The 55,106-nt window shown below is 64.5% G+C and carries 57 protein-coding genes, 1 tRNA gene, 1 other RNA gene and 1 riboswitch (1 of these 60 running past the window's edge); of the genes, 32 read left to right on the forward strand and 27 right to left on the reverse strand.

Translation table 11 applies throughout. The features are described 5' to 3' along the window. Positions 1-145: 145 nt before the first annotated feature. Both rraA and ACX80Z_RS12715 read right to left on the reverse strand, forming a co-directional pair. The gene (gene rraA / locus ACX80Z_RS12710) at positions 146-622 is read right to left on the reverse strand and encodes a ribonuclease E activity regulator RraA (RefSeq protein ID WP_459316114.1); all 477 of its coding nucleotides are present in this window, start codon (positions 620-622) and stop codon (positions 146-148) included. A gap of 37 nt (positions 623-659) precedes the next feature. Continuing rightward, the gene (locus ACX80Z_RS12715; RefSeq protein WP_116778368.1) at positions 660-2,168 is read right to left on the reverse strand and encodes a helix-turn-helix domain-containing protein; all 1,509 of its coding nucleotides are present in this window, start codon (positions 2,166-2,168) and stop codon (positions 660-662) included. A 146-nt stretch (positions 2,169-2,314) separates the two neighbouring features. Between ACX80Z_RS12715 and aceA the strand changes: the two genes are divergently transcribed. From aceA to ACX80Z_RS12730, 3 genes are all read left to right on the forward strand, one after another. After that, positions 2,315-3,655, forward strand: a complete 1,341-nt coding sequence (gene aceA, locus ACX80Z_RS12720) for an isocitrate lyase (protein WP_459316115.1) — start codon at positions 2,315-2,317, stop codon at positions 3,653-3,655. A gap of 120 nt (positions 3,656-3,775) precedes the next feature. After that, on the forward strand, positions 3,776-5,395 hold the full coding sequence (gene aceB / locus ACX80Z_RS12725) for a malate synthase A (protein ID WP_459316116.1): 1,620 nt from the start codon (positions 3,776-3,778) through the stop codon (positions 5,393-5,395). Positions 5,396-5,510: 115 nt separating this feature from the next. Continuing rightward, positions 5,511-6,227 carry a DsbA family oxidoreductase gene (locus tag ACX80Z_RS12730; protein WP_459316117.1) on the forward strand — a complete coding sequence of 239 codons (717 nt, stop codon included), beginning with the start codon at positions 5,511-5,513 and terminating at the stop codon, positions 6,225-6,227. A 7-nt stretch (positions 6,228-6,234) separates the two neighbouring features. Here the strand turns inward: ACX80Z_RS12730 and ACX80Z_RS12735 are convergent, their stop codons facing one another. The 5 genes from ACX80Z_RS12735 to ACX80Z_RS12755 all read right to left on the reverse strand — a co-directional run bounded on the left by ACX80Z_RS12735 (position 6,235) and on the right by ACX80Z_RS12755 (position 10,937). Continuing rightward, a complete protein-coding gene (locus tag ACX80Z_RS12735; RefSeq protein WP_459303473.1) occupies positions 6,235-6,942 on the reverse strand; it encodes a LytR C-terminal domain-containing protein in 708 nt (235 codons plus the stop codon). After that, the gene (locus tag ACX80Z_RS12740; protein WP_024476219.1) at positions 6,935-7,234 is read right to left on the reverse strand and encodes a type II toxin-antitoxin system VapB family antitoxin; all 300 of its coding nucleotides are present in this window, start codon (positions 7,232-7,234) and stop codon (positions 6,935-6,937) included. The genes ACX80Z_RS12735 and ACX80Z_RS12740 overlap by 8 nt, the downstream gene beginning before the upstream one ends. An 85-nt stretch (positions 7,235-7,319) precedes the next feature. Beyond that, positions 7,320-8,837 (reverse strand): multicopper oxidase domain-containing protein, encoded by a 1,518-nt coding sequence (locus ACX80Z_RS12745; protein WP_459316118.1) that lies wholly within the window; start codon positions 8,835-8,837, stop codon positions 7,320-7,322. Further along, positions 8,834-10,279, reverse strand: a complete 1,446-nt coding sequence (locus ACX80Z_RS12750) for a multicopper oxidase domain-containing protein (RefSeq protein WP_459316119.1) — start codon at positions 10,277-10,279, stop codon at positions 8,834-8,836. The genes ACX80Z_RS12745 and ACX80Z_RS12750 overlap by 4 nt, the downstream gene beginning before the upstream one ends. After that, positions 10,272-10,937, reverse strand: coding sequence for a hypothetical protein (locus tag ACX80Z_RS12755; RefSeq protein WP_459316120.1), 666 nt, complete (start codon positions 10,935-10,937; stop codon positions 10,272-10,274). The genes ACX80Z_RS12750 and ACX80Z_RS12755 overlap by 8 nt, the downstream gene beginning before the upstream one ends. A 96-nt stretch (positions 10,938-11,033) precedes the next feature. Here ACX80Z_RS12755 and ACX80Z_RS12760 point away from each other — a divergent pair, with 96 nt between their 5' ends. Continuing rightward, positions 11,034-11,924, forward strand: a complete 891-nt coding sequence (locus ACX80Z_RS12760; RefSeq protein ID WP_019482290.1) for a Cof-type HAD-IIB family hydrolase — start codon at positions 11,034-11,036, stop codon at positions 11,922-11,924. Here ACX80Z_RS12760 and ACX80Z_RS12765 read toward each other — a convergent pair. After that, on the reverse strand, positions 11,921-12,421 hold the full coding sequence (locus ACX80Z_RS12765) for a glutathione peroxidase (protein ID WP_019482289.1): 501 nt from the start codon (positions 12,419-12,421) through the stop codon (positions 11,921-11,923). The genes ACX80Z_RS12760 and ACX80Z_RS12765 overlap by 4 nt on opposite strands. A 51-nt stretch (positions 12,422-12,472) precedes the next feature. On the opposite strand from ACX80Z_RS12765, the gene ACX80Z_RS12770 reads away from it, so the two are divergent. Then, positions 12,473-13,444, forward strand: coding sequence for an oxygenase MpaB family protein (locus ACX80Z_RS12770; protein WP_459316121.1), 972 nt, complete (start codon positions 12,473-12,475; stop codon positions 13,442-13,444). A gap of 196 nt (positions 13,445-13,640) precedes the next feature. Here ACX80Z_RS12770 and ACX80Z_RS12775 read toward each other — a convergent pair. Further along, a tRNA-Ser gene (locus ACX80Z_RS12775) sits at positions 13,641-13,725 on the reverse strand. Between the two features lie 191 nt (positions 13,726-13,916). On the opposite strand from ACX80Z_RS12775, the gene ffs reads away from it, so the two are divergent. The 4 genes from ffs to recR all read left to right on the forward strand — a co-directional run bounded on the left by ffs (position 13,917) and on the right by recR (position 18,496). Beyond that, positions 13,917-14,012: signal recognition particle sRNA small type (ffs, locus tag ACX80Z_RS12780), an RNA gene on the forward strand. Positions 14,013-14,036: 24 nt separating this feature from the next. Continuing rightward, positions 14,037-14,930, forward strand: coding sequence for a tRNA glutamyl-Q(34) synthetase GluQRS (gluQRS, locus tag ACX80Z_RS12785; protein ID WP_459316122.1), 894 nt, complete (start codon positions 14,037-14,039; stop codon positions 14,928-14,930). A 44-nt stretch (positions 14,931-14,974) separates the two neighbouring features. Next, positions 14,975-17,860, forward strand: a complete 2,886-nt coding sequence (locus ACX80Z_RS12790; RefSeq protein WP_459316123.1) for a DNA polymerase III subunit gamma and tau — start codon at positions 14,975-14,977, stop codon at positions 17,858-17,860. A 39-nt stretch (positions 17,861-17,899) separates the two neighbouring features. Beyond that, positions 17,900-18,496 carry a recombination mediator RecR gene (gene recR / locus ACX80Z_RS12795; protein ID WP_019483259.1) on the forward strand — a complete coding sequence of 199 codons (597 nt, stop codon included), beginning with the start codon at positions 17,900-17,902 and terminating at the stop codon, positions 18,494-18,496. An 18-nt stretch (positions 18,497-18,514) separates the two neighbouring features. On the opposite strand, the gene ACX80Z_RS12800 is transcribed toward recR, so the two are convergent. Both ACX80Z_RS12800 and ACX80Z_RS12805 read right to left on the reverse strand, forming a co-directional pair. Further along, positions 18,515-19,651 (reverse strand): ABC transporter permease, encoded by a 1,137-nt coding sequence (locus ACX80Z_RS12800; protein ID WP_459316124.1) that lies wholly within the window; start codon positions 19,649-19,651, stop codon positions 18,515-18,517. Beyond that, positions 19,648-20,580 carry an ABC transporter ATP-binding protein gene (locus ACX80Z_RS12805; protein WP_459316125.1) on the reverse strand — a complete coding sequence of 311 codons (933 nt, stop codon included), beginning with the start codon at positions 20,578-20,580 and terminating at the stop codon, positions 19,648-19,650. The genes ACX80Z_RS12800 and ACX80Z_RS12805 overlap by 4 nt, the downstream gene beginning before the upstream one ends. A gap of 165 nt (positions 20,581-20,745) precedes the next feature. Between ACX80Z_RS12805 and ACX80Z_RS12810 the strand changes: the two genes are divergently transcribed. Next, positions 20,746-22,038 carry an aspartate kinase gene (locus tag ACX80Z_RS12810; RefSeq protein ID WP_459316126.1) on the forward strand — a complete coding sequence of 431 codons (1,293 nt, stop codon included), beginning with the start codon at positions 20,746-20,748 and terminating at the stop codon, positions 22,036-22,038. Here the strand turns inward: ACX80Z_RS12810 and ACX80Z_RS12815 are convergent. Continuing rightward, positions 22,035-22,316 (reverse strand): hypothetical protein, encoded by a 282-nt coding sequence (locus tag ACX80Z_RS12815; RefSeq protein ID WP_459316127.1) that lies wholly within the window; start codon positions 22,314-22,316, stop codon positions 22,035-22,037. The genes ACX80Z_RS12810 and ACX80Z_RS12815 overlap by 4 nt on opposite strands. 155 nt (positions 22,317-22,471) lie before the next feature. On the opposite strand from ACX80Z_RS12815, the gene ACX80Z_RS12820 reads away from it, so the two are divergent. Next, entirely contained in the window at positions 22,472-23,107 is a 636-nt protein-coding gene (locus ACX80Z_RS12820; RefSeq protein WP_459316128.1) for a maleylpyruvate isomerase family mycothiol-dependent enzyme, read from the forward strand. A 2-nt stretch (positions 23,108-23,109) separates the two neighbouring features. Here the strand turns inward: ACX80Z_RS12820 and ACX80Z_RS12825 are convergent, their stop codons facing one another. After that, on the reverse strand, positions 23,110-23,316 hold the full coding sequence (locus ACX80Z_RS12825; RefSeq protein ID WP_459316129.1) for a hypothetical protein: 207 nt from the start codon (positions 23,314-23,316) through the stop codon (positions 23,110-23,112). A gap of 110 nt (positions 23,317-23,426) precedes the next feature. Here ACX80Z_RS12825 and ACX80Z_RS12830 point away from each other — a divergent pair, with 110 nt between their 5' ends. The 5 genes from ACX80Z_RS12830 (at position 23,427) to purL (ending at position 28,505) form a co-directional block, all read left to right on the forward strand. Continuing rightward, on the forward strand, positions 23,427-24,404 hold the full coding sequence (locus ACX80Z_RS12830) for a 3-methyladenine DNA glycosylase (protein ID WP_459316130.1): 978 nt from the start codon (positions 23,427-23,429) through the stop codon (positions 24,402-24,404). Between the two features lie 51 nt (positions 24,405-24,455). Next, positions 24,456-24,998, forward strand: a complete 543-nt coding sequence (locus tag ACX80Z_RS12835) for an SSI family serine proteinase inhibitor (RefSeq protein ID WP_459316131.1) — start codon at positions 24,456-24,458, stop codon at positions 24,996-24,998. A gap of 169 nt (positions 24,999-25,167) precedes the next feature. Next, positions 25,168-25,440, forward strand: a complete 273-nt coding sequence (purS, locus tag ACX80Z_RS12840) for a phosphoribosylformylglycinamidine synthase subunit PurS (protein WP_459316132.1) — start codon at positions 25,168-25,170, stop codon at positions 25,438-25,440. Next, entirely contained in the window at positions 25,437-26,192 is a 756-nt protein-coding gene (gene purQ / locus ACX80Z_RS12845; RefSeq protein WP_459316133.1) for a phosphoribosylformylglycinamidine synthase subunit PurQ, read from the forward strand. The genes purS and purQ overlap by 4 nt, the downstream gene beginning before the upstream one ends. After that, positions 26,193-28,505 (forward strand): phosphoribosylformylglycinamidine synthase subunit PurL, encoded by a 2,313-nt coding sequence (gene purL / locus ACX80Z_RS12850; RefSeq protein WP_459316134.1) that lies wholly within the window; start codon positions 26,193-26,195, stop codon positions 28,503-28,505. 178 nt (positions 28,506-28,683) lie between these two features. Here the strand turns inward: purL and ACX80Z_RS12855 are convergent, their stop codons facing one another. Together ACX80Z_RS12855 and ACX80Z_RS12860 are read right to left on the reverse strand one after the other, a co-directional pair. After that, positions 28,684-29,211 (reverse strand): DUF1990 family protein, encoded by a 528-nt coding sequence (locus ACX80Z_RS12855; protein ID WP_459316135.1) that lies wholly within the window; start codon positions 29,209-29,211, stop codon positions 28,684-28,686. Continuing rightward, positions 29,198-29,593, reverse strand: a complete 396-nt coding sequence (locus ACX80Z_RS12860) for an MmcQ/YjbR family DNA-binding protein (RefSeq protein WP_459316136.1) — start codon at positions 29,591-29,593, stop codon at positions 29,198-29,200. The genes ACX80Z_RS12855 and ACX80Z_RS12860 overlap by 14 nt, the downstream gene beginning before the upstream one ends. Before the next feature lie 60 nt (positions 29,594-29,653). On the opposite strand from ACX80Z_RS12860, the gene ACX80Z_RS12865 reads away from it, so the two are divergent. Further along, positions 29,654-30,481, forward strand: coding sequence for a DUF1206 domain-containing protein (locus ACX80Z_RS12865; RefSeq protein ID WP_459316137.1), 828 nt, complete (start codon positions 29,654-29,656; stop codon positions 30,479-30,481). A 13-nt stretch (positions 30,482-30,494) separates the two neighbouring features. Here the strand turns inward: ACX80Z_RS12865 and ACX80Z_RS12870 are convergent, their stop codons facing one another. Beyond that, positions 30,495-30,911, reverse strand: coding sequence for a CoA-binding protein (locus ACX80Z_RS12870; protein ID WP_459316138.1), 417 nt, complete (start codon positions 30,909-30,911; stop codon positions 30,495-30,497). Between the two features lie 225 nt (positions 30,912-31,136). Between ACX80Z_RS12870 and ACX80Z_RS12875 the strand changes: the two genes are divergently transcribed. The 7 genes from ACX80Z_RS12875 (at position 31,137) to ACX80Z_RS12905 (ending at position 39,155) form a co-directional block, all read left to right on the forward strand. Then, positions 31,137-31,946 carry an ABC transporter ATP-binding protein gene (locus tag ACX80Z_RS12875; RefSeq protein WP_459316139.1) on the forward strand — a complete coding sequence of 270 codons (810 nt, stop codon included), beginning with the start codon at positions 31,137-31,139 and terminating at the stop codon, positions 31,944-31,946. 137 nt (positions 31,947-32,083) lie between these two features. Beyond that, a complete protein-coding gene (locus tag ACX80Z_RS12880) occupies positions 32,084-33,127 on the forward strand; it encodes an aliphatic sulfonate ABC transporter substrate-binding protein (RefSeq protein ID WP_019483276.1) in 1,044 nt (347 codons plus the stop codon). Beyond that, complete coding sequence (locus ACX80Z_RS12885) at positions 33,124-34,038, forward strand: ABC transporter permease (RefSeq protein WP_459316140.1); 915 nt, start codon at positions 33,124-33,126, stop codon at positions 34,036-34,038. Before ACX80Z_RS12880 ends, ACX80Z_RS12885 begins: the two co-directional genes overlap by 4 nt. Then, positions 34,029-35,981: an acetate--CoA ligase gene (acs, locus tag ACX80Z_RS12890; protein ID WP_459316141.1), complete on the forward strand. Its 1,953-nt coding sequence runs from the start codon at positions 34,029-34,031 to the stop codon at positions 35,979-35,981. The genes ACX80Z_RS12885 and acs overlap by 10 nt, the downstream gene beginning before the upstream one ends. Before the next feature lie 86 nt (positions 35,982-36,067). Beyond that, a riboswitch (SAM riboswitch) is annotated at positions 36,068-36,172 on the forward strand. Between the two features lie 6 nt (positions 36,173-36,178). After that, positions 36,179-37,324 carry a dimethylsulfone monooxygenase SfnG gene (sfnG, locus tag ACX80Z_RS12895; RefSeq protein ID WP_019483279.1) on the forward strand — a complete coding sequence of 382 codons (1,146 nt, stop codon included), beginning with the start codon at positions 36,179-36,181 and terminating at the stop codon, positions 37,322-37,324. Continuing rightward, positions 37,324-38,655, forward strand: coding sequence for an O-acetylhomoserine aminocarboxypropyltransferase/cysteine synthase family protein (locus tag ACX80Z_RS12900; protein WP_019483280.1), 1,332 nt, complete (start codon positions 37,324-37,326; stop codon positions 38,653-38,655). The genes sfnG and ACX80Z_RS12900 overlap by 1 nt, the downstream gene beginning before the upstream one ends. Then, complete coding sequence (locus ACX80Z_RS12905) at positions 38,652-39,155, forward strand: CoA-binding protein (protein WP_019483281.1); 504 nt, start codon at positions 38,652-38,654, stop codon at positions 39,153-39,155. Before ACX80Z_RS12900 ends, ACX80Z_RS12905 begins: the two co-directional genes overlap by 4 nt. Positions 39,156-39,268: 113 nt before the next feature. Here the strand turns inward: ACX80Z_RS12905 and ACX80Z_RS12910 are convergent, their stop codons facing one another. Further along, on the reverse strand, positions 39,269-40,075 hold the full coding sequence (locus ACX80Z_RS12910; RefSeq protein WP_019483282.1) for a carbon-nitrogen hydrolase family protein: 807 nt from the start codon (positions 40,073-40,075) through the stop codon (positions 39,269-39,271). Between the two features lie 72 nt (positions 40,076-40,147). On the opposite strand from ACX80Z_RS12910, the gene ACX80Z_RS12915 reads away from it, so the two are divergent. Continuing rightward, positions 40,148-40,642, forward strand: coding sequence for a DUF427 domain-containing protein (locus ACX80Z_RS12915; protein ID WP_459316142.1), 495 nt, complete (start codon positions 40,148-40,150; stop codon positions 40,640-40,642). A gap of 126 nt (positions 40,643-40,768) precedes the next feature. Beyond that, complete coding sequence (locus tag ACX80Z_RS12920) at positions 40,769-41,545, forward strand: SurA N-terminal domain-containing protein (RefSeq protein ID WP_459316143.1); 777 nt, start codon at positions 40,769-40,771, stop codon at positions 41,543-41,545. Between the two features lie 17 nt (positions 41,546-41,562). Here the strand turns inward: ACX80Z_RS12920 and ACX80Z_RS12925 are convergent, their stop codons facing one another. From ACX80Z_RS12925 to ACX80Z_RS12940, 4 genes are all read right to left on the reverse strand, one after another. Beyond that, on the reverse strand, positions 41,563-41,823 hold the full coding sequence (locus ACX80Z_RS12925; protein WP_459316144.1) for an EAL domain-containing protein: 261 nt from the start codon (positions 41,821-41,823) through the stop codon (positions 41,563-41,565). 149 nt (positions 41,824-41,972) lie between these two features. Continuing rightward, on the reverse strand, positions 41,973-42,239 hold the full coding sequence (locus ACX80Z_RS12930) for a DUF3253 domain-containing protein (protein ID WP_459316145.1): 267 nt from the start codon (positions 42,237-42,239) through the stop codon (positions 41,973-41,975). 8 nt (positions 42,240-42,247) lie between these two features. Beyond that, positions 42,248-43,534, reverse strand: a complete 1,287-nt coding sequence (locus ACX80Z_RS12935; RefSeq protein WP_459316146.1) for an adenylosuccinate synthase — start codon at positions 43,532-43,534, stop codon at positions 42,248-42,250. Positions 43,535-43,764: 230 nt separating this feature from the next. Next, positions 43,765-44,151 carry a DoxX family protein gene (locus ACX80Z_RS12940; RefSeq protein ID WP_019483288.1) on the reverse strand — a complete coding sequence of 129 codons (387 nt, stop codon included), beginning with the start codon at positions 44,149-44,151 and terminating at the stop codon, positions 43,765-43,767. 47 nt (positions 44,152-44,198) lie between these two features. Between ACX80Z_RS12940 and ACX80Z_RS12945 the strand changes: the two genes are divergently transcribed. Further along, positions 44,199-44,801, forward strand: a complete 603-nt coding sequence (locus ACX80Z_RS12945) for a hypothetical protein (RefSeq protein ID WP_459316147.1) — start codon at positions 44,199-44,201, stop codon at positions 44,799-44,801. 11 nt (positions 44,802-44,812) lie between these two features. On the opposite strand, the gene ACX80Z_RS12950 is transcribed toward ACX80Z_RS12945, so the two are convergent. The 3 genes from ACX80Z_RS12950 to ACX80Z_RS12960 form a co-directional block, all read right to left on the reverse strand. Continuing rightward, positions 44,813-45,232, reverse strand: a complete 420-nt coding sequence (locus tag ACX80Z_RS12950) for a DUF3151 domain-containing protein (protein WP_019483290.1) — start codon at positions 45,230-45,232, stop codon at positions 44,813-44,815. 1 nt (position 45,233) lies between these two features. Then, on the reverse strand, positions 45,234-46,253 hold the full coding sequence (gene fbaA / locus ACX80Z_RS12955; RefSeq protein ID WP_019483291.1) for a class II fructose-bisphosphate aldolase: 1,020 nt from the start codon (positions 46,251-46,253) through the stop codon (positions 45,234-45,236). A gap of 188 nt (positions 46,254-46,441) precedes the next feature. Continuing rightward, on the reverse strand, positions 46,442-47,077 hold the full coding sequence (locus ACX80Z_RS12960; protein WP_459303485.1) for a TrmH family RNA methyltransferase: 636 nt from the start codon (positions 47,075-47,077) through the stop codon (positions 46,442-46,444). A gap of 63 nt (positions 47,078-47,140) precedes the next feature. On the opposite strand from ACX80Z_RS12960, the gene ACX80Z_RS12965 reads away from it, so the two are divergent. Continuing rightward, complete coding sequence (locus ACX80Z_RS12965) at positions 47,141-47,920, forward strand: HAD-IIA family hydrolase (RefSeq protein ID WP_019483293.1); 780 nt, start codon at positions 47,141-47,143, stop codon at positions 47,918-47,920. A gap of 3 nt (positions 47,921-47,923) precedes the next feature. Next, positions 47,924-48,658, forward strand: a complete 735-nt coding sequence (locus ACX80Z_RS12970) for a tyrosine-protein phosphatase (protein ID WP_459316148.1) — start codon at positions 47,924-47,926, stop codon at positions 48,656-48,658. On the opposite strand, the gene ACX80Z_RS12975 is transcribed toward ACX80Z_RS12970, so the two are convergent. The 3 genes from ACX80Z_RS12975 to ACX80Z_RS12985 form a co-directional block, all read right to left on the reverse strand. After that, complete coding sequence (locus tag ACX80Z_RS12975) at positions 48,652-49,653, reverse strand: thioesterase domain-containing protein (RefSeq protein ID WP_459316149.1); 1,002 nt, start codon at positions 49,651-49,653, stop codon at positions 48,652-48,654. The genes ACX80Z_RS12970 and ACX80Z_RS12975 overlap by 7 nt on opposite strands. Before the next feature lie 15 nt (positions 49,654-49,668). After that, positions 49,669-50,232: an orotate phosphoribosyltransferase gene (gene pyrE, locus ACX80Z_RS12980; RefSeq protein ID WP_019483296.1), complete on the reverse strand. Its 564-nt coding sequence runs from the start codon at positions 50,230-50,232 to the stop codon at positions 49,669-49,671. 95 nt (positions 50,233-50,327) lie between these two features. Continuing rightward, positions 50,328-51,539 carry an ROK family transcriptional regulator gene (locus ACX80Z_RS12985; RefSeq protein ID WP_459316150.1) on the reverse strand — a complete coding sequence of 404 codons (1,212 nt, stop codon included), beginning with the start codon at positions 51,537-51,539 and terminating at the stop codon, positions 50,328-50,330. A gap of 113 nt (positions 51,540-51,652) precedes the next feature. Between ACX80Z_RS12985 and ACX80Z_RS12990 the strand changes: the two genes are divergently transcribed. The 3 genes in view from ACX80Z_RS12990 to ACX80Z_RS13000 are tightly spaced (each overlapping or abutting the next) and all read left to right on the forward strand, a layout consistent with a single transcriptional unit that may run on beyond the window. Next, a complete protein-coding gene (locus ACX80Z_RS12990) occupies positions 51,653-53,188 on the forward strand; it encodes a sugar ABC transporter ATP-binding protein (RefSeq protein ID WP_459316178.1) in 1,536 nt (511 codons plus the stop codon). Beyond that, positions 53,185-54,204 (forward strand): ABC transporter permease, encoded by a 1,020-nt coding sequence (locus tag ACX80Z_RS12995; RefSeq protein ID WP_459316151.1) that lies wholly within the window; start codon positions 53,185-53,187, stop codon positions 54,202-54,204. Before ACX80Z_RS12990 ends, ACX80Z_RS12995 begins: the two co-directional genes overlap by 4 nt. After that, positions 54,201-55,106 carry the 5' portion of an ABC transporter permease gene (locus ACX80Z_RS13000; RefSeq protein WP_459316152.1) on the forward strand. Its footprint extends 201 nt past the window's final position, so 906 of the gene's 1,107 nt are visible here — the first part of the coding sequence; it begins with the start codon at positions 54,201-54,203; its stop codon lies beyond the right edge, outside the window. Before ACX80Z_RS12995 ends, ACX80Z_RS13000 begins: the two co-directional genes overlap by 4 nt.

Below are 55,106 nucleotides of genomic sequence, written 5' to 3' on the forward strand. Positions count from 1 at the left end.
GGAACAAGAAAAAAAAAGCGAGAAACACCAAAAAACAAGGAAAAAAAACAAAAAAAAAAAAAGAAGGTGCTCCCCCCCAAACAGTGTCCGGCCACCACTTTTTTGCCCAGAAGCTACTGTGTCGAGTGGCTACATTGTCGAGTGGCTACATTGCTGGGCCCGCCACGAGAATCCCATCGGTATCGGCATACACGGTCCCTCCGGGGGTGAAGATGACCCCTCCAATCGCCACCGGCACGTCAATCTCGCCGACGCCGTTCTTGACGCTCTTGCGGGGATTGCTGCCGAGTGCCTTCACGCCGAGGGGCAGCCCAGCGAGCACCGCGCGGTCACGGATTGCACCGTTGATGATGACGCCGTTCCACCCGTTCTTCACCGCGATCTCCGCAATCATGTCTCCCATCAGCGCCCGCTCAAGTGAGCCACCGCCGTCGACGACGAGGACCGCGCCCGCACCAGGCGTGGAAAGGACCGACTTCAGCACCACGTTGTCGTGATAGCACTTCACGGTGCGTATCGGTCCGCTGAAAGCCTGCTCCTCTCCCAGATCCTGGAACTGGATTGAAACTGATTGAACGGTGTCTCCGAACTGGTCGTAGAGGTCCGCGGTGGATAGGTCCATGTTCTTCTCCTGATCGGTGGTTTGAGATTGTGAAAGATCAACCCGAGTGGGCCTCAAGAAAGCTGTACACCTCGGTCTCATCTACCCCGGGGAACGCGCCGGGCGGCATTGCGGCCAGCAGATGTGAGTGCGCCCGGGCGCTCGGCCAGGCGTGACCTGCCCAATTTTCAGCCAGCGACGACGGCGGACGCCGGCAGCACGCCTCATCCGGGCAAAAGGACTTCTCCCTCATGGTGGTGTCCCTGCCCCTGAACCACTTCACATGCGCATACGGCACCCCGATGCTCAACGAGAACTCCCCGCTCGCTGACCGTTCGGTCCGGGCCGTGCACCAGTAGGTGCCGCTGGGTGTATCCGTGTACTGGTTGTAGGCGCGGAATTTGTCAGCCACCTCAAACACCACCCGTGAAGTCCAGCGTTTACAGGAGGGCTGGCCTTCAATGGCACCCGTGTGGTCCTGGGGAAAGGTGACGCCGTCGTTCTCATAGGCTTTGTAGATGATCCCGCTCTCATGGGTCTTCTGAAAATGGGTGGGGATGCCCAGGTGCTCGGTGGCGAGGTTGGTGAACCTGTGCGCCGCAGTCTCATAGGACACGGCAAACGCGTCCCGGATGTCCTCCACGGCAATCTCCTTCGCCGCTTTCGAGCGCTGCAGGAACTCCACCGCAGGCTTCTCCGGCAGCAAAAGTGCCGCGGCAAAGTAGTTGGTGGCCACTCGCTGCCTGAGGAACTCCCGATAATTTTCAGGCGTCTGGTGGTCCAGCACGTAATGCCCGAGCGCCTGCAGCAGCACCGAGCGCGGATCGTGGTCAGTGCGCTGGGACTGGGTCAGGTAAATTCTGCGGTTCTTCAAATCGGTGACAGAACGAGTTGAATGCGGCAGGTCGCCCACGTGATGGAGGGTGAACCCCAGATGGGCGGCGATGTCGGCAATCAGGTGCTGGGACATCGGCCCAGCGGTGTGCCCCACCGAATCCAGCACCCGTTGCGCCTCGGCCTCGAGTTCGGGGAAGTAGTTGTTCTGTTTGCGCATCTCGCGCCGCAGCTCGGCGTTGGCCCGACGGGCCTCCTCCGGGGTGGCCACCTGCTCATTGAGCCGGCGCTCCAACTCGCCCTGAAGGCCCACCAGCGATTCGAGAACCTCCATCGGCAGCCGTGAGGAAATCCGCACCTTCGGCAGCCCGAGCGCCCCGTACAGCGGGCCGCGCTGCGCCCGCTCCAGCTCGATCTCCAGTGCTGCCCTCCGGGTGGGAGGTTCCGCGCCCAACAGCTGGTCGATGCCTACCCCGAGGGCCGACGCGAGGCCCTGCAGCATCCCCAGCTTTGGTTCACGTTTGCCGTTTTCGATCAGCGACAGCTGCGACGCGACGGTGCCGACGACGGCGCCCAGGTCATCGAGCGTCATCCCCTTCGCTTTCCGGAGATGTCGGATCCGTCGGCCCAGGCTGATCGCGTCGAGGTCGTCCGGCGCGCCGGCGCCCGCCTCAGCGGCTCCACCGGATTCTGGTCGGTTCCAGGTGGCTGGTTTGATCGGCATGTTGGTCATTTATTGAGGTTACGCGAAGAAGTGCGTTTTTTGCCAGCAGTTTCGGCTAGGCAAGGGGTTGAAATGAGAGAAAGGTTGGTTTTACGAAGCCAACGAACACTTCACGCACTCGAATCAACGGCTCAGGGAATTCAAAGGAGAATGCAATGACACAGGACCAGACCACCCCACAGGCCCACACAGCATCGACAGGCCAGAGCGCCGAAGGATCGGCCGAGCGGGAGCTGGAACTCGAGTGGTCGGCCAATTCCCGCTGGGATAACGTCACGCGCGACTACTCGGCGTCCGACGTCGTCCGCCTTCGCGGCCGGGTCCAGGAGGAGCACACCCTCGCCCGGCGCGGCGCCGAGAAGCTGTGGACGCAGCTGACCGAACAGGCCCGCACCGGTGAGTACACCCACTCGCTTGGCGCGCTGACCGGTAATCAGGCGGTGCAGCAGGTCAAGGCGGGCCTGAAAGCAATTTACCTGTCCGGCTGGCAGGTCGCCGCCGACGCCAATAACTCCGGGCACACCTATCCGGACCAGTCACTGTACCCCGCCAACTCGGTGCCCACCGTGGTGCGCCGCATCAACAACGCACTGCTGCGTGCGGACCAGATCGACTTCGCCGAAGGGGTCCAGACGGTGGAGGACTATTTGGTTCCCATCATCGCCGACGCCGAGGCAGGCTTCGGCGGTCCACTCAACGCTTACGAGCTGATGAAATCGATGATCCAGGCCGGCGCTGCTGGCGTTCATTGGGAGGACCAGCTCGCTTCGGAGAAGAAGTGCGGGCACCTCGGCGGTAAGGTACTTATCCCGACCCAGCAGCACGTCCGCACCCTCAACGCCGCCCGGCTCGCCGCCGACGTCGCTGGGACGCCGTCAGTAGTAATTGCTCGCACCGACGCCGAGGCCGCGACCCTCATCACTTCCGACGTCGACGAACGGGATCAGCCGTTCATCACCGGCGAGCGCACCTCCGAGGGCTTCTACAAGGTGCGCAACGGCCTCGAGGCGTGCATTGCCCGGGGACGGGCCTACGCGCCGTATGCGGATCTGCTGTGGATGGAAACCGGAACCCCCGACCTTGACCTGGCGCGCAAGTTTGCTGAGGGCATCAAGTCGGAGCACCCGGACCAGATGCTGGCGTACAACTGCTCGCCGTCGTTCAACTGGAAAAAGCACCTCGACGACGCAACGATCGCCAAGTTCCAGCGGGAGCTCGGCGCGATGGGGTTCACCTTCCAGTTCATCACCCTGGCAGGGTTCCACGCGCTCAACTACTCGATGTTCGACCTGGCCGAGGGCTACGCCCGCGACGGCATGAGCGCGTACGTCGAACTCCAGGAGCGCGAATTCGCTGCCGAGTCCCGGGGCTACACCGCCACCAAGCACCAGCGTGAGGTGGGAACCGGCTACTTCGACCAGGTTGCCACCGCCCTCAACCCCACGGGCAGCACCTTCGCCCTGGCCGGATCCACCGAGGCGCAGCAGTTCCACTAACCCCCGCTGTACGCCCCGCTCCACACCCCATCCCTACTCCGTCCCACGCCCCACCCCGGCCCCCACCTAAGATGGCCGGGGCTGGGGGCGGGGCACCCACATTTTCCCAGGAGGCACACCATGAACAACCTGATCACTCTCAACGGCGTTACCCTGACGGCGCCGGCCGTGCGCCGCCAGGACGAAATCCTCACCCCGGAAGCCCTCGACTTTCTCCGGAAACTGCACCAGTCGACGGCCAGCCGCCGGCAGGAACTCCTGCACCTGCGGCAACAGTCCCGCGCCAGGATCTCCAACGGCACCGATCCGCGTTTCCTCCCCGAGACCAAACACATTCGCGACGACGACGGCTGGCGGGTTGCGCCGGTCGCCCCGGGCCTGGAGGACCGCCGGGTGGAGATCACCGGACCCGTCGACCGGAAAATGACCATCAACGCCCTCAACTCAGGCGCCAAGGTGTGGCTTGCGGACATGGAGGACTCCTCCACTCCCAGCTGGTCCAATGTCATCAACGGGCAGCTCAACCTGCGCGACGCGCTGGCGGACCGCATTAGCTTCACCTCTCCGGAGGGGAAGGAATACCGGTTGGGTGAGGATCGGCCGACCATCGTGGTGCGCCCCCGCGGCTGGCACCTGCCCGAGAAGCACCTGCTGATCAACAACACCCCGATCGCCGGCGGCCTGGTCGACTTTGGATTGCATTTCTTCCACAACGCCCGGACGCTCATCGCCCAGGGCCGGGGCCCTTACTTCTACCTGCCGAAGATCGAGAACCATCTCGAGGCACGGCTCTGGAATGACATTTTCGTCCAGGCCCAGCAACTGTTGGGGCTGCCCCAGGGCACTATCCGCGCCACGGTGCTGATAGAAACGATCACCGCCGCGTTCGAAATGGAGGAAATTCTGTACGAACTGCGCGAACACGCCGCCGGTTTGAACGCTGGCAGGTGGGACTACATCTTCTCGGTGATCAAGAACTTCAGGACCCGCGGACCCCGCTTTGTCCTCCCCGACCGGTCCATGGTGACCATGACCGCGCCTTTCATGCGTTCCTACACGGAGCAGCTGGTGCGAATCTGCCACCGCCGGGGCGCCCACGCGATTGGCGGCATGTCGGCCAACATCCCGAACCGGCGAGACGAAGCAGCGAACGCCGTCGCACTGGAAAAGGTGAGGGCAGACAAGACCCGGGAAGCGAACGACGGTTTCGACGGTTCCTGGGTAGCCCACCCGGACCTGGTTCCGGTGGCGATGGAGGTGTTCGACGCCATCCTCGGCGAGCGGCCCAACCAGCTGACCAAGCTGCGCGACGACGTCCTCCCCGACGACAAGGCACTGCTCAACATCGCAGGCACCCCCGGGGTCATCACCGAGGCCGGGATCCGCGAGAACCTTGAGGTGGGCGTGAGGTACATCGAGTCGTGGTTGCGTGGCAACGGGGCTGCGGCGATCAACTCCCTGATGGAGGACGCTGCAACGGCCGAGATTTCGCGGTCTCAGATCTGGCAGTGGATCTACTCGGGCGCCGTCACCGACGACGGCGAGGCCATCACCCACGGGTGGGTCGCCGAGCTGCTGGAGGAGGAGTTCGCGGCGATGGAGCGTTTTGACGGCGACCGTTTCGACGACGCCCTGGCAATCTTCGAGGAGGTTGCCCTTGGTGAGGAATTCCCCACGTTCCTCACCGTCCCTGCCTACGCCCGCTACCTGCACGAGAACCGCGAGCTGGCGACGGTCTAGACCGATCCTCACCGCACCCCGCCGCTCCTCCACCGCGGGGTGCGGTGAGGGTGCGGCGCGGCTGCGGTGGGGTGTAGCGGGAATACCCCGGAGCCAACTCCGCGTTGTGCGATGTATGCAGATTGAAATTTGGTCAGACGTCAAGTGCCCCTGGTGTTTCGTCGGCAAGCGCCGGTTTGAGACCGCCCTCGCCGGCTTCGAACACCGCGATCAGGTCACCGTGACCTGGAAGAGCTTCCAGTTGGACCCGGATCTCCCGGATCACTATGACGGCACCGAACAGCAGTACCTCGCTGAACGCAAGGGTATCTCCGAAGACCGGATCCGCGAGATGTGGGACAGCCTGTCCGCCTCGGCCGCCGGCGAGGGACTGAACTTCAGGTTCGAGGACGTTGTGGTGGGCAACAGTTTCACCGCCCACCGGTTCCTGCACCTGGCCAAATCCCAGGGGCTCGGCGACGCCGCCAAGGAGGCCATCCTGTCCGCCCACTTTGAACAGGGCAAAGACACCTCGGACACGGACTTCCTGGTGGAGCTCGGCAAGGAGATCGGCCTCACGGAGCACGACGTGCGGGCCACCCTCGGCACAGACCGGTTCGCCGACGACGTCCGCCACGATATTGCCGAGGCACGCACGCTCGGGATCAGCGGGGTACCGTTCTTCGTCATCGACCGGAAGTACGGCATTTCCGGAGCCCAGCCCGCCGATCTGTTCGCCGAGGCGCTCACCACCGCGTGGCAGGAAGCGAACCCGCTGACCCTCGTGAATCCCGCCGGATCCGCCACGGCCTCCGCCGACGGCGAAGCCTGCGGGCCGGAGGGCTGCAACTAACCTGCAGCTAGGGGGCAGCCGGGGTCGATTCCGGTGCACCCGTCGTGGACTCGGCCTCGGCAGACGCCGTCGTCGGGTCGGTGCACACCAATCCGGCCGGAGTTTCATCCAGCTCGGCTTCAGCGATGAGACCCTCGTACCCTGAGCCGACGACGACGTCGACGGTCGCGTCAGTGCGCTCATCCTCCACGAAGATGGTTCCCGGAATCTGGCGCTGCACGGTGAAGGCATTCGCGTAGCCCTCTGGCCCGGCAACCACGATGGCGGTCATGCCGACCCGGTTCACCTTGCGGTTGCCGATCTCACCCAAGACGAATGCTCGCTCCGCCAGGCCCTCACCGACCGAACCGGCCAGACCGGAAATGGTTGTGCTGTTGTACAGGTTCACGGTGACGGCCGAAGGGGACTGCACCTCGAACGGTCCCGCCGGGCAGGTGTACGTCGGCTCCAGGTCCGGTTCCAGCGCAGCGATGCGGATGTCTCCACGGTTGATTCCTATCGCAACGAAAACCGCCGCGGCGAGGAGAGCAACCAGTACGACCAGAACCACCCCGTGGCGGAGCCGGCGCATGTAAATGTGCGGGCGCTCCACCTCCCCCGTGTCTGCGAAGACGCTGTCCAGGTCGTTTTCAGTAACGATCCGGTGGCCGTGCCATTCAATGGGGTTTTTCTTGGACTTTTTGGTCTCGTGCCGGTGCGGGGGCTGGTCAGTCATTGATCACCAGCACGCGCGCGTGCAGAATGGTTCGTTGATGCAGGGCCGTGCGGACGGCACGGTGCAGCCCGTCTTCCAGATAAAGCGTCTCGTTCCACTGAACCACGTGCGGGAACAGGTCACCGAAGAATGTTGAATCCTCGGCGAGGAGCGCCTCGAGGTCGAGGGTGGTTTTGGTGGTCACCAGTTCGTCCAGCCGTACCTGTCGGGGTGCCACACCCGCCCAATCCTTGGGGGTCACATAACCATGGTCAGGGTAGGGGCGTCCTGCGCTTACGGCTTTGAAGATCACCAATACAGACTAGAGAACATCATCGGGCAATGGAACATGAGCCGCACCTAACGGTCCTTAGTGGCCGAAAGGTTACGTTCAGCCGTCAGGTAGCGATGATTGGCACAGTGCGCTTCGCAAGGATTTCGCCGGTAATCCAATCCTCCCATTCCACGCGCAGTTCGTACCGGCCGGGAGTGGGAGGCAGCAGCATGACGTCGTAACGTTCGGCTGCCCCGAAACACAGCACGCTGGTGAGCAGCGGATAACCCGCTGCCGAGCAGGGGGGAGAAGGTACCCCTGGCACAGAGGTGTCCCTGAAGGGCCGCCCGTCATGGGCAATGATCTCGGCAATCTGCGCTGGGTTCCCCTCCGCATCAGTGAAGTACATCCGATTGGGCAGATAGTTGGCGTTCAGAATCCGCAGGAGGGTGGGCTTTCGTCCCCCCGGAATCACGTTGGCCTGGATGGTCGAGAGGCTCCAGACGCGGTCATCAGTGTCACCCGGGTCCGCCAGATTACCTCCCAGCAGATAGAAGTGCTTGGGCTCAAATCGATTCAAACCGACGTCCTCGCCGGACAGTCCGGCAGCATGGTCCATCTCATGCCAGCGGGCATCCACCGAATATGGAACGAGGATGCATTCCGTCGCGATGTCGTACTCGGGTCCGTCCACGAAGGCTCTGCGGGCTCCTGGGCTCACCGGATAGTCGGGATGCATCGTTGGGTCAATCACCAGGGCACCGAACATTCCCATCTGGGCGTGCAAAACCGTGTTTACGTGGCAGTGATAAAAGTAGGTTCCCGCCGCCCCATAGTTGGGGTCCCCGGGCCTCCCCAGTTCGGCCTGCCACTGGTAGGTGTAGGTATCTCCAATCTCGAAGGAGGTGTGACCTACGCCGTCGTTGCGTGGGTCCGGCTCCATGCCGTGCCAATGGATAGTGTGAGCTCCTTTACTCGGAGTAAAGGTTGCGTGGAATATCTCGCCCTCTTTGGGCCGCAGCGTCGGTCCCGGTAGGCTTCGCCCGGAATTTTCCGATTCGAAACTCCAGATCAAGAATATATTTCCGTCATCAAATTCAAGATCCCGGGAAAAGAATTTCAAAACCACTTCTGTTTGCGGGGTTTGTAGAAATTCTGTGACGGGGTTATCCACATCCATCTGGTCTGAACTGAAGTCCACCTGACTGCGGAAGCGGTGTCTCGGCGTCTCGTCATCGTTGACAGGGGGGACAGGTGTAGGTGCGGGAGTAGGCGATGCAGTAACTGTGGGAGTGGGAACAGGCGTAGCAGGTGCGCTGGCTGTAGCCGAAGGAGTTGCTGTTGCTGTTGCACTCGGACTAGGGGTCGGCTTCCTACGAGCAGCCTCCCGAGCCTTCTTCTCCGCCTCCTTACGCTTCTTCTCAGCAGCCTCCCGGGCCTTCTTCTCCGCCTCCTTACGCTTCTTCTCAGCAGCCTCCCGAGCCTTCTTCAACGCCTCCTTACGCTTCTTCTCAACAGCTTCCCGGGCCTTCTTCTCCGCCTCCCGCTGGCGTTTGGCAAGCTCCTCCTCCCGCTCTGCCTGGCGTTTAAACGTCGAGGTGCGGCGATCATCGCGTCTACTGGGTACTTGAACGTTGGTCATGGTCCTGTTCCTATAATTGGTGCCTTCAGCGTCCAGTGGGCAACCAGCCCTCCGGGGTACATACCTCCAGCGGCCGTCTGCGACGGTTCGGCGTGGCAGTGCATCGGGTATTCCCAATCTGTTGTCCGCGCAGCCCAGACCGCGTTCACGGCATCCGGGGGCCGCTTGATGGGGAGAATGCAATCCTTACGATCCATCGGTTCCAGCTCAACGACGTCCTCCCATTGCTGAATCACAACATGGCCCTCCTGATCCACCAGTCCCCTATCACGCGGCCAGTTGTAGTTATTCCTTCCCACAGTCCACAGGTGATTACCATGAAAATGCATCTGATGGAACACAATTCCCGGATTGACCATTCGCACTAGTTGTCCACCGCGAAGGGTCCCCGCCTCGGTGCCTTCCCCAAACTGCCGCACATCCAGTTGGCGTGGATACCCTGAGATCAGGGTTTCCTCCTCCCTCTCCAGGTTCAGTGCGTCATTAGTGGTGATGCCGAGCGATTCATAGCCGCTGCGTCCGTTGAGCGTGAAGTAGCGCGGTACGGCTTTGGTCTGCAAAGGATCCACAGTCCCCCCGGAGGCCTCGATCTCAGCCCACACGGAATCAACATCGTGGCAGATCCATAGCCATTGCCGTTCGAAAGATGCGAGGTCCTCCCCGATGGCCCACTGATGGTCCGGATGGATAACCAGCAGGACCCCGAAGAGACCCAGAACCCGTTCCACTGGCTGATTGGTCGGGTCAGCGTATATATACGCCCCGGGAGCCGGTGCGTCGACTTCGAGCAGTGCGCTGCCTGCCGGATCAATGGCCCCGGTACTGACGTTGCCGTGATTGGGGCCTGCCCCATGCAGAGTAAACTCATGAGGTTTGGACAGCCGGTTGTGCACCCGAAGGCGAATTCTGCTTCCCACTTCGGCGATGATAGTTCGTTGTGGAAAATAGCTCGCCCAGTAGTTGCGGCGGATGAAGTACTGCCCCGGGTTAGCCGGATCCGGGCCGTAAGGGAGCGGAGTCCCTTCCGGTGGAAGAACGGCGTCCAAAGGGTAACTTCGGCTCTCCACTAGCCGCCCATCGGCTGTGAACACCTTCGGAACAATAGTCAGGCTAGGCTTGGCGTCGTTGACGTCAGTAGGACGATCTCCAAATCCCCGGTGATACACCAGTGAGGCATCGACCATTTTCAGGTAGCCATCGTTGATGTACAGATCTAACACCCCTGGAAGTGGATTGACCGCGAGAGGCCGGGTCGATGCAATTACACGAGCCTGCGCTGGCTTGGAAGCCTGCCCGTAAAGCAGCGCCGCTGCTCCCACGCTTGCGGCGGCTCCATATCGAAGGAAGTCCCAGCGGCCCAGCTGACCGGCAGTCGCCTCAAGCTCAGTCGGTTTCGCCACGTTCCCGACGCTGGTTTTCGCGGTTTCCTCGATGTCAGTCATGATCCACCGCCAGCGAACCAGGCCGATGGAGCACGGACGGCAGTTCGAGGGTCAGCGGGGCCCCGCCGCCCCAAGGGTCGGTGAACTCAGCGGAGAGACTCGTCTCATCTGAGGGCACCAGGAAATTGATCCACAGGGATGTTGTCGATCCGGCTGGTAGCGGGCCAGTAACAGCTTCCGCGTCTCGGTTCGTCACGGTGGGTCCATCCACCCCGATCTGCAGCCGCAGTTGGCCTGGGGCAAAGAGAACTGGCCGGTCGAAGTCGTTGCGGACCTCTAATCGGAGGGCCAAATGTTCCCCCCAGGTGCTGTTGGTTGGTTGAACCGTGTTGCCAACCGCACCGTGGCTGGCGTGGGCGGTATTGGACAGCTTTAGTGCGCCGTTGTCGCCTGAACCGGTCGCCGGCAGAAACCTCAACTGCCGCTCCGCCTCGGTCAGTCGAACGCTGCCGAAGGAGGTCTTGACTCCCGGCGGATTGGCAGAGGTACCGGCTGCCAGCAGGCCGCCCGCTGCCGCTGTGCCAGCCACCGTGACCCCGACCAGCACACCAAAGACACGGCGAGTCAGGCCCGGGCTCTCATCGGCCGTGCAACCTACCTCACTGACTATCCCTGCGTCGCCAATTGATTGCGATACTTCCCCTAACAGTGTGGTCATCGGTCTATCCGCTCTTAACAGTGACTTCTTCGGGTATTAACTGTCACCGCTCAATTTTCACTTCGGCACCTTGTAGAAAACATGGAGAATAGGTGTATGCCTGCTACGATCACTCACCCGCTGACCGGACTGTTACTGGATGTCGACGGACCAATCGCGAGTCCCGTGTCCCGGACCGTACGGCCGGCGATCATCAAGGACCTGATGACCCTCGCCGCCGCCGGGTGGCCGGTCATCTTCAACACGGGGCGGTCTGATTCGTTCATCCGCAGCGAGGTGATGGAGCCGATGCTGGCGGCGGGGATCCCCGAGGGTGTGGTGTTCCACGCCATCTGCGAGAAGGGGGGCGTGTGGTTCAGCTTCGACCGGTCGGGGGCGGGCGAACTGCATGTCGACCAGGCTCTGGCGCTGCCGAAGGAGTTCGGGGCAGGGATCCGCGATCTGGTGGCGGAAAAGTACTTTGGGCACATGTTTTTCGATGAGACCAAATACGCGATGGTGTCGGTGGAACAGCACATTGAGGTGGACAACACCGACTACCTGGCTGAGCAGGCCGGGTTCGACGCCGACGCGCTGGCCCTGATGCGGTCCTTCGGGATGGGGGTTTGCCGGTTGGCCCACCATGCACCGGACAGCGATGACAACATTGACTACCGGATCGACCCGACCATCATCTCCACCGACATTGAATCGGTCCGTCTCGGCAAGGACCTCGGCGCCGAACGGGCCCTGGCCCTGCTCGGCCAGATTCCGTCCCGCTGGCGGACGGTCGGGGATTCACGGACCGACTACGCGATGGCCGATTACCTCCACGAACACGGGTACGACGTCGCCCATGTTGACGTCCGGCCCGCCGATGGGGTCCCTGAGACTCCGTACCCCGTGCTCACCGAGGATCACCTGACCAACGACGACGCCGGAGCCGCCTTCCTGGCCCGCTGCGTGCGATCGTTGCAGACCGCCAGCGAGGAACCGGCACGCAGTTAGGCTGCCTTATCGAGGGCACCCTCGATCGCCGCGACAACCTCTGCCGACTCTGGCTCAACCGTCGGAGCGAATCGCGCCACCACCGAGCCCTGATCATTCACCAGGAACTTCTCGAAGTTCCACTTCACCATGCCGGGCAGGATTCCGTTCTTGAACTTGGTCAGCTCCGAGTACAGCGGGTGCTGATTCTTTCCGCGCACGTCGGCCTTCTTGGTCAGCGGGAACGTGACGTCGTAGGTGGTGGAGCAGAAGGACTGGATGTCCTCGTCGGTGCCGGGCTCCTGGCTCATGAACTGGTTGCAGGGCACTCCGACCACCACAAATCCCTGGTCCCGATACTTCTGGTACAGGTTTTCCAGCCCCCCGTACTGCGGGGTATAGCCGCATTTCGACGCAACATTCACCACCATCACCGTCTTGCCCTTGAAATCGCCGAACGACCTCTCGGTGCCATCGTTCATGGTCAGAGGGATGGAATGCAGATTCGTTGGTGACATGGATACTCCCGGTAGGCGACTGCTTAGCATTCGTACGGTAACAGCCAGCGGATGGGCCTAGGCAATAATGAAGGAGTGGCCTCACTTAGAATCACCGGGCTAACCGCCTGGCGAACCCAGCTCCGCAAGACCTTCACCGGCAACGCGGAGGTCCCACCAGCCTGGGCGGAGAAGCTGGACGAGGGCGACGACGTCGGCTACTTCCCGCCGTCGTCAGCGGCCTGGGCGGTGCACGGGTCAATGACCCCCCTGGTCGGCGGGATCCGGGCGCTGCTGCTGCAGGCCCTGCACCCGGGTGCGATGGCGGGCGTCCACGACTTCTCCCGGTACCGCGAGGACCCACTCGGCCGCCTCGCCGGCACCATCCAGTGGATTTTCACCGTCACCTACGGCTCAGCCGAAACGGCGAAGGCCGGTTCGGCCTGGGTGCAGCGGCTCCATCAGCGGGTCACTGGTACCTACATCGACAGTAGGGGTGTCACCCAGCCCTACTCGGCGGGTTCCCCCGATCTGCTGCGCTGGGTACATCTGGCCTTCACTGACGCTTTTCTGGCGTCGCATCTGGCGTATGGGCCGCCGATTCCCGGCGGTGCCGACAACTATGTGGCTGAGTGGGCACAGGCCGGGCGACTCATGGGGGTCACCGATCCGCCGGAGTCGGCGGCTGAATTGGCAGCGCAACTGGCAGCGTTCGACGACGAACTGGTGTGCGGCCCTCAAGTCACCGAAGCGCTCCGGTACATCAAACGTCCGCCGCTGCCGATGTCACAGCGATTCGGCTACCGGGTGTTGTTCGCAGGGGCCGTGGCCACCCTCGAACCCCGCCACCGGGACCTGTTAGGGCTCCGTGTTCCGTCGCTGGGGCCCATTCCGCTGCCGGTGCGCACCGCGACGCGCCTGGTCATGTTCATCGTCCGTCTCGGCCTCGGCCCCGAGGGCCCGAGCGAGGCGGCCGCGCTCCGCCGGCTCGCCCGGCTGCGGGGCACTGACGCTGAAGCGAATCCGCCCCAGCCCGGGATGTGAGGTCCCGCCAACGTCACAGCTTCCCGCCGGGACGGGATTTCGCTGCGCCTGACCGCTCATCCTCAGCGAAACGGGCTGGTGGGTGGTCGTTTGAGCCGGTCCCGCGGGAAGTGTCGCGGGACCGGGATCCGATGCACGGAAAAGGAAAAGCGGCCCTGACAGGCGTAATGCCTTGTCTGAGCCGCTTTCCAATGTGCGGAGGATGGGGGATTTGAACCCCCGAGGGCGTTAACCCAACACGCGTTCCAGGCGTGCGCCATAGGCCGCTAGGCGAATCCTCCTAGTTTGGAGCAGATACCAGAATACCCACTAGGGAACGATCTAACGAATCGCCGCCGTGTGACCTTGTCTGGCAGCTCTGGGATCACACCCGGTTCAGCGGACAATCAGCCAGCGTTCGGCCCGCCCCGCGGCACGGCGACCGACGATTCTGCCGGTTCGAATCCGGCCCCGAGATTCCTGTAGACTCTTTTCCGGCCCCTCATGTGGTGTCACCCTGTGAACTCCCCCAGGACCGGAAGGTAGCAAGGGTAAGCGGGCTCTGGCAGGTGCATGGGGGGTCTTCTCATCCCCTGATGCTGCAGGAGCACCGATGAACAGCCCCGGCGCTGGCCGCTTCGCCCCCAGCCCCTCCGGCGAGCTACATCTGGGGAACCTCCGCACCGCGATCTTCGCCTGGCTGTTTGCACGCAGCACCTCCCGGACCTTCCTGCTACGGATCGAAGACCTGGACCGGGCCCGCGCCGGAGCCGAGGCCGCGCAGCTCGCCGAGCTCACCGCCGTCGGGCTCGATTGGGACGCGGCACCGGTCCGTCAGAGTGACCGACTCCCCCTCTACCAGGCCGCTGTCGAGTCCCTGCGGAAAGCTGGCCTGCTTTACGAGTGCTACTGCACCCGCCGTGACATTGCCGAGGCCGCCACCGCCCCCCATTCGCTACCCGGGTCCTACCCGGGCACCTGCCGGACCCTGCCGGCGTCGGCTCGTAACCGCCAGCATGGCCGACCCCCTGCTCTGCGGCTGCGATCCGAGGTGACCGACTGGACGGTCCAGGATGAGTTGCACGGCAGCTACACCGGACCGGTGGATGACCTGGTCATTGTCCGCAGTGACGGTGTTCCCGCGTACAACCTTGCGGTGGTGGTCGACGACGCCGCGCAGGGAATCGACCAGGTGGTCCGCGGCGATGACCTGCTCAGCTCCGCCCCCCGGCAGGCTTATCTGGCCAGCCTGCTGGGGATCGCCCCGCCCCAGTACGCGCATGTCCCACTCGCGTTGAACCGGGAAGGGCAGCGCCTCGCCAAGCGTGACGGCGCCGTCACCCTCGAATCGCTCGCCGATAAGGGCTGGACCGCCAGCTCGGTGAGGGACCTGATTCTTCGGTCGGCGGGGCTCCCGGCGGGTACGCTGGCAGGAGCGCTCGAGGCGTTTCACCCGGCAGGAGTGCCGCGTGAAGCCTGGATTGTTGAGCCCGGCGAGCTGTCCTGATTCCGCCACCGCAATACGTCACCACCAACCGATAGGGTTCTTTTGTGAGCACAGCCCTTTACCGCCGATACCGTCCCGAAGCCTTCGCGGACGTCATTGGCCAGGAGCACGTCACCGAGCCCCTCATGGCTGCCATTGAGAAGGGCCGGGTCAACCACGCCTACCTGTTCTCCGGTCCGCGCGGTTGTGGAAAAACAACATCGGCACGCATCCTGGCGCGCTGCCTGAACTGTGCCCAGGGCCCCACCCCGGTCCCCTGCGGGGTCTGCGATAGCTGTGTTGAGCTCGCCCGCGGCGGCTCCGGCAGCCTTGACGTGATTGAAATTGACGCTGCGAGCCACGGCGGCGTCGACGACGCCCGTGATCTCCGGGAGCGCGCCACCTTCGCACCGGTCCGCGACCGGTACAAGATCTTCATCATCGATGAGGCCCATATGGTCACGTCGGCGGGCTTCAACGCCCTCCTGAAGATCGTCGAAGAACCCCCGGAACACATCAAGTTCATCTTTGCCACCACCGAACCTGACAAAGTGATCGGTACCATCCGGTCCCGCACCCACCACTACCCGTTCCGGTTGGTGCCGCCCGAGCCGCTGATGGCCTACCTTGATCTGCTCTGCCAGCAGGAAGGCATCCCCGTGGCCCCAGGGGTGCTGTCCCTCGTGATCCGGGCCGGCGGCGGGTCCGTGCGCGATTCCCTGTCCGTACTCGACCAGCTCATGGCCGGCGCCGGTCCGGACGGTCTCGACTATGAGCTTGCCGTGTCCCTCCTCGGTTACACGCATGCGTCCCTGCTTGACGACGTCGTCGACGCCTTCGCCGCGGGCGACGCTGGCACGGTGTTCAGCGCCGTCGACCGGGTGATCCAGACTGGCCATGACCCACGCAGGTTCGTTGAGGACCTACTGGAGCGGTTCCGCGACTTGATTATCGTGAACGCGGTTCCCGACAGTGCGGCGGCGATCCTCCGGGGCACCCCCGACGACCAGCTGAACCGGATGCGCACGCAAGCCAACCAGCTGGGCCGCGGCGAACTCTCCCGCGCCGCGGACATCACCAACACGGCTCTGACCGAGATGACCGGTGCCACGTCACCGCGTCTTCACCTTGAGCTGCTCTGCGCGCGGATCCTGCTGCCCGCCGCCGATGAGACCGAGCGGGGAACCCTGGCCCGCGTTGACCGGATCGAACGCCGCCTGCAGTACGCCGGGTCCGACGCCGGGTCCGATGCCGCGCCCAGCCAACCGACAGCCCCTGCTGCCACCGCCCAGGACCACGCTCCCGCGATCCCGGCAGGCCGCTCCCAGGGCGTTGCCCCCTCGGCGGGCTCCGACCCGGATGGGAAGACGGCCAGTACTGCGGCGTGGCCCGAGGAGACTGCTCCCGCAGAGAAGCCAACGACACCGTCAGTCACCCCGGCTGGCGTAGCCCCGAGCAGCCCAGCGCCGACCGCATCAGGGCCGGCCACACCAGGCCCGGCCACATCAGCTCCGAACACCGCAGGTTCAGCTGCTGCAGGTTCAGCTGCAGGGCAGAATGCTTCAGGTCCGGCTGCGGGCCCGTCGTCGTCGGCGCCGGCCGCATCCCCTGCCGCGCCCGAGCCTGCGCGGCAGGACCCAGCATCGGCTTCTTCCTCCTCCGGGGCACCGCAGGTGGAAATGATCCGGCGTGCGTGGCCCGAGATCATGGATGAACTAGCCCGCATCAAACGCACCACGTGGCTCAACGTCAATCCGGATGCCAAGCCGCGGAGCATGAACGGGAACCAACTGGTCCTCGCCTTCGCGACCCAGGGAAACGCCATCGCCTTCCAGCGCGGCACTCACATGGACAACGTGAAACAGGCGATCCACAAAATCCTGGCCCTGAACGTCACCATCGAAGTACTCCACGACGGAGCAGCGGCAGCGGGTGAGCCAAACCCAAAAGTACCCACTAGTCGGCAGGCGCCGACAGAGCCTCCCAGCAGCTCGACGCCCAAATCACTTCAGCCGAGCCAGTCGCTCCCGACGACGGCGCCCTCACCTGAGGCGCCAGCCGGACCTCACCAGCCTGCAACCCCGGCAGCACCACCATCCGCAGCTACACCCGCGGAACCGGCGGCGTCCGTAACGCCCGGTGCGGCACCCGCTACGCCCTCGGCGTCCGCCCCGTCCGCTCCCGCCACGGCGGCAGCTTCGGGAGCTTCGGCAGCTTCGGCGCCGTCACCATCCTCTGCGCCGCCCAGCTCGCCGCCACCTGCGGCCCCCTCCCGGGCCGCGGAACCGTCGGTCGGGGCCACGCCGTCCCGCTGGAATACCGGCCCCAGCACCAGCGCAGGCCAGAGCGGTCCCGCCCCGCAGTCCCCCGTTACACCCGCCGCCACACCCAGCCGCCCCCAGCGAAGCAGGGTGGCAACTTCGGAACCGGACGACTCGTGGGCCTCCGTGGAGCCGCCCTCCGACGAATATGATCTGGGCCCGGAAAGCAATGCCTGGCAAACAGCCCAACCCGCAGCCCCCGACGACTCTGGGCAGACCCTGTCCACCCGCCGTCCGCCGCAGACCGCCCCAGGTCAGAACTCAACACCGGCGCAGCCCGACGCGCCGGTTCGGGAAAAAGCCCAGGAACGGCCGACGACAGACCCGGTGGGCACATCGCAGCAACAGCCCCCGCGGGCTCCTGCGGTTGACCAGCCCCCACCGGCGGTCGCCGGCCAGCCAGCCAAACCGCTCAGCAGGTATCAGCGGCTCCTTGACGAAGCGGAGCGGAAGCGGCTGGAAGAGGAAGCGGCCAATCCCCGCAAAGGCGCCGTAGACTTGACCTACGTTGAGGACGAGCCGAGCGCCGACGATGAAACCATCGAAGAGTCCGGGCTGGTTGGACGCTCAGCCATCGAACGCATCCTGAACGGCAAACTGATTGAGGAACGCGGCGTCGACAGCCCCTAGCGTTCCGTTCCAGTGAAATAGCAACCAGAAGAAGGTCCAGTGTACGAAGGCGCAGTCCAGGAGCTCATCGACGAACTGGGCAGGCTTCCGGGAGTTGGACCCAAGTCGGCCCAGCGGCTGGCCTTCTACATCCTGGAGGGCGACGGCGAGGACATCAAGCGCCTGGTCAATGCCATCGTCACGGTGAAGGAACGGGTCAAATTCTGCACGGTGTGCGGCAATGTGGCTGAGCAGGAAACCTGCGGGATCTGCCGCGATCCGCGCCGCGACCCGACAGCGATTTGTGTGGTGGAAGAGTCAAAGGACGTCATCGCCGTCGAACGGACCCGATCGTTCAGGGGGCGCTACCATGTGCTCGGCGGCGCCATCAACCCGATCGCTGGTATCGGCCCGGACCAGCTCCGGATCCGTGAGCTCCTCAGTAGACTCTCCGACGACAAGATCGAAGAGATCATCATCGCCACCGACCCGAACCTCGAAGGGGAAGCGACCGCCACTTACCTGGCCCGGATGCTCAAGACCATCGGGATCAAGGTGACACGCCTGGCCTCAGGACTGCCGGTCGGTGGCGACCTCGAATATGCCGACGAAGTGACCCTCGGCCGCGCCTTCGAAGGACGCCGCACCGTTTCCTAGCCTGTCCCCCGGCTGGGATCAGGCGATCCGGGTCCCCTGCGCGAGCCGCCGGGCCGGGGTCACCAGCTTTCGCTGCCCGAGCCATAGCAGCCCGCCGGCGAGCGCCGACTGCAGCACCAGCCCGAGGGGCCAGATTGGGAACCGGTCTTCGGGGAGGTCCCGCCCGTAGCCCCGGACCTCATCACAGGTGATGTCGTAGTCTGGTCCGGCCTGCAGGAACCGGACACCTTCGCTGATGCTCTCCATAATGCCGGGCTGCCGGTAGACTTCTGCATCGACCGGCTCCGACATCTGGCCGGCGTCGAACCCGCGACCGTAGGGCACCGAATCCGCCACAATGACAAAGGGGTTGGCTGCAAGTAACCAGGCCGTCCGTTCGGTGTGGTGAACGGTCTGGATCTGGGTCTGGGTGACGCATTCCAGCTGGTCTTCCGGTGGCGGCGTTACCGAAAAATCAGTGTCCGCCTGATAGTCCAGGTACGAGTAGGTCACCTGCGCGTTCTCCTCCTCGATCAGCGCATAGCTCAGGCCGAAAGCAATCAGGGTGCCGATCCCCAGCAGAGCCACCACCATATAGGTGGTGACGATGGAGAAGAGCGGCCGGTTGGCCAGCGCCGAAATGCCGATCCCGATCGCTGACACGATACCCAGTTCCACGCTGAGCATCAGCAGCGAGACGAAAGCCTCCGCCAGGTTCACTCCGCCGAGAGCGAGCGCCCAGAAAATGAACGGGGTACTGATCAGAAGGAAGGCAAGCGAGGCAACCCAGGAGGCGAGCCATTTACCCCAAAGGATTTGCCCAGGGGTGAGCAGGGTGATCTGCAGGATGGCGAGCGTCCCGGCCGCTCGATCTCCGTTGACGGCATTGGCTGAGAGTCCCGGCGCTACCAGAAGCCCGAAAAAGAGGACGAACCCCACCACCAGGTCGAAGAGGATGGCCCCCGATCCGAACGTTGCAGCAGCGGTCACCGACGCCAGCAAGAACACCAGGCCGATGACAACGAACCATACGAGGAGCATGATGTACCAGGCCCGGGCACGGAGCCGCTGCCGCATTTCGAGGCCGAACACGGCTTTGACGCCACCCCAATAGGACAGGGCTAGATCAGAGGATGCGCCGGTCGAGCCCGGCTGCTCTGCGATTGAAACGCTCATTGTCTGTCCGTATCGAGGCTCATGTAGGTTTCTTCGAGGGCTCCGCCCGCCGGGGCGAAAGCGGTGATTGCGACGTCGGCCATGACCAGGGTGCGTAGCAGCCACGCCGCCTCGTCTGTACCGCTGACCAGCACCTGGTATTCGGCGCGGCGGGAATCGCCACGCACTTCGAACTCGACGCCATGGCTGGCGAGGGCAGCCGCCAGCGGCTGCATGGGTTCCGCCTGAATGTAGTAGCGGCGGATCTGGGTGCCTGCCTCATCAAGCGTCTGGTTCTTGACCGACTCGCCACGATTGATGAACACCGCCCGGTCCGCAATTTCGTCGAGCTCAGACAGCACGTGGCTCGACACCACAACGGTCTTCCCCTGGTCCGCCAGAGACCGCAGCGTGGCGCGAAGTTCCACCCGGGACCCCGGATCCAACCCCGATGCCGGCTCGTCGAGGAGGAGAACCGCCGGGTCGTGGATCAGCGCCCGTGCCAGGCTCAATCGCTGTTGCTGTCCCCGCGACAGCACCCGTGCTGGCTGGTCCGCGAATTCCTCAAGGCGCACGGTGGTGAGCAGCTCCGCAGCCCGTGACCGGCGTTTCCCAACCGGCATTCCATAGAGCGAGCCCATGACAGTGAGGATCTCGGTAGCGGTCAACGATTCCCACACCCCCAGGGTGTCAGGCATCCACCCAACCTGGCGTCGCACCGCTGCGGCGTCCTGCATCGGGTCCGCCCCGCCAACAGTGAGCGTCCCACTGTCGGGCGCGAGAAGCGAGGCAAGGATCAGTAACAAAGTGGTCTTGCCCGAGCCGTTAGGCCCAATCAGCGCTGTCACCTCGCCGGGCGGCGCCGCAAAGTCGATGTGCCTGATAGCCGCAACGGAGCCGAAACTCCGCGCAATCCCTCTGGCAACGATTCCCCCATACTCGTTGTTCATAAGGTGAACCCTATGCGACTTGCATCACCTCTTGGGGATATAGACGGAACAATCGGACGCGCAATTGGCTGCGACAAAAGTTGCCGGGCTAAACTTGGTCCGTCAACCGAGGCGCCGTAGTCGTCCCGCGGCAACACCTACCAACATTCGTCAGCGAGCGTGCGCATGAGCCTGATCGTCCAAAAATTCGGTGGTTCCTCAGTGGGGGACGCGGCCGGGATCAAACGTGTCGCGCAGCGGATCGTTCAGACGCAGCGCGCCGGGCACCAGGTGGTAGTGGTGGTATCGGCGATGGGCGACAGCACCGATGAGCTCCTGGACCTCGCCGCGCAGGTCTCGAACGACGTCGTCGCCGCCCCCCGCGAGATGGATATGCTCCTGAGCGCTGGTGAACGCATCTCAATGGCGCTCCTGGCAATGGGCATCCAGGGTCTCGGCTCCTCGGCTCAGTCATTCACCGGCAGCCAGGCTGGCATGATCACTGACGCCATCCACGGCCGTGCCCGCATCATCTCGGTGTCCCCGCATCGAATCAAAACCGCGATTGACCGCGGCGACGTCGCGATTGTCGCCGGGTTTCAGGGGATGAGCCGGGAAAGCAATGACATCACCACCCTCGGTCGTGGCGGGTCGGATACGACGGCGGTGGCGCTCGCCGCTGCGCTGAATGCTGACGTGTGCGAAATTTACACCGACGTGGACGGCATCTATACGGCTGATCCCCGGGTGGTGCCCAGTGCCCGGAAGATCGACGAGATTTCGAGTGAGGAAATGCTGGAGATGGCGGCCTCGGGCGCGAAAATCCTGCACCTGCGGAGCGTCGAGTACGCGCGCCGGTTCGGGGTCCGGCTGCACGTCCGCTCCTCGTTCAGCGAGCAGGAAGGGACCTGGGTGCTACCCAGCCCCGACGACCAAATCAAAATTCAAGAGGGAGATCCCATGGAACAACCCATTATCTCGGGCGTCGCCCACGACCGTTCGGAGGCGAAGGTCACGGTGGTGGGCGTTCCGGACATTCCCGGCAAGGCCGCCGAAATCTTTGGCATCGTCGCGGGGGCGCACTCCAACATCGACATGATTGTGCAGAACGTCTCCACCCACGGTTCGGGCCGCACAGACATTTCCTTCACCCTGCCGATTGTCGAGGGCTCTGAGGCGCTTGCCGCGCTGAAAAGCGCCCAGGAGCATGTGGGCTATGAAAGCGTCGACTACAACGAAAAGATCGGCAAGCTATCGCTGATCGGCGCAGGCATGAGGTCAAACCCGGGCGTGTCCTACCGGTTCTTCAAGGCGCTTTCCGACGCCGGAGTGAACATCGACATGATTTCCACCTCCGAGATCCGCATTTCGGTGGTGACGGACGCGGACCTGCTGGACCGCGCCGTCCGCGCTGTGCACGCGGCGTTTGATCTGGACGGCGAAACGGTCGCTACGGTTCATGCAGGTACCGGCCGCTAATCCTCGGTGTGAAGGGGTTTCTTGCCTGACCAGTCGGCATACTTCATCTCAGGCTCGGGTGGCGGGGCCAGCGGGTGCTCCTTGCGCACAGCGTAGTGGTGGCCCTCCGAATCTTCCTCCACCTCGAATCCGGCGAGGTCCGCCTCGGAGGCCTGCTCGAACTCGTCATGCCGGTGAACCACCGGGAGGGTGGGATCGCCCCGCTCGGCCGGACCCAGGAACACTTTGGCCGGGTTCTTCAGCCATTTTCGAGGGGAATTCCTGCTGGACTCGCTCATTCGAACCGCCTTCTTTCCTCGCGATACGCCGTTGGCCAATTTTACCGCCAAAGCACCGAAAAGGCGCCCGCATTCCCGGGGCTTTCCTTCCGTTCCTGAGCCGTGTCCAGCACAATCGAGACACAGCCCACCGGACCGACCCTAAGGAACCCGCGATGCGAAACTCGGCAGCAGCAATCTGGCAAACGGTGCACGCCGAACGACGGCATCTGGCCGCAGATTTGTCCGATCTGAGCCAATCACAGTGGACAGTTCCATCGCTCTGCCCGGGCTGGACAATCCACGATGTCCTCGCCCACCTGGTGGACACCGCCCGGACCAGCAGGGTCTCCTTTATCCGCGACCTGCTAGCGGCGCGAATGAATTTTGACCGCGCGAACGAGGTCGGGATGGCTCGCACCCGGCGGGATGACCCGCGGGATACGCTCGCCGCGTTCATGGACACGGCGCATCTGACTCGGACGCCTCCGGCCAACCCCGCAACCCGATTGGTCGAGGCAATCGTGCATGGCGAAGATATTCGCCGCCCCCTGGGTCTTACGGGGAGCTACCCACACCGAGCGGTGATTCAGGCCCTCGCCTACCAGCTACAAACCCGTGTCTCCTACGGGGGCGGTCGTGAGCGGGCCGCTGGGCTGCGGCTGATTGATCGCGGGACCGGAACATCGTGGGGGGTGGGTGACGACGTCGAAGGGGATCCCCTCGATCTGTTGGTGGCGGTCTCCGGAAGGCCAGTCCGCCCAGCGGCCCTGGTGGGCCGCGGCGCTCACCGCCTGACAGGCGCCGCGTAGCCCTAACTTTTCGGCACGATGTAGGTGCTGCCGTCGGGCCGCTTCACGGTCTCCCACTGTGATGCGTCTGCTTCGCGCTCCTTCAGCGTCGCCTGACTCTCACTGGTCATCGGGTGGTCCAGGGAACTGCTTTGCGCCGGCCCGAACACGGCACGCGCACGTCCGGTCGCCTTCATGAACCGGTGCACAAAACTGGGCTTGCTAGCCATGCTGTTCCTTCCGCGGGTCCTGCTTGACCGAGTGTCTTCTCTCATTATCCTCCTGCGCTGAGAGGCCCCACGCTTCGACCGGAGTCCGGACCCGGTGAGACACTTGTTGGGTGAGCAGCTCAACAATCCATGCGCCGACGCCGACCCGCCCGGGCACCCTCACGGTGCTCCAGCGGGACGAGTGGATTGCCGCTGCCCAAACTCATCGGGCGAGGGTGGAGCCGTTCGCGCAGCCCTACCTGAACCGTCGCGCGGCTGGGAAGAAGCATCCGGTCGAGGATTTCCTGTTCACCTACTACACCCAGAAACCAGGCCCACTGGCGCGGTGGCACCCGGGCGCCGGCGTCGTGCTCGTAGGTCCCGAGGCCGCCGAGCGGGCCAGCTGGAAAAACTATCGGCTGCTCACCGGAGCAGAGCGCTCGGTGCTGGCACTGGCCGGCGAGGACGTGGCCGTCACCGCGGACGTCGACGGCTTTCGGCAGGACCGGGCAGAAGCACTGGATTTCGCAGCCATCATTGTTCGCCGCACGCAGGCCCGGCGCGCGCAACTCGGCTGTTTCGGGTTGCATGAGTGGGCCATGGCGTACCGGTCCCAGGTCAACGGCGTGCGGCATGAGTATCTTGAACTTCGGCTCGGGGCTGAAGGAACCGATCAGTTGGTGGAGGACAGCCGGATCAGCTGCACCCACTTTGACGCGTTCCGCTTCTATACGCCGCAGGCTGCGCCGCTGAACACGCTGCAGCCCACCAGGGAAACACAACGCGACCTTGAACAGCCGGGTTGCCTGCACGCCAACATGGACCTCTACAAGTGGGCCTACAAGCTCAGCCCCTTACTGCCGAGCGATCTGGTGATGGACTGTTTTGAGCTTGCCTGGCGGATCCGCGCAATGGATATGCAGGCTTCACCCTATGACCTCAGCGCGTGGGGCTACCCGCCGATCCGCATTGAAACGCCTGAGGGCCGCGCCGAATATGCCCGCCTGCAGCGTGGGTTCTCCGAGGAGTCACAGCAGCTTCGGCAACGATTGGGTACCGCTTTGGGGAAACTGGAACCCGCGGGCACCGAGCAGGCGTTGGATCAGTGAACCACCGGCGCCCAGCAGAAACGTCCTATCACGGCAAGTGAAGGAGCCCCCATGATCCGCGAACACCAACCCCGACACCAGCTGTCGCGGGTGAATCTTCTCCTCGGTGCAGGCGTACTGCTCCTGGCTTTTGCGGGATGCGGTGCCGAAAGCGGCGGCCCGGCGACTGGGTCCACCAGCACCGCACCGACCCCAGACGCTACGGCGGGCACGCCCGAAGCGTCAGCATCCCCCGGAGACGAGGCCACCGCCGATTCCCAGCTCACAGTGATCGTGTCAGCCGGCGACGACGTCGAACCGGTCACCTACGAGTTGGCCTGTGCCGCCGGAGCCCCGGTCGGCGAGTCGGCGTTACCGGATCCAGCTGCGGCCTGCGCGGTGCTGGCGGCGCACGGCGACCTGATCAAGACGGAGCCGGACCCCGACGCCATGTGCACGATGCAGTACGGAGGACCGGAAACCGCCGTCGTGACCGGCACCCTCGACGGCGAACAGATCGACGCGTCCTTCTCCCGTGAGAACGGTTGTGAGATCGACAGGTGGAGCATGTTCGAACCGCTGCTCGGGACCCCGGGCGGCACCGGCGCCCTGTGACCACCGCCGGCATTTCGTAAGCTGCACAGATAAAATCACAGCTGGTAGGCGATCCCCGTTAGACTGGTAAGGCAAGCTCGCGGAGCGCTGGATTCACCACATTCCTCAGCGTGAGACGGCACCTCCGAAGCCACTGCATTTAACGCACCTTGAGCCCAGGAGTTACCGGATGCCCCGGATAGTTGTCGACGTCATGCCCAAACCCGAGATCCTTGACCCACAGGGCAAAGCCATTGCCGGCGCACTGCCCCGGCTGGGCTTTACCGGGTTCTCAGGGGTCCGCCAGGGAAAGCGCTTTGAACTCACTGTCGACGGCGAGGTGACCGAAGAGTTGCTGGAACAGGCGCGGACCGCGGCCACCACCTTGCTGTCCAACCCGGTGATCGAGGATGTCACCCGCGTTGAGGTGCTCCCCGAGGGATCCGCCGAGGGCGAGCAGTGACCCTGGAAGCCGACACCCTCAACTCGACGCTCGACTCAGTCCGGGTCGGCATAGTCACCTTCCCCGGCTCCCTTGACGACCGCGACGCTGCGCGGGCGGTTCGCCTCGCCGGCGGCACCGCAGTCCCGCTGTGGCACGGTGACCACGACCTGCAAAGCGTTGACGCGGTCGTCGTTCCGGGCGGTTTCTCCTACGGCGACTACCTGCGCGCCGGTGCCATCTCCCGGTTCGCTCCGCTGATGGAACAGATCACCGCCGCAGCATCGGGTGGCGAGAACGCGCTGCCGGTGCTGGGAATCTGCAACGGCTTCCAGGTCCTGACCGAGGCCCATCTGTTGCCCGGGTCGATGATCAAGAACAACCACCTCCATTTCCTCTGCCAGGACCAACGGTTGCGGGTGGAGAATGCTGACACCGTGTGGACCGCTTCCTACGCTGCGGGCGACGAGATCGTGGTTCCGTTGAAGAATCAGGACGGACAGTTCGTTGCTGACGAACGCACCCTCGACGAGCTGGAGGGTGAGGGTCGGGTCGTCTTCCGCTACGTCGGCGGCAACCCCAACGGGTCCCGCCGGGACATTGCCGGCATCTCCAACGCTGCCGGGAATGTTGTGGGCCTGATGCCACACCCTGAACACGCAGTCGAAGCCGGGTTTGGCCCCGATTCGTCGGCCGTCGGACAGGTCGGTGTCCGCGGTGGCACCGACGGACTGGGAATATTCACCTCTGTACTGAAGAAGCTGGTTAAGTAAGTGACCCTCAATAGCTCCGCCGCGCCCGCCGAAGCCCGCAAGTTCAACATCGACACCGTGGCCCACGCCCAAGAGACTCCCGACGTCGAACTCCCCTGGGCCGCGCTCGGCCTGAAAGAAAACGAATTCGACCGGGTGGTCGAAATCCTCGGCCGCCGCCCCACCGCCGCCGAGCTGGCCATGTACTCGGTGATGTGGAGTGAACACTGCTCCTACAAGTCCTCGAAGGTGCACCTGGCGCAGTTTGGGGACAAGGTCACCGACGCCATGAAGGAACACCTCCTGGTAGGCATCGGCGAGAACGCCGGCGTCGTCGACATCGGTGATGGCTGGGCTGTCACCTTCAAGGTCGAGTCCCATAACCACCCCTCCTTCGTCGAGCCCTACCAGGGCGCAGCGACCGGCGTCGGCGGCATTGTGCGCGACATCATTTCGATGGGCGCACGCCCGGTCGCGATCATGGACCCGCTGCGGTTCGGTGCGATCGACCACCCGGACACCCCCCGCCTGGTGCACGGCATTGTGTCCGGCATCGGCGGGTACGGCAACTCCCTCGGCCTGCCCAACATCGGCGGTGAAGTGGTATTCGACTCGGTCTACCAGGGCAATCCGCTGGTCAACGCACTCGCCGTCGGCGTCCTGCGGCACGAGGACATCCGTCTGGCCAACGCTTCGGGCGTGGGCAACAAGGTGGTCCTGTTTGGTGCCCGCACCGGCGGCGACGGCATCGGCGGCGCCTCGGTGCTGGCCTCCGAGTCCTTCGACGCCGACAAGCCCTCCAAGCGCCCCGCCGTGCAGGTGGGAGACCCGTTCGCCGAGAAGGTCCTCATCGAGTGCTGCCTTGAGCTGTTCAAGGCTTCGGTGGTGGAAGGCATCCAGGACCTTGGCGCCGCCGGGATCTCCTGCGCCACCTCCGAACTGGCCTCCAACGGCGACGGCGGCATGCACGTCGAGCTGACCGATGTGCTGTTGCGCGATCCTTCCCTGACACCGGGCGAGATCCTGATGTCCGAGTCGCAGGAACGCATGATGGCCGTGGTCACCCCGGCCAACGCCGCGGCGTTCGAGGCCATCATGGACAAGTGGAACGTTGAGTACTCGTGGCTCGGTGAGGTCACCGACACCGGCCGGCTCATCATTGAATGGGACGGCGAAAAGATTGTCGACGTCGATCCCCGCACCGTCGCCCACGACGGCCCCGTCTACCACCGGCCCTTCCACCGCCCCACCTGGCTCGACGCGCTGCAGGAGAACGCGTTCGACGGCGACCGGCCGGCTGACGGCGACACCCTGCGCGCCGCAGTACTGGAATTGATGGCTTCGCCGAACATGTGTTCCAAGGACTGGATCACCAACCAGTACGACAGGTTTGTGCAGGGCAACACAGCCCTCGCCATGCCCGACGACGCGGGCGTGGTCCGGGTGGACGAAGAGAGCGGCCTCGGCGTCGCCATCTCCACCGACGCAAACGGCCGCTACTCCTACCTCAACCCCTACGAGGGCGCCCGTCTGGCCCTCGCCGAGGCTTACCGGAACGTCGCCACCACCGGCGCCAAGCCGCTGGCGGTCACCGATTGCCTGAATTTCGGCTCCCCTGAGGACCCCGAGGTGATGTGGCAGTTCGCCGAAACCGTGCGCGGCCTCGCCGATGCCTGCCAGGAGCTCGGCGTCCCGGTCACCGGCGGCAACGTGTCCCTCTACAACCAGACCGGCGGCGTGCCGATTCACCCGACCCCGGTGGTCGGCGTTCTCGGCGTGTTTGACGACGTCGCCCGCCGCACCCCCTCGGGCTGGCGCGACGACGGGCAGGCCATCTACCTGCTCGGCACCACCCGGGACGAGCTGGACGGTTCGGAGTGGGCGAATCTTCGCGGCCATCTGGGTGGGCAACCTCCGGTCGCCGACCTGACGGCCGAGAAGACCCTCGCCGCCATCCTGATCAACGCTTCCCGTGACGGCATGATCGACGCCGCCCATGATCTCTCCGAGGGCGGTCTTGCGGCAGCGCTGTCAGAGGCGGCATTGCGCTTCGGGGTGGGCGCACGGATCGGAATCGACGAGCTCTGCGAGCGCGACGGCATTGACCCGTTCACCGCGCTGTTCTCCGAGTCCCAGGGCCGCGCCGTCGTCAGCGTGGCCCGCTCCGAAGAAGTGCGGTTCAACGACATGTGCACGGCACGCAACTACCCGCACCTGCGGATTGGTGTGGTCGATGCGGAGAACGGAGCCCTCGACGTGCAGGGCCACTTCACCCTGCCACTCGACGAACTGCGGACCGCCCACGAGGCCACCTTGCCGAACCACTTCGCCTGACCGTCCACCGCGCCCGATCCCGGCAGTCGCCCCACAAAACGGCGAACGCCCCCGATATTTCAGGGGCGTCCGCCGATATCTGGGGCGTTTGCAGGGATCGGGGGCGCTAGCGGATTCGGACGCCAGCGGATTCGGGGCGCTAGCGGATTCGGACGCCCGCGGATCAGGGGCCCGGAAGCTAGCTGGCCAGCCGCTGCGCGGTGGAAAGGTACCGGCGGGTAACGAACTCCTGAGATAACCGGGCGACCGGTGCGCCCAGTTTGAAAAACCAGTTGGCGTGCTGGCTGAAGGCGAACACCTCGAAGTAGACGGCACCGTCCGGTTCGAGGACAGCCATAAACGCTTCCTCACCGCGCTCCGGGTGGCCCGGCAGCGTGCCGTACCCAAAACCGGCACGCTGGGCCCCGCCGTCGTCCTCGACCGGTTCCTCGGTCCACACCACCCGGCACGGCGCTGGCAGCCGCAGCGGGCCGACGCCGAAGGCGGGAACCACGTCCCGGCCAACCGCAGCCCGTCCCTGGCCCGGCGGAACCCTCAACCCGGCGCCCCGATGCAGCTGCCAGGACAGAATCCCATCAGCGAGCCGGGTGTAGGCCGCATACCCGGTTCCGACCCGGACCCGCCGGTCCACCACCCGGTACCCGGGCGGGGATTCGTTCCGCTGGCTCAGTCCGAGCGGCTCATACGTGAAATCAGGTTTTACCATCTGCTGCCAATCTGCTCCAGCCGAGCGTTTCGCGATCCCGTGCCGGCAAGGAGGCCACCACCAGATCGTAGGAATCCTCAATCATGTCGCGGATCATCGCATCCGGAAGGTTCCCGGTGCATGAAACCCCGTTCCAGCGAGTCTTATTGAGGTGGTAGGCCCCAACAATCTCCGGGTGCGCGGCCCTGAGTTGTTCGGCAAGCTGCGGCTCGCATTTCAGGCTGACCGACAAGTTGGGAGCGGAGAGGTCGGACAAGGCAAACATCTTTGCAGCACCGCACGCCGCCCTCACTTTGAACACCGACGCTGCGGGCCCGAAGGGAAAGTCCTCGAAGGCACCCGGCAGTGCCAGGCAAAACTCCCGCAGAACAACTCCATTCATGGGCCGAGCTTACTGCCAAAGAATGGCAGGATAGGAGAAAACCAACCGCAGGAGCGCACCATGGGCGAGGCAAAACGCCAGGCTGATAAGGCAGTGGACACGGCCGAGGACGTATCGGATTCCAAGGCCTTCGAGATCGCGGCACGCGCCGGCTACATCGCTGCCGGCCTGTTGCACCTTCTGATCGGCGTCATTGCCCTCCGGGTGGCCCTGGGAGGATCCGGCAGTGCCGACCAAAGCGGTGCGATCAGCGCGCTCGGCGACGGCCCCGGCGGCGCCATGCTCCTCTGGGCTTGCGCCATCGGATCTATTGCGCTTGCCCTCTTTATGCTCAGCGAAGTCTTCTTCGGGGCCCGCGGCATGAAGGACTCCGACAAGCTCAAATTCCGCGCGAAGAACGGCGCCAAGGCGATCACCTACGGTGTCATCGGCGGAACGTTCGCCACCTATGCGTCGGGTGGCAGCAGCGACAGCAGCGAAAGCACCCAGAATCTGAGCGCCTCCCTCATGTCCAACCCGGCGGGTTCGGTCCTGCTGATGGCGGTCGGGGCGGGTGTGATGGTGGTTGGCGGGTACTTCGTCTACAGCGGGGCCACAAGACACTTCACCAAGAACCTGTCCGGGTTGCCCGGCCACGGCGCCAGGACCGCGGTCATCCGGCTCGGCATGGTCGGTTACATCGCCAAGGGAGTGGCGCTGCTGGTGTTGGGCCTGCTGTTCATCGTGGCAACGGTCAAGAACAACCCGGAAGAATCCACCGGCCTGGACGGGGCCTTGAAGTCCCTGCAGGCTCAGCCGTACGGCGCCTGGATTCTGGGGGTCGTCGCCGTTGGTCTGATCGCCTACGGTGTGTTTATGGTGATCCGGTCCCGCTACCAGAAGATGTAGTCTGCCGCCGTCGTCAGCGGGCGAAGCGTGGCGCTTCGATGGCCGGGCAGGTGTTCATGACGACGTCGAGCCCCGCCGCCCGCGCGCGGTCAGCGGCCGCCTCGTCGATGACCCCTAGCTGGAGCCAGACCGCTTTCGCGCCCACCTCGATGGCCTGGTCCACCACCGCTCCCACCTTTGAGGAGTTCACAAAGCAGTCGACGACGTCGATGGTCCCGGGGATATCCGCCAGTCGCCGATAGCCAGTGCGCCCATGGACGTCGTCGCCCTTGAGACTGACGGGGATCACCTCCATCCCCAGGTGGTCGATCAGGAACCGTGAGACTCCGAGCGCAGCGCGCCGGGGATTGTTGGAGAGTCCGACCACCGCCCAGCGGGCGGGAGTTGTGAGGAGCGTGCGGATCACTTCAGGATCGTTGCTGTGTGCCATGATGGTGTGCCCTTTCGCTGTAATCGGTCGGATTGTTACGCCAACACTTGCGGAGAACCCGTGCACAGGAGTTTAGTAGTGCTTGACCATCCCGAGCGGCTGAGAGACCTGGATCGATGAAGCCGCAGCAACCCTGGCCATCCGGCTGACCATCTGCAGCACGTAAGTGCAGCGGCCAACCGGTGACAGTAGGGTGCTACCGCCAGGACCGATGGAGTTAATCCTATGACCGTTCTGGCATCACCACAGTCAACCACTGTGCCCACCAAACAGGCACTCAACGTCACCTTCGCCGGCCTCGGCCGAAGCTTCGGTGCCGCCTCCGATCGGCGGACCGTCCTGCGGGACATCAACTTCGAAGTGCACGCTGGCGAGGTCCTCGCCATCCTCGGCCCGAGCGGCTGCGGCAAATCCACCCTGTTGCGGGCTGCCGCCGGGTTGGACTCCCTCAACGCCGGGTCCGTCCTGATTGACGGCACCGAGGTACACGGCATCGACGAACGATGCGCCGTCGCCTTTCAGGAACCCCGGCTGCTGCCCTGGCACACCCTGCAGGCCAACGTCGCCATTGGTCTGCCCAAGGCGTCGAGTGCCAGCGTGGGCAAAGCCAAAGTAGCCGAGCTGCTGCGACTGGTCGAACTTGCTTCGTTCGCCAAGCACCGTCCGCGGGAAGTCTCCGGCGGAATGGCACAGCGAGCCTCATTGGCACGTGCCCTGGCCCGCAACCCCGGCGTCCTTCTCCTCGACGAGCCGTTCGGCGCCCTTGATGCTCTCACCCGGATCAAGATGCAGGATCTCCTGCTCGACATCCACCGAGCCCAACCCACCACCGTGCTACTGGTCACTCACGACGTCGACGAGGCGCTGCAACTGGCAGACCGCATCATCGTCCTGGGCACCGAAGGCAACCTGCCGGGCGCCACCATCACCGAGGTTCTCACCGTCCCCGGCGACCGCCCCCGCGACCGCAACGCGGCCGACCTCGGCCGAATGCGCAGCTCCTTGCTCGCCTCCCTGGGAGTCACCGGCCACTAGGCCGCGCCTTCCCCTGCCCTCCGGGTTTCTCTTTTCACCCACCCCTGCACGGCCTACCCGCTGTGTCACACCGTACCCACCCTTTTGTTCGTCTCACCCAACTCGTCTCAGACGACCCGTCTCACCGAAGGACACTCATGAACCGCCAACCAGCACCCCACCCCCGCCGCACCTTTCTGGGCGCCGCGTCACTGGCCGCCGTCGCCTCCCTCGCCTTGACGGGATGCATGGCCGGTGAGGACGCCGACGGCGCGGCCGCCCCCGCGGGCGGCGAACTGAACATTGACTTCGCCACCTACAACCCGCTGTCCCTGGTGATCAAGGAACAGGGGTGGCTGGAGGACGAGTTGGCGGATGAAAACGTCACCGTCAACTGGATCCAGTCCGCCGGGTCCAACAAGGCGAACGAGGCGCTGCGCGCCGGAGCCATCGACGTGGGTTCCACCGCCGGTTCCGCTGCCTTGCTCGCCCGATCCAACGGCTCCCCGATCAAGACGATCGACATCTACTCCCAGCCGGAATGGTCGGCGCTGGTCACGAACGCTGACTCGGACATCCAGGAGATAGAGGACCTGCGGGGCAAATCGATCGCCGCCACGAAGGGCACCGACCCCTACTTCTTCCTCCTGCAGGCGCTCGAGGCCGGCGGCGTCGATCCCTCCGAGGTCACGGTGCAGAACCTGCAGCACGCCGACGGCCGGGCCGCCCTCGCCAACGGATCGGTGGACGCCTGGTCGGGCCTCGACCCGATCATGGCCTCGGCCGAACAGGATGGGGCCACCCTGTTCTTCAGGGACATCGACTTCAACACCTACGGCTTCCTCAACGCCACCGAAGACTTCCTGGCGGAGAGCCCCGAGTTGGCCCAGACCGTCGTAAACGCCTACGAGAAGGCCCGCGAGTGGGCCATCGAGAACCCCGAAGAGACGGCCAAGATCCTCGCCGAGGTGGCAGGGATCGACGTCGAAATCGCCAACGCGGTCATCATCGACCGCACCAACCTGGACGTTGACCCCATCCCGGGTGACGCGCAGCGGGCTGTGCTGGAGAAGATCGGTCCGGTGTTCGTCGAATCCGGTGACGTCTCCAGCCAGGAACAGGTTGACGAAGCGCTCGACACCCTCTTTGAAGACTCCCTGGTGCGCAACGCGGATCCCACGGCGATTGAGGCCTCCTCATGACCCACATCGGGAATCCGTACGTGACCGGGAACAGCGTCACGGGCGTGAGCCAGACTTCCCTGGAAGCCTCCGGCTCCACCGTGGCAACGGCAGACGCCACCCAGCCGCCGCCCGAACGGGGCGGACCGGCACATGGATGGTCCCAGACCGGCCCGCTGCGGCGTGGCTGGGTGCGTCTGCTCCTCGGGCTGATCCTGCCCGGGCTGATCATCACCGTCTGGCAGCTGAACTCCGTCACCGGCCTGTTCAGCGCCGTCCAGGTGCCGCCGCCCGCGGCGGTGCTCAATGCGGCAGTCGAACTGATCCAGCGCGGCGAGCTGTGGACCCACATCGGCATCTCCACCCAACGGGTACTGCTGGGCTTCACCTTCGGCGCCGCCCTGGGCCTCGCGATCGGCTCACTCGTCGGGCTGTCCCGGATCGCGGACGCGCTGCTCGCTCCCACCATCGGCGCCTTGCGTGCTGTCCCGTCCCTGGCCTGGGTGCCGCTGCTCATCCTGTGGATGAAGATCGGCGAGGATTCAAAGATCACGCTGATCCTCATTGGCGCCTTCTTCCCCGTCTTCACCACCGTGTACCTCGCGCTCCGGCACGTGGACCGGAACCTGGTGGAGGCCGGCCGGGCGTTCGGGTTGAAGGGCTTCAAACTGCTGACCACGGTGCAACTCCCGGCCGTGATTCCATCAGTGTTCTCCGGTCTCCGGTTGGGCCTCGCCCAGGCGTGGCTGTTCCTGGTCGCGGCTGAACTGATTGCCTCCTCGCTGGGGCTCGGATACCTGTTGAGTGATTCACAATACAACGGACGGGTGGACAGGATCTTCCTGGCGATCATCCTGTTGGCGATCATCGGCAAAACCACCGATGCCCTCCTGGGGATCGCCGAGAAGTGGGCGGTCCGGCGATGGGCGTGAGCCTTCAGGAGGCCGACCCCCTGACCGAGACGGACCGCCTGGCGTTCTGGGAACAGCAGGCGCGCCGGCTGGACTGGGCTGCCGAATGGTCCACGGCGCACAGCTTTCAGCCAGCCCGGCCGGTATCGGGTGGCGCCGACGGGCAGCTCACCGTCCCGGTGATCGAGTGGTTCGCGGGGGGCCGCCTCAACGTGGCCCACAACTGCGTGGATCGGCACGTGGATGCCGGGCTGGGCAGCAAGGTCGCCCTGCATTTCGAGGGTGAGCCCGGGGACCAGCGAACGGTCACCTACTCGGACCTGCAGGAGGAGGTGTCACGCGCCGCCAACGCCTTGCTGAACCTCGGGATCGGCAAGGGCGACCGCGTGGTGATCTACCTACCCGTGCTCGTCGAAACGATTGTGGTCACCCTGGCGTGCGCGCGAATCGGGGCGGTGCACTCACTGGTGTTCGGCGGATTCTCTGCTGAAGCCTTACGCTTCCGGGTTGAGGACACCGGCGCCAAACTGTTGGTCACAACTGACGGGCAGTACCGGCGCGGCGCAGCGGTGCCGGTCAAGACCAACGCCGATCAGGCCGTGTCCGGTTCCAACAGCATCGAACATGTTCTGGTGATCCGCCGCACCGGCAGCGACATCGAGTGGACCGAGGGCCGGGACGTCTGGTGGCATGACGCCGTCGGCGCCGCGTCCCCGCATCACGCTGCCGAGGCGTTCGACGCCGAGACTCCCCTGTTCATCATGTACACCTCCGGCACCACGGGTAAGCCGAAAGGCCTGGTGCACACCTCCGGTGGGTACCTGACCCAGGCGTCGTGGAGTTTCGCCTACCTGTTCAGCAACCCCGATCCGTCGCAGCGGGACCAGGACGTCCACTGGTGCACCGCCGACCTTGCCTGGGTGACCGCCCATACCTACGAGATCTACGGTCCGCTCTCCAACGGCGCCACCCAGGTGATCTTCGAGGGCACTCCCAACACCCCACATCCGGGGCGGCACTTCGAGATCATCCAGCGTTACAAGGTGACCAGCTATTACACGGCCCCCACCCTGATCCGGTCGCTGATGGGCTGGTTCCCGGACGGCGTGCCTGCCAGCTACGATCTGTCCTCGATCCGTCTCCTCGGCACCGTCGGTGAGGCCACCAACCCCGAGGCCTGGCGCTGGTTCAGGGAGCACCTCGGGGCTGGCACCGCACCGGTCGTCGACACCTGGTGGCAGTCAGAAACCGGCGCCACCATCCTCTCTCCCCGCCCCACTGACCCCTCGTTCAAGCCCGGTTCTGCCTCCCGCGCCCTCCCCGGCGTGAGCACCCGGATTGTCGACGACGCCGGAAACCCGGTACCCACCGGTGAGCAGGGCCTGATCGTCGTGGACCGCACCGGACCGGCGATGGCGCGCACCGTCTGGGGCGACCCGCAGCGCTACCTGGATTCCTACTGGCGAAAGTTCGCCGCCCAGGGCTGGTTCCTGGCCGGTGATGGGGCCAGGAACGACGACGACGGCGACACCTGGATCCTCGGCCGGGTCGACGATGTGCTCAACGTGTCAGGCCACCGGCTCTCGACCATCGAGATTGAATCGGCCCTGGTTGCTCACCCGTGGGTGGTCGAGGCCGGCGTCTGTCCGGTCTCCGATCCGCGGACCGGCCATGCGATTGCCGCCTTCGTGGTGCTGGCTGCGTCCCACGGGGCCGGCGCGCACGCGGCGGAGGAGGTGAGCCGGGTCTTGCGGGACCACGTCGCGGCGGTGATCGGGCCGATCGCCAAGCCGGCCGCCGTCGTCGTCGTCGCGGACGTCCCGAAGACCCGGTCCGGCAAGATCATGCGCCGGCTCCTGACGCAGCTGTTCGAGAACACAACGCTGGGTGACACCACTTCCCTGCAGAACGAGGCGTGCGTGCCCGGCATCGCTGCCGCACTGGCCGCAAGGGCGTCACCGTGACCCCGCCAGCAAACCCCACCGGAGGGACAACCCGCAACGGAGAGCAACAATGTTGGTCGACCGTGAGAGGACTGTCACACTGGTGGGGACCATCCCGAGCGGTTGAGAGATCTGGCTCATTGACACCGCAGCAACCCTGGCCACTGCCCACGGCAGTGACATTAGGGTGCTAATGCCAGGCACGATGGAGGACCACTATGGCTATTGACCTTTCCCAACCCCTGAAGTTCGCGTACTGGGTGCCCAATGTGAGCGGCGGCCTGGTGGTCTCCACCATTGAGCAGCGCACCAGCTGGGACTTCGAGTACAACAAGAAGCTGGCCCGCATCGCGGAGGACGCCGGCTTCGAGTACGCCCTCTCGCAAACCCGGTATGCGGCGTCGTACGGCGCCGACAAGCAGCATGAGGCGACGTCGTTCTCCCTGGCGCTGCTCGGTGCGACCGAAAAGCTGAAGGTGATCGCCGCCGTCCACCCCGGCATGTGGCAGCCCGGAGTCCTGGCGAAGTTCATCATCACCGCTGACCACATCTCTGGTGGTCGGGCGGCGGTGAACATTGTGTCCGGCTGGCTGAAGAGTGAGTTCACCGGGTTCGGGCTGCCGTGGCTGGAACACGACGAGCGCTACGTCCGCACCGAAGAGTTCATCAGGATCCTCCGCGGCCTCTGGACCGAGCAGAACTTCTCCCAGGCCGGCAAGTATTACAACATCACCGATTTCACCCTCAACCCGCCGCCCGTCGACGTGCCCGGGCGTCCACACCCTGAAATCTTCTTCGGCGGGAACTCGACGGCGGCGCAGGCCACTGCTGGCCGGGTGGCCGACTGGTACTTTTCCAACGGCAAGGACCTCGAGGGATTCAAGGAGAATATCGCCGGCGTGCAGGCCTCAGCGGCCGACGTCGGCCGCCACCCCCGGTTCGGGCTCAACGGTTTTGTGATTGCCCGCGATACCGAGAAGGAAGCCCGCGAGACGCTCCGCGAGATCGTGGCCAAGGCCCACAAACCGGCGGTGGAGGGGTTCCGGGGCGCCGTGCAGGAAGCCGGTGCCTCGACCAAGGACGGCAAGGGTATGTGGGCGGACTCGTCCTTCGAGGACCTGATCCAGTACAACGACGGCTTCAAGACCCAGCTGATCGGCACCCCCGAGCAGATCGCCGAGCGGATCGTCGAGTACAAGAAAATCGGCGTGAACCTGATGCTGACCTGCTACCTCCACTTCCAGGAGGAGGTCGAAGCCTTCGGCAAGGACATCCTCCCCATCGTCCGCGAACTCGAAGCGGACCTCGCCCGTAAAGAGGGCCTAGATTTCAATGTTGACAACCAGATTAAGGCAGGTGTCTGATGGCTGATCGCAGCTTCGGTTTCCGTACACGCGCTCTTCACGCGGGTGGCACCCCCGACTCGGCCCACGGCGCCCGAGCGGTACCCATCTACCAGACGACCTCGTTCGTGTTCAAGGACACGAACGACGCCGCCAACCTCTTCGCGCTCCAAAAGTACGGCAACATTTATTCGCGGATCGGCAACCCTACGGTCGCCGCGTTCGAGGAGCGGATCGCGTCCCTGGAGGGTGGCATCGGGGCGGTCGCGACGGCGTCGGGCATGAGCGCCGAATTCATCACGTTCGCGGCCCTCTGCCAGGCCGGGGATCATATTGTCGCCGCGTCGCAGCTCTACGGCGGCACGGTCACCCAACTCGATGTGACCCTGCGCCGGTTCGGCATTGACACCACCTTCGTCCCCGGCACGGATCCCGCTGACTATGCTGCGGCCATCCAGGACAACACGAAGGCCGTCTACGCGGAGGTGATCGCGAACCCCTCGGGTGAAATCGCCGACATCCAGGGGCTAGCGAAGATCGCCCACGACGCCGGTGTGCCGCTGATCATCGATTCCACCCTGAGCACCCCCTACCTGATCCGGCCCATCGAGCACGGCGCCGACATTGTGATCCACTCCGCCACCAAGTTCATCGGTGGGCACGGGACCACCCTGGGCGGCGTTGTCGTCGAGGCCGGAACCTTCAACTGGGGTAACGGCCGGTTCCCCACCATGACCGAGCCGGTCCCGTCCTACGGCAATATCCAGTGGTGGGCCAACTTCGGCGAGTACGGCTTCCTGACCAAGCTGCGCACCGAGCAGCTGCGGGACATCGGGCCGTCCCTCTCCCCCATGTCGGCCTTCCAGCTGCTGCAGGGCGTGGAAACCCTGGCCCAGCGGATGGACGAACACCTGTCCAACGCCCAGGCGGTCGCTGAGTGGCTGGAGAACGACCCTCGGGTGGAGTACGTGAACTTCGCGGGCCTCCCCTCGCACCGGCATTTCGAGCGGGCCGCCAAGTACCTGCCGCAGGGGCCCGGGTCGGTCTTCAGTTTTGGGGTGAAAGGGGGCAGGGCGGCAGGGCAGAAGTTTATTGAGTCGCTGCAGCTGGCCTCACACCTGGCCAACGTGGGCGATGCCCGCACCCTGGTCATCCACCCCGGCTCGACCACGCACCAGCAGCTGTCCGCCGAGCAGCTGGTCACGGCCGGCATCCCCGAGGACCTGGTCAGGATTTCGATCGGACTCGAGGACCTGGACGATATCCTGTGGGACATCGACCAGGCACTGGACCTTGCCACTGCAACCCCGCAGGGCTCAACACCTACTCCGCACGAGGGAGCCACCGCATGAGCGCCGATCTGGAAACGGCACGGACCTGGGAGGGCCCGTCCGCCCCTGAACGACTCTCGCTCCTGCGTCACGCCAAGTCGGTGGCGATCATTGGGGCATCGGATAAGCCGTCCCGCGCGTCGTACTTCGTGGCCACCTACCTGCAGTCGTCGTCGCCCTATCGCTTGTACTTCGTGAACCCGGTGGCGAAGGAGATTCTGGGGCAGCCCGTCTACGCGTCCCTGGCCGACCTACCGGAGGTCCCCGACATCGTCGACGTGTTCCGGAAGCACGATGATCTGCCCAGTGTCCTTGAGGAGACGAAGGCTGTTGGCGCGAAAACGCTGTGGCTGCAGTTGGGGTCCTGGCATGAGGACGTTGCGCACGACGCCGAGGAGGCGGGCCTGAACGTGGTAATGGACCGCTGTATCAAGATTGAGCACGCGCGGTTCCACGGTGGACTCAACCTGGCTGGCTTCAACACCGGAGTGATCTCGTCGAAGCGGCAGGTTACCGCCTAGCCCCACCCATCATCTAGCCCCATCCCACACCCCCATCGAGTCAACAGGAATCGCCCCGAAAAGTGGCTATTCCTGTTGACTCGATCCCGTTGGTTGGGGGCAGGGTGGCTGGGCTAGTGGGACTCGACGATTTCCTCGTTGCGCGCGAATCGGCGGTTCTTGAGCACGGGCAGGAACTCGCGGACGTCGGCGATCCGTCGGCGTGACACGTTGGTGGTGACCACTCCCTCTTCCTCGTCGGTGAGGAAGACCTGCGGGATTCCCATGGGGTCGAGGATCGCCGAGTGCCCGATGGTATGCCCGCTCGAGGTCCCGGCTGCCGCGATCCAGACGGTGTTCTCGATGGCGCGGGCCTTCAGCAGGGTTTCCCAATGATCCACCTTGTGATCGCCCTTGAACCAGGCGGCCGGCACCAGGATCAGATCCGCCCCACGGTCAGCGAGCGCACGTGCCTGTTCCGGGAAGCGGATGTCGTAGCAGGTCATGAGCCCCACTGACAGGTCACCGATCGTAACCACCTTGATGCCGCCGTCGCCGGGTTTGATCCGGGTGGACTCCTGATAGCTGAAAGCGTCGTAGAGGTGAAGTTTGCGGTAGGTGTCAACAATCTTCCCCGTGGCATCCACCAGGACCAGCGTGTTGTAGGGGCGGTCCTCGCCGCTCCCCTCATACCCGCCAGCAACAATGGCTATGCCGAGCTCGACGGCGATGAAGGACAGCTGCTGCACGAAGGTCGACCAGTTTTCGTCGACGGCAGCCGCCAGCGAACCCTCCACCTTCCCGATGGAGAACATGGATTCCTCGGGGAAGACGATCAGCTCGGACCCTTCGGAACGCGCTTGTTCGGCAAGCCCACGCATGGTCTTGAGGTTGTCCGAGACGCTACCGCCCGGTCGGAACTGCCCAACGCTGATCTTCATCGTCGCCGCTTTCAGTCATGAAATAGGTGCCCTCACAGCCTACCGAATGCCTGAACGTCTTATTGTTGGGTTATGACACTGCAACCTATCGTCCCCGGCCCCGGCCAGGAATCAGTGTGGGACTACCCGCGACCGCCACGGCTGGAGCCCACCACCGAGCGGGTGATGATTGAGTTCGGAGGTATGGTGATCGCCGACAGCACCAATTCGGTCCGGGTCCTGGAAACCAGCCACCCCCCGGTGTACTACGTTCCGATGGACGACTTCGTCGCCGGCGCCCTGGCTCGGGTGGAGGGCTCATCGTTGTGTGAGTACAAGGGGATGGCAGCGTATTACGACGTCGTCAGCGGGCAGCACCGCGCACCCCGCGCCGGGTGGACCTACCCAACCCCCACCCCCGGCTTCGAGGCACTGCAAACCCGGGTAGCGATTTATCCGGGAGCAATGGACCGCTGTCTTATTGACGGTGAAGTGGTCACGGCGCAGGAGGGCGACTTCTACGGCGGCTGGATCACCAGCCGCATCGTCGGGCCTTTCAAAGGCGCCCCCGGCACCTGGGGCTGGTAGTCCGGGCCCAGTCCCGACAGTGCGACCCGGACAGTGCGACCCCGCCGTCGAACGGTGACGCCCAGCTAACGCTCATAGAGGACTGATACCTTCGCAGGTTGGTTATCTATCTGGCAGGAGAATATTGTGCGGAAGAAGTTTTTACTGAGTATTGCCTTGGCCGGAATTGTCTCGGTGGTGTCCGCATGCGGCACCCCCGAAGACGGCAGCGAGTCGGGATCCGAGACGTCGCAGGCCCCCGCCAATGAGAGCGCAGCGCCCGAAGCGGCCCCCGAGGTCGCCGACGCCGATCTGGAAGGCGTGCCTGACGTCGTGGCGCTGGTCAACGGCACCGAAATCCTGAAGGCGGACTTCGAATCGGTCTACACCGCCCAGTACGAGCAGGCCGCAATCCAGTCTCAGATGTCCGGGGAAGCTGTCGACCAGGATGAGCTCAAAACCCAGACCATCGAGGGAATGATCGGCACCGAACTGCTGGTTCAGGAAGCTGACGAACGCGGAATTGAGGCAAGCGACGAAGCAACTACCGCAGCACTTGATGAGCTCGTAGCAGCCAACCAGCTTGGTTCGGCCGAGGAGTTCTATGCAGCGCTCGCCGAGCAGGGCATGGACGAGGCGACAGTCAACGACCAGCTCGCCACCCAGGTCCAGGTGGAACAGCTCATCCAGGAAGAGGCCGGGGACTCCGCACCCTCCGAGGAGGAGCTCACCACCGCCTACGACGAGGCAGTGGCCCAGCAGGAAGAGCAGAACGCCCAGAGCGGCGAAGAGACCGAGGTTCCCCCGTTCGAGGAAGCACGGCCAGCCCTCGAGGAGCAGCTCCAGACCCAGAAGGAATCCGCCGCAGCGGAGTCCCTGATATCCAGCCTCCGCGAGGAAGCTGACATCACGATCAACCTCTAAGGCAGGTGGTACCGCAGCTAGAGGGCTGCGGCACCGGGACTGACCGGCGTCCGGTCAGGGGATTCCAACGCGAACCATGACGCCAGTTCGTCGGCTGGAAGTGGCCGGGCGTAGTGATATCCCTGGGCCAGGTCGCAGTCGAGCCCGATCAGGGCCTGACGCTGCCCCTCGGTTTCGACGCCCTCGGCTACCGCCTTAATCCCGACGGCGTGGGCCAGCAGGTAGCCGCAGGGGGCATGATCGAAGAGCGCCTGATAGTCCAGCCCGGCGGCGCTCACGGCTGCCGCCGGTGAGCGGGAAAGGCTCGCTCAGAAAACGCCGTCGGCGCCATTTCCGCCCCTCAAAAGTTGTGTGGGCGACGGCCTGGATACGGGTGGTCGTCGGCTCCTCACTGAACTGTCGGCGAGGCGGACCGAAATGTAAGCGTTTAGGCGCGACGGCGCCGAATCCGGATCGGTCCCTTGATGGTGGACGGATCGATGACCGCTCCGCCCTGCGTAATCTCCACCTCACCGGCGGCAACTAACCGCTTGGCAGCGTCCCGGGACGCCTCCATCAGGTCCCGCCACCGCCCGTCGGATACTGCGCGGGCAGCCTCCGATGGGCAGATCGTCGCCTCGGGGGCCCGCTCGTCGAGGAGCCGTCGGATGGCGTCCTCAAGCAGCCGACCGGTGTCGTCGCCAGCGGGGCCCAACCGGTTCCCTAACCGATCAGGTCGTTGATGACGATGGTCTGGTCCCGGTCGGGACCCACGCCGATGGCCGAGAACCGGGCACCTGACATCTTCTCCAGCGCCCGAACGTACACCTGCGCATTATCGGGCAGGTCATCGATAGTCCGCGCGGTGGTGATGTCCTCGGTCCAGCCCTCGAAGTACTCGAAGATGGGTTCGGCGTGGTGGAAATCGGTCTGGGTCATCGGCATCTCATCGTGCCGGACGCCGTCGACGTCGTACGCCACGCAAACCGGGATCCGCTCGATCCCGGTGAGCACGTCAAGCTTCGTCACGAAGTAGTCGGTGAAGCCGTTGACGCGGGCCGCATGGCGGGCCAGGACGGCGTCGTACCAACCGCAGCGGCGTGGACGCCCGGTGTTGACACCGAACTCGCCGCCCTTCGTCTGCAGGTACATGCCCATGTCGTCGAAGAGTTCGGTGGGGAAGGGACCGGCGCCGACGCGCGTGGTGTAGGCCTTGATGATGCCCACTGCGCGGCTGATCCGGGTAGGGCCAATCCCCGAGCCGACCGATGCGCCACCCGCGGTGGGGTTCGACGACGTCACGAACGGGTAGGTGCCGTGGTCCACGTCCAGGAACGTGGCCTGGCCGCCTTCCATGAGCACCACCTTGCCGGCGTCGAGCGCCTCATTCAGCACATAGGTGGAATCGATGACCAGCGGCCGGAGGCGCTCGGCGAAGCCGAGGAAATACTCGACCACTTCCTCCACCTCCACGTCACGCCGGTTGTACACCTTGACCAGGAGTTCATTCTTCTGGGCGAGTGAGCCTTCAACCTTCTGCCGCAGGATCGACTCGTCGAAGACGTCCTGGACCCGGATCCCCAGCCGTGCCACCTTGTCCATGTAGGCGGGACCGATGCCGCGCCCGGTGGTGCCGATGGCCCGCTTGCCCAGGAACCGCTCAGTGACCTTGTCCAGCACCTGGTGATACGGAGCGACCAGGTGCGCGTTCGCCGAAATACGCAACTTGGACGTGTCGGCGCCGCGCGCCTCGAGCCCCTCGATCTCCTCGAAGAGTGCCTCAAGGTTGATGACGCAGCCGTTGCCGATGATGGGGATCGCGTTGGGGCTCAGGATGCCTGCGGGAAGGAGCTTCAGCTCGTACTTTTCACCGCCGACGACGACGGTGTGCCCCGCGTTGTTCCCGCCGTTTGGCTTGACGACGTAGTCAACCCGCCCGCCGAGTAGGTCTGTTGCTTTGCCTTTACCTTCGTCGCCCCACTGGGCTCCGACAATAACGATCGCTGGCATGGGATCCTCCCCCATCGTTGCGGCGGCATCCGGACACCGTGCCGATGCCGCCAGAAGTGCATGAGAATGCCCCAAGACCTCAGTGCGTTGCGGCAAGAGATCTGGGGCTCTTACCACCCAAGTTTAGCAACAGATCCCGTTGACGCTCGGCTTGATGATTACCCGGCTCCGGCAGCGGCATCCACAACCGACTTCTTGACCTGTTCTGGGTCCCGGAAGCCTCGAGCTCCTCAGCCCGGACGATTGTCCCGCCGGAGTGGGTTCAGCAGGTGGCTTCGCCCCTGCCAGGCCAGCACCATGGCACCAGCGCCCAGCAGTACGTTGGTCCACAGGTACCCCACGTCACCGTTGACGATGTTCGTCACCGCGGCGCCGGTCATGACAAGAACGAGCAGCAACGCTCCCGGGGTGCGCACCCTGGGAACGAATAGGGCAGCACTCCCGATGAATTCGCCGGCAGCGGTCAGGTAGACAGTCCAGCCGGGAAGCCCGGATTCCTGGAACGGGAGCAGCGCGGCGGGGTCCCCCATGACCTTCTCGATCCCGGCCCGGACAAAGAAGAACGCGAGCACGGCGGCGAGCGCCACCCACACCAGTTCCATCCGGTTCGTCTGCATAGGCTCATGATGCCACCTGGGGCGCACCGGGAGGGGAGAATATGATCATGGATCGATTTGTTGGCAACATTGCGGGAGTTGGTACCGCCGCCGGAATCCGGTTGGTCGTTGGCCTGTGGGCGGATTCGCCGTTGGGCGCCTTTACCGACGTCATGGTGGAGGACGACGGCGGCCGGCGCACCCTGCTCGCGCCGAACCAGGCCGTCGCGGACTACGTCAGCGCTACCTACACGTTCGATCAGATTCAGGTGGTGGACGTGGTCTCCACACTCGACGAGCATCGGCTGACGGTGTCAGCGGGGCCGCTCGAACTGACCGCCGACCTTGGCGGCGTGACAGGGCTCGGTCGGCTGCTCAGCCTCGTTCCCGCCCGGGTAGCAACGTCACCGCGCTGGCTCAGCCTGATCAACCCGGTGGCCGGTCTGGTGATGCCGGGGGTACAGACGGCGGGTTCGGCGGGCAACGGCCGCACCGAGTATTACGGGGTGACGGCGGCGGTGAAAATTGCGGCCGCGTCGGTGCGCTGGCACGGCAGGGACCAGGGCGCACTCGCCCGGCTGTCCCCACCGGTGCGGTTCGGGTTCAGCTCCGCCCCGGCCGCGCCGATGCTGGTCACCGTAGTGACCAGCATCAAGCGGCCGTCAACCTAGTTTTTTCACCTTCAGTTGCCGAGCTGCCTGCTGGCTTCCGGATCGGATTCGCCGAGGAACTTGGCAATGCGCTCCGCCTCGTCCATTTCACCGATGGAGGCCGCAGCCCTGCCCAGCGCGTACAGCGAGCGGAGGAACCCACGGTTGGGTTCATGCGAGTACGGGACCGGGCCGGTGCCCCGCCATCCGTTCCGCCGCAGCGCATCGAGGCCGCGGTGGTACCCGGTTCGGGCGTACGCGTAGGACTCGATGGTGCGCCCCTCGGCGTAGGCCTCATCCGCGAGGATGGCCCACACCAGCGACGACGTCGGGTACTTGGCGGCGAGGTCTACCGCCTCGTCGCCGGCGTCGAGGCGTGCACCCAGGTCCGTTTCCTCGGGGAGGAGGGTGGGCTCGGGGCCGAGGAGGTTGCGGCGGAATTCGTCCGACATGCTAGAGCTTCTTCCCGGCGGACCCCAGTGATGCTGCGGCCTCGACCACGCGGGCTGCAAGACCGGCCTCGGCTGCGGCGCCCCACACCCGTGGGTCGTAGACCTTCTTGTTGCCAACCTCGTTGTCGACCTTCAGCACGCCGTCGTAGTTCTTCAGCATGTGGTCCACCACGGGTCGGGTGAATGCGTACTGCGTGTCGGTGTCGATATTCATCTTGATGACGCCGTAGGAGACAGCGTCGGAGATTTCCTGGGCTGAGGAACCGGATCCGCCGTGGAACACCAGGTCGAAGGGCTTGTCCTTGCCCAGCTTGGCGCCGATCTGATCCTGGATGTCCTTGAGGATTTCGGGGCGGAGCTTCACGCCGCCGGGCTTGTACACGCCGTGGACGTTGCCGAAGGTCAGCGCTGTGAGGTAACGGCCGTGTTCGCCGGAGCCCAGGGCCTCAACGGTGGCCAGTGCGTCTTCGACAGTGGTGTACAGCTTGTCGTTGATGGCGTTTTCGACGCCGTCCTCTTCACCGCCGACAGTGCCGATCTCAACCTCGAGGATGATCTTGGCAGCCGCCGCGCGGGGCAGGATGTCTTTGGCGATCCGCAGGTTCTCTTCAAGGGTTTCCGCTGAGCCGTCCCACATGTGGGACTGGAAGAGTGGGTTGCCGCCGCGCTTGACTGCCTCTTCCGATGCGGCAAGGAGGGGGAGGACGAATGCGTCCAGTTTGTCCTTGGGGCAATGGTCGGTGTGCAGCGCAATATTCACGTCATACTTCTTGGCCACCTCGTGGGCGAAGGCTGCGAAGCCCAGGGATCCCACCACCATGTCCTTGACCGACGCACCGGACCAGTACGCTGCTCCGCCGGTGGAGACCTGCACAATTCCGTCGGATCCGGCCTCGGCGAACCCCCGCATTGCGGCGTTGAGGGTCTGGGAAGAGGTGACGTTGACGGCCGGATACGCGAAGCCCCCGGCCTTGGCACGGTCGATCATTTCCGAATAGATCTCAGGTGTTGCGATAGGCATAAGGACTCCTCTGTGGAATGCGTATTAGACAGGCGGGATGGGTAACGGACCGCTCATTCCATCCTATTCGACTGCTCGTTCGGCAGAAACGACCCGGAGGGTCGGGTTTGCCGCTTGCAACCGGCAAACCTGACGGCGGGGGCCGTTGCTGGCCCCCCCACCACGCTAAACGGCCTCACCTGACCAGGCTAGACGCCCTGACCGAACACGTGCCGGCGAACCCACCCGTGCATCGCGATCGCCGCAGCCGCCGACGCGTTGATGGACCTCGTTGAACCGAACTGGGCGATGGACAGGGTCGCATCGGCGGCGGCGTGGACTTCCGGGGTCAGACCCGGTCCCTCCTGGCCGAAAACCAGCACACAGTTCTCCGGCAACTCGTAGGTTTCCAGCGGCACCGAGTCCGGGAAGTTGTCGATCCCGATGATCCGTAGTCCCTCGCCGCTGGCCCAGGTAACAAATTCCTCGACGGTCGGGTGGTGTCGCACGTGCTGGTAGCGGTCGGTGACCATGGCACCCCGACGGTTCCAGCGTCGTCGTCCGATGATATGGACTTCCTTGGCCATGAAGGCGTTGGCGGTACGCACCACGGAACCGATGTTCAGGTCGTGCTGCCAGTTCTCAATCGCCACGTGGAAGTTGTGACGGCGGGAATCGAGGTCGGCGACGATTGCGTCGTGCGTCCAGTAGCGGTACTGATCGACGACGTTGCGGGTGTCACCTGCCGCCAGCAGTTCGGGGTCCCACTGGCTGCCCGCCGGCAACTGACCCTCCCAGGGCCCGACACCTACCGGAATGAGCGGAATTTCGGGATTTTCTTTCACGCTCCCAGCCTAAGGTGAAAGACTGGGACCGATAGCACCGCCCGGACGGCAGGGAGAGATCACATGCGCGAGAACGAACACATCGAATGCTGGCTGACGGACATGGACGGTGTTCTCGTTCACGAGAACCAGGCCATCCCAGGCGCGGCCGATCTACTTGACCGTTGGGTGGCCACCTCCAAACGGTTTTTGGTGCTGACCAACAACTCCATCTACACACCCAGGGATCTGGCGGCGCGGCTCAAAGCCTCGGGCCTGGAAATTCCCGAGGAGAACCTGTGGACGTCGGCCCTCGCCACGGCCCAGTTCCTCAAGGAGCAGCTGCCGGGCGGACGCGCCTACGTCATCGGCGAAGCCGGATTGACGACGGCGTTGCACAACGCGGGTTTCGTGCTCACCGATCAGCACCCCGACTATGTGGTGCTGGGTGAAACCCGCACCTATTCGTTCGAAGCCATCACCAAGGCGATCCGGTTGGTGGAAGGCGGTGCACGGTTCATCGCTACCAACCCGGATGTGACCGGGCCATCCAAGGAAGGGCCGCTTCCTGCCACCGGCGCCGTGGCGGCGCTGATTACCGCCGCCACCAGTCGTGTCCCCTATATTGTGGGCAAGCCTAATCCCATGATGTTCCGGTCGGCGATGAACCAGATCGACGCCCACTCGGAAACCACCGCCATGATCGGCGACCGGATGGACACCGACATCATCGCGGGGATGGAGGCCGGACTGCACACCGTCCTGGTGCTGACCGGGATCACCCAGCGCGCCGACATCGACGCCTACCCGTTCCGTCCCGCCCAGATCCTGGAGTCGGTGGCCGACCTGATCGACCAGGTGTAGGCAGTGGCGGGAATCCTGAACCTGCGCGACATCGCTCAACTCACCGCCTCCGATCCGAGGGCGCCCGCGCCGGGCCGGGTGTTCCGTTCCAGCCAGCCCTTTGACTGGGACCTCGTCGCGACGATGGAGTTCCTTGCCGGCCGGGGCATCGAGACAATCGTCGACCTGCGCAGCGAACGTGAGGCGGGGATGGTGCCCTGGCTGGTCGCCGCCGACGCCGGGATCGACGTCGTCGCCGCACCGCTCGACCCCTCCGAGGCCAACCCCGCATCGACCATGGGCTTGTTGACCGCCGAGGACCTGGGGAATTACTACGTCGGTTGGCTGCATAGCCGCCCGGGAGCGGTGGTCAGCGCCCTCGAACCGATCGTGGCGGGCCGGACCACGCTGGTGCACTGTGCGGCTGGTAAGGACCGGACGGGCGTGATCACCGCCGTCGTTCTCCTGGTCGCCGGGGTGTCCGACGAGTTGATCATCCAGGACTACGCCCACACCACGGGCGCCCTGCCCGAAATCCTGCCAGCGCTGGCGAAGCTCTGGCTGGGGAACGCCCCATCCGGTTCGGAACGGATGTCGTTCGACAACCCGCCGGTAATCCTCACCTCCCCGGCTGCGGCCATGGCCACGTTCATCGACGGGCTGCGCCGCGAATACGGGACCGTTGACGCTTTCCTGACGGGAGCTGGCATGGACCGCCACGATCTGACGCGACTGCGGAAGACACTCAACGGTCAGTAGACGGTTCGCAGCGACCCGCCACGTGGGAGTGGCAGGAACTCCTCCTGCAGCGCCACCACGATGCCCTGATAGATCAAGGGGTTCCACTGCGGGCTCGCGTGGGCTGGGAGCGCACCCTCGGTGACGTAGTCAGCAGACACCAGGTTGTCCGGGAACGCTTCAGCCCATCCCGGCCGGGTCGTCGTGTAGTTCACGGTGTTGTCATTAGGGTTGCCGATGAAGGCAATCTGGGTATCCCCCAGGGTGCCCTGGAACCGGGTGACGTTGTAGTGGTAGATGTACGACGACTGTGACTGGATCAGCAAACTCGACGGCGCCAGCGGAGACAGTTGCTCGAGGGTCTGGTTCATGACCTGCTGCCAGCTGCGTTCGTTCTTGTTGACGATCCGCTCTCCCAGCTCGTATCCGCCCCTCAACACGGTAGGCACCCGGTATCCGGCGTCGTAGAGCCGCACCACACCCTCGAACACCGCCTGGTCCAGCACATCGGTGCGGGAATGCGGACTGGAGTCAAGGATGATCAGCTTCACGTTGATCCCCAACTCACGCAGCTGCGACGCCACCTCGATGGCTACCATCCCACCAAAACTGTGCCCATAGAAGTAGAGGGTTTCGACCTGGAAGATCCGTACATAGCGGTTCAGTGCGGCAACAATGTTGGTGATATTCAGCCCCCGGTTCGAGTACCCCATGACTGAAATCTGTCCGCGCTGCCCGAGGGCCGGTCGAAGGGAGTTGGCGATCCAGCCGCCCTCTTCCCAACTCGTTTTGTACCCGGGGAAGATGATCCATCGGGTTCGGGGGAACCGCCGCGCCGCCTCCTCATCCTCAACCGGGAGGAGCTGCAGCTCCTCCCGTTCCTCCTGGATCCGCCTTGTCAGGAACAGGTCGGCGGCGAGGGTGAGGCCGAACCCGGAGCCGACCAGGAAAGAGCGCCGGGACATGCCCTTGATCCCGTGCGCGTAGCGAAGCAGCCGTTCGGCGTCCTCAGTCATAGGGAGTCGGGGGTGTTAACCCAGACCGAGCTCGTCTTTGCCGAAGGCGTAGAGGTACGGCACCCCTGCCTCAGACTCGATGCGTTCCTTCGACCCGGTGTCGCGGTCGACGATCACCGCCACTGCCTGCACCTTGCCGCCGGCCCGCCGGACACCCTCAACAGCGGTCAACGCTGACCCACCGGTGGTGGAGGTGTCTTCGAGCACGACGACGGACCGGCCAGTAATGTCCGGGCCTTCCACCTGGCGGGCCATGCCGTGAGTCTTTTGGGTTTTGCGCACCACGAACGCGTCAATGCCACGGTTGTCGCGGGCCGCGGCGTGCATCACGGCGGTGGCCACGGGGTCAGCTCCCATGGTCAGGCCGCCGGCGCTCTCGAAGGCGATTCCGGCGTCGTCGAGCAACTCCAGCATGACCTGCCCCACCAGTTGGGATGCTTCGTGGTGCAGGGTGATCCGGCGAAGGTCAATGTAATAGTCGGCTTCCTTGCCGCTGGACAGCGTCACTTTCTCGTGCACGATGGCCAGTTCCTGGATCAGTTCACGCAGGCGGACGCGGGCGGTGCTATCGGCGGTCATGGTTGCAATCCTAATGTCTTTCGGTACCGGAGATGCGAGGTCCCAGTCAGTGTGACCGGATGCCAAGTGCCTTGCCCCGGGCATGCCTAAACCTGTCAGGGGGCGCTCAGGCTCGCGGTTTCGATTGATTCCGGCGACAGGACGTGGGAAATGGCCATCACCGAGGCACCCCGGACACCAGCATTCTGCCCGGCTACCGATGGCACAATCCGCAGGTGCTCAGTGGCCAAAGGTAGGGAACGCCGGTAGACCACTTCGCGGATCCCGGCCAGCAGGTGCTCGCCCGCTAGCGCCAGGCTCCCACCGATCACGACCACCGATGGGTTGATGAGGTTCACGCAGGTGGCCAGCACATCGCCGATGTCGCGGCCCGCCTGGCGGATCACCTGGATGGCGTCGCGGTCGCCCGAACGCACCAGGTCGATCACCCCTTGACTGGAGGTCAGTTCACCCCCGGTAAGTGCGTTCAACGCTGCCGCCAGCGCGGGCCCGCCGGCCAGGGCTTCGAGGCACCCCGTGTTTCCGCAGCGGCATGGAATCTCACCACCGCGTGGGACCCGGACGTGGCCGAGGTCCCCGGCCGTGCCCTGCGCACCGCGCTGCAGCATTGATCCTGAAATGATCCCGGCGCCGATACCGGTGGCCACCTTGATGAACATCAGATCGGTGGTGTCCGGCCAGCTACCGCTCAGCTCGCCGAGGGCCATGATGTTGACGTCGTTGTCGACGAGCACCGGCACGTTGAAGCTGCGTTGCACCAGCCCCGGCACGTCGAACCGGTCCCAGCCCGGCATGATCGGCGGGTTGATAGGCCTGCCCGTCTCATGCTCCACCGGCCCGGGCAACCCAATGCCGATCGCTGCCAGTTCGGAGCTGGTCCGCTTTGCCTCCCGCAGCAGGGTACCGATCGCTGCCACCAACCAGCCCAGCACCGTCTCTGGCCCGTCGGAGATGGTCATGGACTGGCGTGCGCTGGCCAGTTCTGTTCCGGAGAGGTCCGTCAGGATTACCAGGGCGTGGGTGGCGCCCAGATCGGCACCGATCACCACCCGTGCCCCGGGGTTGAGGGCGAACAACGACGGCGGCCTGCCGCCGGTCGACACGGCACCCCCGTACGGGGCGACCAACCCGAGGGTCATCAGCGTCTCCACCCGTGAAGCGACGGTTGACCGGGCCAGCCCGGTGAGCTGAGCCAGTTCCGCCCGGGTCCGCGGCTGCCCATCGCGGAGGAGCTGGAACACCTCGCTGGCACCAGGAGCAGGTAAAGCCGAGGTTCGGGCCTGCTTTTCGAACTCAATCTTCAACACAGTTTCAGTAAACCACGCGGAACTTCGGCGTGTCTCACATTCCACTAACTCATGTACAACGGCCTACTTTTGAATGATGCTCGACAAAAGTATGAGTTCCATGTCACAGTGGGCTGGTGGATAACGATGTCTTCCCCTCAGAGTCTCGGGACAGCACCTCGACGGTGCTAAGTGTCTCCCGACTGTCCAAGAGTTTCTTTGGTATTGAGGTGCTGAAAGATGTCTCCCTCGTATTGCGCGCCGGTGAAGTCCACGGTCTGGTCGGAGAGAATGGCGCCGGAAAATCCACGCTGATGAAGGTGCTGGCCGGGGTCCACCACCGGGATTCTGGCACCATCGAACTGGCCGGAGCTGCAGTCGACTTTTCGCATCCCACCCAGGCCCACGAGGCCGGGATTTCCACCGTGTTCCAGGAGTTCAACCTCCTCCCCGACCGCACCGTCGCCGAGAACATCTACCTCGGACGGGAACCGCGGCGCGGGGTCCTGGTGAACAAGAAGGCCATGCTGGACCGCACAGCTGAACTGCTGGGCCAACTGGGCATCAGCAGCATCCACCCCTCCACCCCCGTGAGTAACCTGTCGGTCGCCCAGCAGCAGATCGTCGAAATCGCGAAGGCCGTCAGCTATAACGCCCGCATCATCTCGATGGACGAGCCCACCGCAGCCCTCGCCGGACCGGAAGTGGAACTGCTGTATAGGATCATCCGACGGTTGAAGGAGCGCGGCGTCGCCATCCTTTACGTGTCGCACCGTCTCAAGGAAATCTTCGACCTTTGCGACACGATCACCGTCCTGAAGGACGGGGAAGTGGTCGGATCCGAGCCGGCATCGGCCCTGGATGATGCGTCGCTGGTACGCCTGATGGTCGGCCGGCCCATCTCGGCGTACTTCCCCGGGGTGGAACCCGGCACCACTATCGGGAAGCCGCTGCTGGAAGTGACCGACGGCGGCAACGAACAACTCGATGCGATCAACCTGACCCTGCGGACCGGCGAAATTGTGGGCATCGCCGGACTTCAGGGGTCAGGGCGCACCGAATTGGTGGAAGCCATCTTTGGCGCCGCCCCGTTCACGCGGGGCACGATGAGGCTCGCGGGGCAGCCCTACACCGCAAAAAGCACCCGCGCAGCAATCCAGCACCGGATTGCCCTCATCACCGAGGACCGCAAGACGCAGGGCCTGAGCTTGAACCAGTCGATTCTCGACAATGCCCTCAGCGTGATCCGCTCCGTGTTCCCAGGCCGCACCACCCAGGCCCGGCAGGACGCCCCCGGCGTGTTTTCCTCCCTGGAAGTGATCGCCCGGGACCTCGACCAGGAGGTCCAGTACCTCTCCGGCGGAAACCAGCAGAAAGTGGTGCTGGCCAAGTGGCTGGCCATCGCTCCCCAGCTGGTGTTACTGGATGAACCCACCCGTGGCATCGACGTCGGCGCGAAGGTGGCGGTCTACAACCTGATGCGGGCGCTCGCTGCCGACGGGAAAGCGATTCTGATGGTCTCAAGTGAACTGCCCGAAGTACTCGGCATGTCCGACCGGGTGCTGGTGATGCGGGACGGCCTCATCGCCGGTGAGCTGTCCCCGCTGTCAACCGAGGAAGAAGTTCTGCAGCTGGCCACCGGCGCACGGACCGAGGAGGCCTCATCATGAATCGACTCTCGAGACTCACGTCAACCCACATTGTGTACCTGGTGGTGCTGTTGACCATCATCGTCGGCACCGTGCTCGTCGGGTCCGTGGGCCGCAGCTTCTTCAGCACCGGCAACATCTCGGACATCCTCACCGGGACCAGCGTGCTCGGGTTCATTGCCATCGGACAGACCCTGGTCATCCTGGTGGGAAGCCTCGACCTTTCGGTGCCCTACGTGATCAGCCTGTCCAGCCTGATCGCCGCCGGGATCATGGCCAACCAGGGCGCCAATGTGCTTCCCGGGGTGCTCGCCGCGCTGGCCGTCTCAGCCCTGATCGGGTTGGCCAACGGGCTGGTGGTCTCGGGGCTGAAGGTGCATGGGTTCATTGCCACTCTCGGCATGGGCCTGATCATCAGCGGCTACCTGGCCACCAACTATCAGGGCAGTTCCGGGCAGGCGCCCCTGTCCTTCCGGCTGATCGGGGCCACCGGGCTGGGGCCCGTCCCGATCTCCACCCTGATTATGCTCGCCACCGCAGGCCTGGTCCTGTTGATGCTGAACCGCACACGCGTAGGCCACCACATCTACGCTGTGGGCGGGGATCTGGGCGTCGCCCGGATGTCAGGGATCCAAACCCGCACCCCCATCATCACCGCGCACATCCTGTGTTCGATGATGGCCGGCCTGGCCGGGCTTCTCCTGGCCGCACGGCTCGGCGTCGGAAGCCCCACGATCGGCTCACAGGGCGGCTACGACCTGCTCTCCATTGCAGCCGTCGTCCTCGGCGGCACCCTGCTCGCTGGCGGTAAAGGCTCGCTGATCGGCACCCTCGGCGGCGTGCTGATCTTCGCGATGCTGGACAACATCATGAGCGTCATGCAGATCAACCCCTTCCTCAAGGATGTGGTGCGCGGGCTGGTGATCGTGGTCGCCGTCGCCGTCTATGCCCGCCGCACCGTGATTACCCGCCCGCCGCGCTTTGACAAATCCCACCCCAATAGGTCCCGCACCACGGCGCACGAGGTGTCCGCATGAGCATCAGCGAGAACGCGCAGGGCACCCGGAACGAGGTGCTCTCACGGAACCGGGCCTCGGCCGGGGACCGCCTGCTGCGGGCCATGCGGACCCCCAGCGGCGGCGTCTTCATCCTCCTGATCGCCCTCCTGATCGCCGTCATCGCCGCCAACCCATCCTTCGGTGAGCCAGGCTCCCTGATCCGTTTTATCGGCCGGACCGCACCGATCGCCATCGCGGCCATTGGGCAGTACTTCGTCATCGTGTCCGGCGAGTTCGACCTGTCCATGGGATCGGTGGTCACTGCGCAGGTCTTCATCGCGGGCAACCTGATTGGCGACGACGACGCCCGGGTGATCCCGGTCCTGATGCTGATGCTCGTGTTCGGCGCCTTCATCGGCCTGATCAACGGGCTGGTCACCACGCTGCTCAAGGTTCCCAGCTTCATTGTCACGCTCGGCATGATGCTCGCGTTGCTCGGCCTGGTGCTGTATTCGACCGGCGGTGCCGCGACCGGGAACCCGGCCGACAGCTTCCGGCAGATTGGTCGCGGCGGTATCCGGGACGTTCCCGTACTGGAGATCATCCCCTACCCGGTGATCATCTTCCTGGTCACCGCAGCGGCCGCACTGTGGTTGATGCGCCGCCCCTATGGGCGCACCCTGATCGCCGTGGGTGACAATTCGCGTGCGGCAGCGCTGACCGGCGCCCGGGTTTGGTGGGTCAAGACCCGGGCGTTCATGCTGTCGTCGCTGTCCGCGACGGTGGCAGGCATCATCCTGGTCGGCTACGCCGGCGTCCACCCGTCGGTGGGCCGCGGCTACGAATTTGCCGCCATCACCGCCGTCGTCCTCGGCGGAGTGGTCCTGGGCGGGGGCCGCGGCTGGGTCCTGTCCGCCGCTGCGGGAGCCTTCGCCCTCGAA

This window comes from Arthrobacter sp. TMT4-20 (genome assembly GCF_054510775.1).

Coding starts and splice junctions, on each gene's coding strand:
- ACX80Z_RS12735 (WP_459303473.1), bottom strand. CDS start 6,942: ATGACTGACCAGCCCCCGCACCGGCACGAGACCAAAAAGTCCAAGAAA.
- ACX80Z_RS12805 (WP_459316125.1), bottom strand. CDS start 20,580: ATGAACAACGAGTATGGGGGAATCGTTGCCAGAGGGATTGCGCGGAGT.
- ACX80Z_RS12730 (WP_459316117.1), top strand. CDS start 5,511: ATGCAGATTGAAATTTGGTCAGACGTCAAGTGCCCCTGGTGTTTCGTC.
- ACX80Z_RS12945 (WP_459316147.1), top strand. CDS start 44,199: ATGGATCGATTTGTTGGCAACATTGCGGGAGTTGGTACCGCCGCCGGA.
- ACX80Z_RS12965 (WP_019483293.1), top strand. CDS start 47,141: ATGCGCGAGAACGAACACATCGAATGCTGGCTGACGGACATGGACGGT.
- ACX80Z_RS12810 (WP_459316126.1), top strand. CDS start 20,746: ATGAGCCTGATCGTCCAAAAATTCGGTGGTTCCTCAGTGGGGGACGCG.
- ACX80Z_RS12855 (WP_459316135.1), bottom strand. CDS start 29,211: ATGGTAAAACCTGATTTCACGTATGAGCCGCTCGGACTGAGCCAGCGG.
- ACX80Z_RS12915 (WP_459316142.1), top strand. CDS start 40,148: ATGACACTGCAACCTATCGTCCCCGGCCCCGGCCAGGAATCAGTGTGG.
- ACX80Z_RS12865 (WP_459316137.1), top strand. CDS start 29,654: ATGGGCGAGGCAAAACGCCAGGCTGATAAGGCAGTGGACACGGCCGAG.
- ACX80Z_RS12940 (WP_019483288.1), bottom strand. CDS start 44,151: ATGCAGACGAACCGGATGGAACTGGTGTGGGTGGCGCTCGCCGCCGTG.
- ACX80Z_RS12975 (WP_459316149.1), bottom strand. CDS start 49,653: ATGACTGAGGACGCCGAACGGCTGCTTCGCTACGCGCACGGGATCAAG.
- ACX80Z_RS12870 (WP_459316138.1), bottom strand. CDS start 30,911: ATGGCACACAGCAACGATCCTGAAGTGATCCGCACGCTCCTCACAACT.
- ACX80Z_RS12880 (WP_019483276.1), top strand. CDS start 32,084: ATGAACCGCCAACCAGCACCCCACCCCCGCCGCACCTTTCTGGGCGCC.
- purS (WP_459316132.1), top strand. CDS start 25,168: ATGCCCCGGATAGTTGTCGACGTCATGCCCAAACCCGAGATCCTTGAC.
- ACX80Z_RS12755 (WP_459316120.1), bottom strand. CDS start 10,937: ATGACCACACTGTTAGGGGAAGTATCGCAATCAATTGGCGACGCAGGG.
- ACX80Z_RS12820 (WP_459316128.1), top strand. CDS start 22,472: ATGCGAAACTCGGCAGCAGCAATCTGGCAAACGGTGCACGCCGAACGA.
- ACX80Z_RS12765 (WP_019482289.1), bottom strand. CDS start 12,421: ATGTCACCAACGAATCTGCATTCCATCCCTCTGACCATGAACGATGGC.
- ACX80Z_RS12875 (WP_459316139.1), top strand. CDS start 31,137: ATGACCGTTCTGGCATCACCACAGTCAACCACTGTGCCCACCAAACAG.
- ACX80Z_RS12815 (WP_459316127.1), bottom strand. CDS start 22,316: ATGAGCGAGTCCAGCAGGAATTCCCCTCGAAAATGGCTGAAGAACCCG.
- ACX80Z_RS12910 (WP_019483282.1), bottom strand. CDS start 40,075: ATGAAGATCAGCGTTGGGCAGTTCCGACCGGGCGGTAGCGTCTCGGAC.
- ACX80Z_RS12905 (WP_019483281.1), top strand. CDS start 38,652: ATGAGCGCCGATCTGGAAACGGCACGGACCTGGGAGGGCCCGTCCGCC.
- ACX80Z_RS12900 (WP_019483280.1), top strand. CDS start 37,324: ATGGCTGATCGCAGCTTCGGTTTCCGTACACGCGCTCTTCACGCGGGT.
- ACX80Z_RS12750 (WP_459316119.1), bottom strand. CDS start 10,279: ATGACTGACATCGAGGAAACCGCGAAAACCAGCGTCGGGAACGTGGCG.
- ACX80Z_RS12935 (WP_459316146.1), bottom strand. CDS start 43,534: ATGCCAGCGATCGTTATTGTCGGAGCCCAGTGGGGCGACGAAGGTAAA.
- acs (WP_459316141.1), top strand. CDS start 34,029: ATGGGCGTGAGCCTTCAGGAGGCCGACCCCCTGACCGAGACGGACCGC.
- pyrE (WP_019483296.1), bottom strand. CDS start 50,232: ATGACCGCCGATAGCACCGCCCGCGTCCGCCTGCGTGAACTGATCCAG.
- fbaA (WP_019483291.1), bottom strand. CDS start 46,253: ATGCCTATCGCAACACCTGAGATCTATTCGGAAATGATCGACCGTGCC.
- ACX80Z_RS12825 (WP_459316129.1), bottom strand. CDS start 23,316: ATGGCTAGCAAGCCCAGTTTTGTGCACCGGTTCATGAAGGCGACCGGA.
- ACX80Z_RS12745 (WP_459316118.1), bottom strand. CDS start 8,837: ATGACCAACGTTCAAGTACCCAGTAGACGCGATGATCGCCGCACCTCG.
- ACX80Z_RS12760 (WP_019482290.1), top strand. CDS start 11,034: ATGCCTGCTACGATCACTCACCCGCTGACCGGACTGTTACTGGATGTC.
- ACX80Z_RS12770 (WP_459316121.1), top strand. CDS start 12,473: ATGGGCCTAGGCAATAATGAAGGAGTGGCCTCACTTAGAATCACCGGG.
- aceB (WP_459316116.1), top strand. CDS start 3,776: ATGAACAACCTGATCACTCTCAACGGCGTTACCCTGACGGCGCCGGCC.
- ACX80Z_RS12715 (WP_116778368.1), bottom strand. CDS start 2,168: ATGACCAACATGCCGATCAAACCAGCCACCTGGAACCGACCAGAATCC.
- sfnG (WP_019483279.1), top strand. CDS start 36,179: ATGGCTATTGACCTTTCCCAACCCCTGAAGTTCGCGTACTGGGTGCCC.
- ACX80Z_RS12950 (WP_019483290.1), bottom strand. CDS start 45,232: ATGTCGGACGAATTCCGCCGCAACCTCCTCGGCCCCGAGCCCACCCTC.
- rraA (WP_459316114.1), bottom strand. CDS start 622: ATGGACCTATCCACCGCGGACCTCTACGACCAGTTCGGAGACACCGTT.
- ACX80Z_RS12800 (WP_459316124.1), bottom strand. CDS start 19,651: ATGAGCGTTTCAATCGCAGAGCAGCCGGGCTCGACCGGCGCATCCTCT.
- gluQRS (WP_459316122.1), top strand. CDS start 14,037: ATGAACAGCCCCGGCGCTGGCCGCTTCGCCCCCAGCCCCTCCGGCGAG.
- ACX80Z_RS12995 (WP_459316151.1), top strand. CDS start 53,185: ATGAATCGACTCTCGAGACTCACGTCAACCCACATTGTGTACCTGGTG.
- ACX80Z_RS12835 (WP_459316131.1), top strand. CDS start 24,456: ATGATCCGCGAACACCAACCCCGACACCAGCTGTCGCGGGTGAATCTT.
- ACX80Z_RS12860 (WP_459316136.1), bottom strand. CDS start 29,593: ATGAATGGAGTTGTTCTGCGGGAGTTTTGCCTGGCACTGCCGGGTGCC.
- ACX80Z_RS12885 (WP_459316140.1), top strand. CDS start 33,124: ATGACCCACATCGGGAATCCGTACGTGACCGGGAACAGCGTCACGGGC.
- aceA (WP_459316115.1), top strand. CDS start 2,315: ATGACACAGGACCAGACCACCCCACAGGCCCACACAGCATCGACAGGC.